The 55179-nt window shown below is 71.4% G+C and carries 60 protein-coding genes and 3 tRNA genes (2 of these 63 running past the window's edge); 33 read left to right on the top strand and 30 right to left on the bottom strand.

What is annotated here, in order from left to right; translation table 11 throughout:
• From B042_RS0100630 to B042_RS0100620, 3 genes are all read left to right on the top strand, one after another.
• Positions 1 to 561 carry the end of an NADH-quinone oxidoreductase subunit M gene (locus B042_RS0100630; RefSeq protein WP_028646584.1) on the top strand. 975 nt of this gene lie to the left of the window's left edge, so 561 of the gene's 1536 nt are visible here — the last part of the coding sequence; its start codon lies off the left edge, out of view; its stop codon occupies positions 559 to 561.
• Positions 558 to 2219 carry an NADH-quinone oxidoreductase subunit NuoN gene (gene nuoN / locus B042_RS0100625; RefSeq protein ID WP_051415365.1) on the top strand — a complete coding sequence of 554 codons (1662 nt, stop codon included), beginning with the start codon at positions 558 to 560 and terminating at the stop codon, positions 2217 to 2219. Before B042_RS0100630 ends, nuoN begins: the two co-directional genes overlap by 4 nt.
• Before the next feature lie 139 nt (positions 2220 to 2358).
• A complete protein-coding gene (locus B042_RS0100620; protein WP_028646582.1) occupies positions 2359 to 3363 on the top strand; it encodes a polyprenyl synthetase family protein in 1005 nt (334 codons plus the stop codon).
• 71 nt (positions 3364 to 3434) lie between these two features.
• Here B042_RS0100620 and B042_RS0100615 read toward each other — a convergent pair whose 3' ends face one another.
• The 3 genes from B042_RS0100615 to rarD all read right to left on the bottom strand — a co-directional run bounded on the left by B042_RS0100615 (position 3435) and on the right by rarD (position 6335).
• Complete coding sequence (locus tag B042_RS0100615; protein ID WP_028646581.1) at positions 3435 to 4319, bottom strand: hypothetical protein; 885 nt, start codon at positions 4317 to 4319, stop codon at positions 3435 to 3437.
• Between the two features lie 200 nt (positions 4320 to 4519).
• Positions 4520 to 5302, bottom strand: coding sequence for a hypothetical protein (locus tag B042_RS24185; RefSeq protein ID WP_028646580.1), 783 nt, complete (start codon positions 5300 to 5302; stop codon positions 4520 to 4522).
• Between the two features lie 118 nt (positions 5303 to 5420).
• Complete coding sequence (gene rarD / locus B042_RS0100605; RefSeq protein ID WP_028646579.1) at positions 5421 to 6335, bottom strand: EamA family transporter RarD; 915 nt, start codon at positions 6333 to 6335, stop codon at positions 5421 to 5423.
• A gap of 114 nt (positions 6336 to 6449) precedes the next feature.
• Here rarD and msrA point away from each other — a divergent pair, with 114 nt between their 5' ends.
• The 3 genes from msrA to B042_RS24615 all read left to right on the top strand — a co-directional run bounded on the left by msrA (position 6450) and on the right by B042_RS24615 (position 7754).
• Positions 6450 to 7115 carry a peptide-methionine (S)-S-oxide reductase MsrA gene (msrA, locus tag B042_RS0100600; protein ID WP_028646578.1) on the top strand — a complete coding sequence of 222 codons (666 nt, stop codon included), beginning with the start codon at positions 6450 to 6452 and terminating at the stop codon, positions 7113 to 7115.
• Between the two features lie 184 nt (positions 7116 to 7299).
• Positions 7300 to 7497 (top strand): hypothetical protein, encoded by a 198-nt coding sequence (locus tag B042_RS0100595; RefSeq protein WP_028646577.1) that lies wholly within the window; start codon positions 7300 to 7302, stop codon positions 7495 to 7497.
• Positions 7494 to 7754 (top strand): type II toxin-antitoxin system RelE/ParE family toxin, encoded by a 261-nt coding sequence (locus tag B042_RS24615; protein ID WP_081748526.1) that lies wholly within the window; start codon positions 7494 to 7496, stop codon positions 7752 to 7754. The genes B042_RS0100595 and B042_RS24615 overlap by 4 nt, the downstream gene beginning before the upstream one ends.
• Positions 7755 to 7861: 107 nt before the next feature.
• Here B042_RS24615 and B042_RS0100590 read toward each other — a convergent pair whose 3' ends face one another.
• From B042_RS0100590 to B042_RS21530, 3 genes are all read right to left on the bottom strand, one after another.
• The gene (locus tag B042_RS0100590) at positions 7862 to 8857 is read right to left on the bottom strand and encodes a helix-turn-helix transcriptional regulator (protein WP_028646576.1); all 996 of its coding nucleotides are present in this window, start codon (positions 8855 to 8857) and stop codon (positions 7862 to 7864) included.
• Positions 8858 to 9083: 226 nt separating this feature from the next.
• Positions 9084 to 9563: a hypothetical protein gene (locus tag B042_RS0100585; protein WP_036553572.1), complete on the bottom strand. Its 480-nt coding sequence runs from the start codon at positions 9561 to 9563 to the stop codon at positions 9084 to 9086.
• Positions 9564 to 9568: 5 nt separating this feature from the next.
• A complete protein-coding gene (locus B042_RS21530; RefSeq protein ID WP_036553507.1) occupies positions 9569 to 10894 on the bottom strand; it encodes an MFS transporter in 1326 nt (441 codons plus the stop codon).
• Between the two features lie 71 nt (positions 10895 to 10965).
• Between B042_RS21530 and B042_RS0100575 the strand changes: the two genes are divergently transcribed.
• Positions 10966 to 11964 carry a GlxA family transcriptional regulator gene (locus tag B042_RS0100575; protein WP_028646574.1) on the top strand — a complete coding sequence of 333 codons (999 nt, stop codon included), beginning with the start codon at positions 10966 to 10968 and terminating at the stop codon, positions 11962 to 11964.
• Positions 11965 to 12037: 73 nt separating this feature from the next.
• Here B042_RS0100575 and ectA read toward each other — a convergent pair whose 3' ends face one another.
• From ectA to B042_RS0100535, 8 genes are all read right to left on the bottom strand, one after another.
• Positions 12038 to 12559, bottom strand: a complete 522-nt coding sequence (gene ectA, locus B042_RS0100570) for a diaminobutyrate acetyltransferase (RefSeq protein WP_028646573.1) — start codon at positions 12557 to 12559, stop codon at positions 12038 to 12040.
• Between the two features lie 50 nt (positions 12560 to 12609).
• On the bottom strand, positions 12610 to 13014 hold the full coding sequence (locus tag B042_RS0100565) for an ectoine synthase (protein ID WP_028646572.1): 405 nt from the start codon (positions 13012 to 13014) through the stop codon (positions 12610 to 12612).
• A gap of 27 nt (positions 13015 to 13041) precedes the next feature.
• Positions 13042 to 13299 (bottom strand): phosphopantetheine-binding protein, encoded by a 258-nt coding sequence (locus tag B042_RS0100560; RefSeq protein WP_028646571.1) that lies wholly within the window; start codon positions 13297 to 13299, stop codon positions 13042 to 13044.
• A 61-nt stretch (positions 13300 to 13360) separates the two neighbouring features.
• Positions 13361 to 14866: a class I adenylate-forming enzyme family protein gene (locus tag B042_RS0100555; protein ID WP_028646570.1), complete on the bottom strand. Its 1506-nt coding sequence runs from the start codon at positions 14864 to 14866 to the stop codon at positions 13361 to 13363.
• Entirely contained in the window at positions 14863 to 15321 is a 459-nt protein-coding gene (locus tag B042_RS21525; protein ID WP_081748525.1) for a 3-aminobutyryl-CoA ammonia lyase, read from the bottom strand. Before B042_RS21525 ends, B042_RS0100555 begins: the two co-directional genes overlap by 4 nt.
• Positions 15302 to 15721 carry a holo-ACP synthase gene (locus B042_RS21520; RefSeq protein ID WP_051415363.1) on the bottom strand — a complete coding sequence of 140 codons (420 nt, stop codon included), beginning with the start codon at positions 15719 to 15721 and terminating at the stop codon, positions 15302 to 15304. The genes B042_RS21525 and B042_RS21520 overlap by 20 nt, the downstream gene beginning before the upstream one ends.
• On the bottom strand, positions 15718 to 16983 hold the full coding sequence (locus B042_RS0100540) for a type III PLP-dependent enzyme (RefSeq protein ID WP_028646569.1): 1266 nt from the start codon (positions 16981 to 16983) through the stop codon (positions 15718 to 15720). The genes B042_RS21520 and B042_RS0100540 overlap by 4 nt, the downstream gene beginning before the upstream one ends.
• Positions 16984 to 17286: 303 nt before the next feature.
• Entirely contained in the window at positions 17287 to 17514 is a 228-nt protein-coding gene (locus B042_RS0100535; protein ID WP_155988809.1) for a hypothetical protein, read from the bottom strand.
• Between the two features lie 282 nt (positions 17515 to 17796).
• Between B042_RS0100535 and B042_RS0100530 the strand changes: the two genes are divergently transcribed.
• Both B042_RS0100530 and B042_RS0100525 read left to right on the top strand, forming a co-directional pair.
• Positions 17797 to 18396 carry a hypothetical protein gene (locus B042_RS0100530; protein ID WP_028646567.1) on the top strand — a complete coding sequence of 200 codons (600 nt, stop codon included), beginning with the start codon at positions 17797 to 17799 and terminating at the stop codon, positions 18394 to 18396.
• A gap of 256 nt (positions 18397 to 18652) precedes the next feature.
• Positions 18653 to 19252: an RNA polymerase sigma factor gene (locus tag B042_RS0100525; RefSeq protein WP_369797651.1), complete on the top strand. Its 600-nt coding sequence runs from the start codon at positions 18653 to 18655 to the stop codon at positions 19250 to 19252.
• Between the two features lie 22 nt (positions 19253 to 19274).
• Here B042_RS0100525 and B042_RS0100520 read toward each other — a convergent pair whose 3' ends face one another.
• Complete coding sequence (locus B042_RS0100520; protein WP_028646565.1) at positions 19275 to 20522, bottom strand: MFS transporter; 1248 nt, start codon at positions 20520 to 20522, stop codon at positions 19275 to 19277.
• A gap of 156 nt (positions 20523 to 20678) precedes the next feature.
• Here B042_RS0100520 and B042_RS0100515 point away from each other — a divergent pair, with 156 nt between their 5' ends.
• From B042_RS0100515 to B042_RS0100500, 3 genes are all read left to right on the top strand, one after another.
• Entirely contained in the window at positions 20679 to 21401 is a 723-nt protein-coding gene (locus B042_RS0100515; RefSeq protein ID WP_028646564.1) for a methyltransferase, read from the top strand.
• Complete coding sequence (locus tag B042_RS0100510; protein ID WP_028646563.1) at positions 21398 to 22183, top strand: Rossmann-like domain-containing protein; 786 nt, start codon at positions 21398 to 21400, stop codon at positions 22181 to 22183. Before B042_RS0100515 ends, B042_RS0100510 begins: the two co-directional genes overlap by 4 nt.
• An 81-nt stretch (positions 22184 to 22264) precedes the next feature.
• Positions 22265 to 23284, top strand: a complete 1020-nt coding sequence (locus B042_RS0100500; protein WP_028646562.1) for a pyridoxal-phosphate dependent enzyme — start codon at positions 22265 to 22267, stop codon at positions 23282 to 23284.
• Positions 23285 to 23345: 61 nt separating this feature from the next.
• Here B042_RS0100500 and B042_RS0100495 read toward each other — a convergent pair whose 3' ends face one another.
• Genes B042_RS0100495 through B042_RS0100485 form a run of 3 tightly spaced genes read right to left on the bottom strand, consistent with a single transcriptional unit; the run spans position 23346 to position 26242 of the window.
• Complete coding sequence (locus B042_RS0100495) at positions 23346 to 24344, bottom strand: ABC transporter substrate-binding protein (protein WP_028646561.1); 999 nt, start codon at positions 24342 to 24344, stop codon at positions 23346 to 23348.
• 6 nt (positions 24345 to 24350) lie between these two features.
• Positions 24351 to 25136: an ABC transporter ATP-binding protein gene (locus B042_RS0100490; RefSeq protein WP_028646560.1), complete on the bottom strand. Its 786-nt coding sequence runs from the start codon at positions 25134 to 25136 to the stop codon at positions 24351 to 24353.
• Positions 25136 to 26242, bottom strand: coding sequence for an iron ABC transporter permease (locus B042_RS0100485; protein ID WP_028646559.1), 1107 nt, complete (start codon positions 26240 to 26242; stop codon positions 25136 to 25138). The genes B042_RS0100490 and B042_RS0100485 overlap by 1 nt, the downstream gene beginning before the upstream one ends.
• A 504-nt stretch (positions 26243 to 26746) precedes the next feature.
• On the opposite strand from B042_RS0100485, the gene B042_RS0100480 reads away from it, so the two are divergent.
• The 3 genes from B042_RS0100480 (at position 26747) to B042_RS0100470 (ending at position 29212) form a co-directional block, all read left to right on the top strand.
• Complete coding sequence (locus tag B042_RS0100480) at positions 26747 to 27709, top strand: cation diffusion facilitator family transporter (protein ID WP_028646558.1); 963 nt, start codon at positions 26747 to 26749, stop codon at positions 27707 to 27709.
• A gap of 133 nt (positions 27710 to 27842) precedes the next feature.
• A complete protein-coding gene (locus B042_RS0100475) occupies positions 27843 to 28280 on the top strand; it encodes a CDP-archaeol synthase (RefSeq protein ID WP_028646557.1) in 438 nt (145 codons plus the stop codon).
• 176 nt (positions 28281 to 28456) lie between these two features.
• Positions 28457 to 29212 carry an STAS/SEC14 domain-containing protein gene (locus B042_RS0100470; RefSeq protein ID WP_028646556.1) on the top strand — a complete coding sequence of 252 codons (756 nt, stop codon included), beginning with the start codon at positions 28457 to 28459 and terminating at the stop codon, positions 29210 to 29212.
• A 21-nt stretch (positions 29213 to 29233) separates the two neighbouring features.
• Here B042_RS0100470 and B042_RS0100465 read toward each other — a convergent pair whose 3' ends face one another.
• The 10 genes from B042_RS0100465 to B042_RS0100420 all read right to left on the bottom strand — a co-directional run bounded on the left by B042_RS0100465 (position 29234) and on the right by B042_RS0100420 (position 37550).
• Positions 29234 to 30085, bottom strand: a complete 852-nt coding sequence (locus B042_RS0100465; RefSeq protein ID WP_028646555.1) for a cytochrome c biogenesis CcdA family protein — start codon at positions 30083 to 30085, stop codon at positions 29234 to 29236.
• The gene (locus B042_RS0100460; RefSeq protein WP_036553560.1) at positions 30082 to 30654 is read right to left on the bottom strand and encodes a redoxin domain-containing protein; all 573 of its coding nucleotides are present in this window, start codon (positions 30652 to 30654) and stop codon (positions 30082 to 30084) included. Before B042_RS0100460 ends, B042_RS0100465 begins: the two co-directional genes overlap by 4 nt.
• A gap of 34 nt (positions 30655 to 30688) precedes the next feature.
• Positions 30689 to 31594: an RNA polymerase sigma factor SigJ gene (gene sigJ, locus B042_RS0100455; protein WP_028646553.1), complete on the bottom strand. Its 906-nt coding sequence runs from the start codon at positions 31592 to 31594 to the stop codon at positions 30689 to 30691.
• Positions 31591 to 32268: a Uma2 family endonuclease gene (locus B042_RS21515; RefSeq protein ID WP_081748524.1), complete on the bottom strand. Its 678-nt coding sequence runs from the start codon at positions 32266 to 32268 to the stop codon at positions 31591 to 31593. Before B042_RS21515 ends, sigJ begins: the two co-directional genes overlap by 4 nt.
• 167 nt (positions 32269 to 32435) lie before the next feature.
• Positions 32436 to 32645 (bottom strand): hypothetical protein, encoded by a 210-nt coding sequence (locus B042_RS0100445; RefSeq protein WP_028646552.1) that lies wholly within the window; start codon positions 32643 to 32645, stop codon positions 32436 to 32438.
• Between the two features lie 78 nt (positions 32646 to 32723).
• Positions 32724 to 32933 (bottom strand): hypothetical protein, encoded by a 210-nt coding sequence (locus tag B042_RS0100440; protein ID WP_028646551.1) that lies wholly within the window; start codon positions 32931 to 32933, stop codon positions 32724 to 32726.
• A gap of 293 nt (positions 32934 to 33226) precedes the next feature.
• Entirely contained in the window at positions 33227 to 33745 is a 519-nt protein-coding gene (locus tag B042_RS0100435) for a hypothetical protein (RefSeq protein WP_028646550.1), read from the bottom strand.
• Between the two features lie 152 nt (positions 33746 to 33897).
• Positions 33898 to 34560, bottom strand: coding sequence for an NAD(P)H-binding protein (locus B042_RS0100430; protein WP_028646549.1), 663 nt, complete (start codon positions 34558 to 34560; stop codon positions 33898 to 33900).
• Between the two features lie 67 nt (positions 34561 to 34627).
• A complete protein-coding gene (locus B042_RS0100425) occupies positions 34628 to 35614 on the bottom strand; it encodes a 2-oxoacid:ferredoxin oxidoreductase subunit beta (protein WP_081748540.1) in 987 nt (328 codons plus the stop codon).
• An 82-nt stretch (positions 35615 to 35696) separates the two neighbouring features.
• Positions 35697 to 37550 (bottom strand): 2-oxoacid:acceptor oxidoreductase subunit alpha, encoded by a 1854-nt coding sequence (locus B042_RS0100420; RefSeq protein ID WP_028646547.1) that lies wholly within the window; start codon positions 37548 to 37550, stop codon positions 35697 to 35699.
• A 452-nt stretch (positions 37551 to 38002) separates the two neighbouring features.
• On the opposite strand from B042_RS0100420, the gene B042_RS0100415 reads away from it, so the two are divergent.
• Positions 38003 to 38863 (top strand): M48 family metalloprotease, encoded by an 861-nt coding sequence (locus B042_RS0100415; RefSeq protein ID WP_028646546.1) that lies wholly within the window; start codon positions 38003 to 38005, stop codon positions 38861 to 38863.
• A gap of 42 nt (positions 38864 to 38905) precedes the next feature.
• On the opposite strand, the gene B042_RS0100410 is transcribed toward B042_RS0100415, so the two are convergent.
• On the bottom strand, positions 38906 to 39400 hold the full coding sequence (locus tag B042_RS0100410; RefSeq protein WP_028646545.1) for a YajQ family cyclic di-GMP-binding protein: 495 nt from the start codon (positions 39398 to 39400) through the stop codon (positions 38906 to 38908).
• Between the two features lie 236 nt (positions 39401 to 39636).
• On the opposite strand from B042_RS0100410, the gene B042_RS0100405 reads away from it, so the two are divergent.
• The 17 genes from B042_RS0100405 (at position 39637) to B042_RS0100325 (ending at position 54781) form a co-directional block, all read left to right on the top strand.
• A tRNA-Tyr gene (locus tag B042_RS0100405) sits at positions 39637 to 39718 on the top strand.
• A 566-nt stretch (positions 39719 to 40284) separates the two neighbouring features.
• The gene (locus B042_RS0100400; protein WP_028646544.1) at positions 40285 to 40530 is read left to right on the top strand and encodes a hypothetical protein; all 246 of its coding nucleotides are present in this window, start codon (positions 40285 to 40287) and stop codon (positions 40528 to 40530) included.
• 55 nt (positions 40531 to 40585) lie between these two features.
• Complete coding sequence (locus B042_RS0100395) at positions 40586 to 40849, top strand: hypothetical protein (protein WP_028646543.1); 264 nt, start codon at positions 40586 to 40588, stop codon at positions 40847 to 40849.
• 12 nt (positions 40850 to 40861) lie between these two features.
• Positions 40862 to 41116: a hypothetical protein gene (locus B042_RS0100390; RefSeq protein ID WP_028646542.1), complete on the top strand. Its 255-nt coding sequence runs from the start codon at positions 40862 to 40864 to the stop codon at positions 41114 to 41116.
• A gap of 12 nt (positions 41117 to 41128) precedes the next feature.
• The gene (locus B042_RS0100385) at positions 41129 to 41380 is read left to right on the top strand and encodes a hypothetical protein (protein WP_028646541.1); all 252 of its coding nucleotides are present in this window, start codon (positions 41129 to 41131) and stop codon (positions 41378 to 41380) included.
• Between the two features lie 204 nt (positions 41381 to 41584).
• Positions 41585 to 42070 (top strand): hypothetical protein, encoded by a 486-nt coding sequence (locus B042_RS0100380; protein WP_028646540.1) that lies wholly within the window; start codon positions 41585 to 41587, stop codon positions 42068 to 42070.
• A gap of 160 nt (positions 42071 to 42230) precedes the next feature.
• The gene (locus tag B042_RS0100375) at positions 42231 to 42998 is read left to right on the top strand and encodes a DUF2397 family protein (protein ID WP_028646539.1); all 768 of its coding nucleotides are present in this window, start codon (positions 42231 to 42233) and stop codon (positions 42996 to 42998) included.
• A gap of 3 nt (positions 42999 to 43001) precedes the next feature.
• On the top strand, positions 43002 to 44399 hold the full coding sequence (locus B042_RS0100370) for a TIGR02678 family protein (protein WP_028646538.1): 1398 nt from the start codon (positions 43002 to 43004) through the stop codon (positions 44397 to 44399).
• Positions 44356 to 48888 carry a TIGR02680 family protein gene (locus B042_RS0100365; RefSeq protein ID WP_036553504.1) on the top strand — a complete coding sequence of 1511 codons (4533 nt, stop codon included), beginning with the start codon at positions 44356 to 44358 and terminating at the stop codon, positions 48886 to 48888. The genes B042_RS0100370 and B042_RS0100365 overlap by 44 nt, the downstream gene beginning before the upstream one ends.
• A 92-nt stretch (positions 48889 to 48980) precedes the next feature.
• A complete protein-coding gene (locus tag B042_RS0100360) occupies positions 48981 to 51083 on the top strand; it encodes an ATP-binding protein (protein WP_028646536.1) in 2103 nt (700 codons plus the stop codon).
• Between the two features lie 190 nt (positions 51084 to 51273).
• Positions 51274 to 51349: transfer RNA gene (locus B042_RS0100355), tRNA-Thr, on the top strand.
• A gap of 99 nt (positions 51350 to 51448) precedes the next feature.
• Positions 51449 to 51524, top strand: a tRNA-Met gene (locus B042_RS0100350).
• 97 nt (positions 51525 to 51621) lie between these two features.
• Positions 51622 to 51786 (top strand): 50S ribosomal protein L33, encoded by a 165-nt coding sequence (gene rpmG / locus B042_RS0100345; protein ID WP_028646535.1) that lies wholly within the window; start codon positions 51622 to 51624, stop codon positions 51784 to 51786.
• A 150-nt stretch (positions 51787 to 51936) separates the two neighbouring features.
• Entirely contained in the window at positions 51937 to 52380 is a 444-nt protein-coding gene (locus B042_RS0100340) for a MaoC family dehydratase N-terminal domain-containing protein (protein WP_028646534.1), read from the top strand.
• A gap of 44 nt (positions 52381 to 52424) precedes the next feature.
• The gene (locus tag B042_RS0100335) at positions 52425 to 52850 is read left to right on the top strand and encodes a MaoC family dehydratase (RefSeq protein WP_028646533.1); all 426 of its coding nucleotides are present in this window, start codon (positions 52425 to 52427) and stop codon (positions 52848 to 52850) included.
• Positions 52851 to 52861: 11 nt separating this feature from the next.
• Positions 52862 to 53944: a UDP-N-acetylmuramate dehydrogenase gene (locus B042_RS0100330; RefSeq protein WP_028646532.1), complete on the top strand. Its 1083-nt coding sequence runs from the start codon at positions 52862 to 52864 to the stop codon at positions 53942 to 53944.
• A gap of 255 nt (positions 53945 to 54199) precedes the next feature.
• Positions 54200 to 54781: a TMEM165/GDT1 family protein gene (locus B042_RS0100325; RefSeq protein ID WP_369797654.1), complete on the top strand. Its 582-nt coding sequence runs from the start codon at positions 54200 to 54202 to the stop codon at positions 54779 to 54781.
• On the opposite strand, the gene B042_RS0100320 is transcribed toward B042_RS0100325, so the two are convergent.
• Positions 54754 to 55179 carry the final stretch of an adenosine deaminase gene (locus B042_RS0100320; protein ID WP_028646530.1) on the bottom strand. It continues 639 nt past the right edge of the window, so the window shows 426 of its 1065 coding nt (coding positions 640–1065); its start codon lies beyond the right edge, outside the window; the stop codon is at positions 54754 to 54756. The genes B042_RS0100325 and B042_RS0100320 overlap by 28 nt on opposite strands.

Raw genomic sequence — 55179 nt, 5'->3', positions numbered from 1 at the left:
TTCGCCCTGACCCCGTCGGGCCAGGCCGGGGCCGCCCTGTACATGGTCAACCACGGGCTGGCTACCGGGGCGCTGTTCCTCATCGTGGGCTTCCTCATCGCCCGACGGGGCACGGCGCTCATCGCCGACTACGGCGGCGTCCAGAAGATCGCCCCGAAGCTCGCCGGGACCTTCCTGGTCGTCGGCCTGGCCGGGCTCGCGCTGCCCGGACTGGCACCGTTCGTCAGCGAGTTCCTGGTGTTCGTCGGCGTGTACGAGTTCAACGCGGTCCCGGCGGTCCTGGCCACGGCCGGCGTCGTCCTGGCCGCCCTCTACATCCTGTGGATGTACCAGCGCACCATGACCGGCCCGCTGCCCGACACGCTGTCCGGGCTGCGCGACCTGTCCGGGCGCGAGGCCTGGGCGGTCGGCCCGCTGGTCGCCCTGATCATCGCGTTCGGCCTCTACCCGCAGCCGGTCCTGGACGTGATCAACCCCGCAGTGGAACGCACGGCCGAAGAGAACGCCTCCGAGGCCGCCGCCGTCGCCGACGGCGGTGCAGAGGAAGGAGACGAGGAGTGATCCCCCTCATCCCCGCCGAGGCCGTGGAGCCGGAGCTTCCCGGACTCACCGAGGCGGCACCGGCACTGGACTGGTGGCTGCTCGCGCCACTGCTGACGGTGTTCGCGGCCGGCGTGCTCGCCGTGCTGTTCGAGGCGTTCGTGCCCGCCGGGCGGCGCGGACTCCAGATCGCCCTGGCCGCGCTCGCCCTGCTCACCGTGTTCGGACTGGTCCTGGCCCAGATGGCCACCCTCCCCGAGGAGGGGGCGCTGCTCGCCGCCGGCGTGCTGGCCGTGGACCGCACGGTGCTCTTCTTCCAGGGAACCGTGGCGGTCCTGGCCCTGGTCAGCCTCATGTTGATCGCCGAGCGCCGCGACGGCCGCGACGCCTTCGCCGCGCAGGCGGCCACGGTGCCCGGCAGTGAGGAGGAGCGCGCGCACATCATGGCGGGCTCCCAGCACACCGAGGTGTACCCGCTGGTGCTGTTCGCGGTCCTGGGCATGCTCATGTTCCCCGCCTCGAACGACTTCCTCACCATGTTCATCGCCCTGGAGGTGATGAGCCTGCCGCTGTACCTGATGTGCGGTCTGGCCCGTCGCCGCCGCCTCTTCTCACAGGAGGCCGCGGTCAAGTACTTCCTGCTGGGCGCGTTCGCCTCGGCGTTCTTCCTGTTCGGCATCGCCATGGTCTACGGCTACGCGGGATCGGTGGACTTCGCCGACATCCGCGCGGCCGTGGAGAGCGGCGGTGCCGCCGTCTTCGCCGGAGGGGAGGGGGAACCGCTGCTGGTCATGGGGATCGGGCTGGTCGGTGTCGGCCTGCTGTTCAAGGTCGGCGCGGTGCCGTTCCACAACTGGAAGCCCGACGTGTACCAGGGCGCGCCCACGCCCATCACCGCGCTCATGGCCTCCTGCACCCTGGTCGCCGCCTTCGGTGCGCTGCTGCGCGTGTTCTTCGTCCCTTTCGGGGGGTCCGTGCAGGTGTGGGAGCCGATGCTGTGGACCGTGGCGATCCTCACGATGGTGGCCGCCGCGATCATCGCCGTCACCCAGCGCGACGTCAAGCGGCTGCTGGCCTACTCGTCGGTGGTGCACGCCGGGTTCATCCTCACGGCCGTGGTCGCCAACAGCGTCGAGGGACTCGCGGGCGCCATGTTCTACCTGGCGGCCTACGGGTTCACGACCCTGGGAGCGTTCGCCGTGGTCACCCTGGTGCGCACCAAGGACGGCGGGCAGGAGGTCGGCGACCTCGACCAGTGGGCCGGACTGGGACGGCGCTCCCCGCTCCTGGCGGGATCCCTGGGCCTGTTCCTGCTCGCCTTCGCCGGGATCCCGCTCACCAGCGGCTTCATCGGCAAGTTCGCCGTGTTCGAGGCGGCCGTCGCCGGAGGCGCCACACCGCTCGTGGTCGTGGGCGTGCTCAGCAGTGCGGTCACCGCCTTCTTCTACGTCCGGATCATCGTCGTGATGTTCTTCCGGGACCCGGAGGGCGAGGGGCCGACGGTGGCGCCGGCGGGCGTCCTCACCGGCGGGGTGATCGCCCTCGGTGTGGCCGCCACCCTGGTGCTGGGCGTGTTCCCGCAAGCCTTCCTGGACCGCCTGCTGCCCGGGGCCGAACCCGGGGCCGAACCCGTCTCGGTCACGGTGCACCAGGTCACAGCGGCTTCGGGGGAAGGATGACCTCCGAACGGGGGATGGCTTTGGATGAGCAATCCGGGTCGGATACCGTGGCAAGTCGAATCATGTTCATGTGCTGAGCGCGAGGTGGGCCCCTCCCAGGGGCGCCCACCCGCGCCCGTTCAACAGGTGGAGCCTTACGGTGAGCGGTGCTGTCCCGAGCGGTTTTCTCGCTCTGCCGAGAGTCGACCCGACACTCGCCCGGGAGGTCCAGGAGAACCTCGACAGGGTCGAGGCGCTCCTGCGGTCGACCGTGGAGTCCAGCAACCCCATGCTGACGGAGGCGGCGTCCCACCTGATCACGGCGGGCGGCAAGCGGTTCCGCGCCATGCTGGTGCTGCTCGCCGCCCAGTTCGGCGATACCGGAGCGCCCGACCTCATCCCCGCCGCGTCCGTGGTCGAACTCACCCACATGGCGACGCTCTACCACGACGACGTCATGGATGAGGCGGAACTGCGGCGGGGCAGTCCCAGCGCCAACCAGCGGTGGGGCAACAGCGTCGCCATCCTCACCGGGGACTACGTGTTCGCGAAGGCCTCCGAACTGCTCGCCGACCTGGGGCCCGACGCGGTCCGGTTGCAGGCGGCCACGTTCGCCCGGCTGGTCCAGGGGCAGATCCTGGAGACCTCCGGCCCGGCGCGGGGCGTCGACCCGCTGGAGCACTACCTCCAGGTCATCAGTGACAAGACCGCCTCGCTCATCGCGTCCTCGGCCCAGTTCGGCGGCATGTTCGGCAAGGTGGACCCCCAGACCGTGGCCACGCTCACCCGGGCCTGCGACGCTCTGGGAATGGCCTTCCAGATCTCCGACGACCTGCTGGACGTGGCCAGCGAGACCTCCGACTCCGGAAAGACCCCCGGTACCGACCTGCGCGAGGGTGTGCTCACCCTGCCGATGTTCCACGCACTGCGCTCCACCGAGCCCGAGGACGAGCGGCTCCGCTCGCTCCTGGGCCGCCCCCTGGATGAGGAGGAGGCCGAGGAGGCACTGGTACTCCTGCGCAAGCACTCCGCGATGGCCGAGGCGGAGGCGACGCTGGACGGCTGGGCCGACCGGGCCCGCGCCGAACTGGCCACGCTGCCCCACGGGGCGGCGCGCGGCGCCTTCGAGACCCTGTGCGACTACGTGGTGCGCCGCAGCGGCTGACCGGCGCTCACACGGATGACGTCCCCGGCGCCCGGGCAGGGCGGCGGGGACGCCGTGTCTCCGGAAGCCGGTCAGCTCACGGCGGGCAGGGCCGTGGAGCCGGGCAGCGGGTTGAGGAAGGTCGGGTGGCTCGTGAGCCCCTCGGCCCCGGACGCGGGCCCCGCGGTGCCCTGCGGGGTGCCGCCCTCGATGGAGACCGGGTCGCTGAGGTCGAGTTCGCTCAGCAGGTCGCCCTCGGCCACGCGCGCGCCCAGGGCCTCGACCGTGCCGGTGTCCAGGCCCTCGGCCACCCGGGGCAGGCCCAGCCCCGTCGCGTCGGACACCTGCGAGGTCAGGTCGCCGATCCCGGTGCCGCTGGTGAGGTCGGCAAGCGCGGGGGCGGGGGCGCTCTGGCGGACGGTGCCGGGCCCGGGGAGCAGGGGTGAGGGCAGGACGTCCCTCTTCAGGCCGTCGACCTCGCCCACGGTGCTCGGCAGGGCCTGGGACGCGGAGTCCTCCAGGCCAGAGCCGGCGCCCCGGAGCGTGCCCTCGACGACGGTCCCGGTGTCCGTGGTGGCCCCCGTCAGGGCGTCGCCCGCCGCGTGGCCGACCGTGTCGGAGGGGTCGCCGTCCAGTCCGGTGCCGTCCTGGACCGCGGCGACGGTGTCGGCGAGGGCGGGTGAGCCCACGCCCTCACCGGCACGCAGGGGAGCGGACAGGTCCGGGGCGGGCTTGTCCTGCTCCCTGGCGGTCCTCTGGAGTTCCTGGAGGGCGCTGTCGGCCGCGGGGACGAACCCGCCCGGGGCCACGGTTCCCATCGCCGGGGCGACGGTCTCGGACAGGACCCGGCCCGCGGCCGGGCCGAGGCCGCTGGTGCCGGGTTCGGCGAGGGAGACGCCGGCCCCCAGGGAGATGAACCCGGCGGTGGCGGCGGCGAGGACGAGGGTGCGGGCGCAGGTCCGCGTGGTCTGGGCCATGGTCGTGCCTTTCAGGGTCGGTTCGTGGAACACGGGTGGCCGCGTGCGTGTGCGGGCGCGTGCGGGCCGGGCCGGAGGAGTGGTGGACCACCGGCTGACATGAGTCACGTGAGCGAGCGCACGGAACTCAGGTCAGCTCCCAGGGACGGCGGTGCCGGGTACCGCGCTGGGACTGGGAACGGTCCGAAAGGGGGCCGGTCCTAGTCGGGGGAGACGGTGGGGTCGTCGGTGGGGCCGCCGGGCACGGTGCGCGGAAGGCTCCCGGGGGCGCGGACGAGCGCTGCGGCGGGGGCGGCCAGGTACGTGGAGGTGAGGTATCCGGCGATGCCCGGTGCGGACACCGACCCCGGTGCGCCGGTGGCGGCGGGGCCGCTCTCGGTCTCGGGTGCGGGCACCGGTTCGGTGTCGGCACTGGTCGCGGCGGCCCGGCCGGTGTCCGGCGCGGGAGGGTGTGCCGGGATCAGCGCGGCGGCGGGTGCGTCCGGCGGCGGTGCGGTGCGTGCCGCGGCGGGGGGCTCGGGCGGCGACGCGTGGCCGGTGTCCGGGACGGTGCGGGCCCCAGCGCCCGGGTGCGGTGCGTGGATGTTCGCCGGATCGGGGCCGGGGGACGGGGCGGTGGTGAGGACGGCCACGGAGCCGGTCGGGGGGACGTGGCCGATCTCCTGGACGACGTGCCGCGCTCCGTCGCCGACCGTGCCGAGTGCCTCCGCCGTCGAGGGGAGGACGGTGGCGGTCCGTGCCGTCGGGCCTTCCAGGCCCGCGTGGACGGTGCCCAGGACGGCGGTGACCGGGGAGGCCACCCCGGTGGGGACGGCCGCCGTCAGAGGCGTGGCACCGTCGGTGCCGTCGGCGTGTGCCGGGGCCGCTGCCAGAATCCAGAAGAGCACCAGGAGCGCTCCGGACAGCAGCCACACGCCGAGGAGTTCCGGGGCGGTGCCGGGCGCGGTCGAGGCGGCGCGTGCCGCTCGGCCGGTGCCAGGCATGGTCCAATCCTCCGCGACGTGTGGTGTGTGTTCCGGGCGGGGAACCCCCGCCTCGAACGTAAAGTTAGCACAACACTACTGAACGTGGTTTTGTTCTCGCGGATCGGGGGATCGGATCTCAGGCGGCCGATGTCTCCCGCCTTCGTGCGGCCGACCGGTGCCGGGAGGCGCGCAGTTGGTCGTAGGCGAACACGGCGACCGCCAGCCACACGATCGCGAACCCGAGCCACCGGCTCGGCGGCATCTCCTCGTCCTGGAGCAGCCAGCCGATGAAGAACATCATCGTGGGGACGATGTACTGGAGCATGCCGATGACGTTCAGCGGCACCCGCTGGGTGGCCATGCCGAACAGCAGCAGTGGCAGCGCGGTCACGAAGCCGCCGCCGACGAGCAGCGCCGTGTGTGCGGGGGAGACGGAGAGGGCGGTGCCCGAGCCGGTCGCCTCCAGGTAGACGACGAAGCCCAGTGCGGGCAGGAACATGACCATGGTCTCGACGGTGAGGCTCTGAGCGCCGTCGAGGTCGACGTACTTCTTGATCGCCCCGTAGGCCGCGAACGATGAGGCCATCAGCAGGGACAGCCACGGCGCGGAGCCGTAGGCGAGGGTCATGACCACGATGGCCAGGGTCCCCAGGCCGACCGCCGTCCACTGCAGGCGGCGCAGCCGCTCGGAGAAGAACACCACGCCCAGGCACACCGACATCAGCGGGTTGATGAAGTAGGCGAGCGAGGCCTGGAGTGTCTCCGTGATGGAGACCGAGTAGATGAAGCCCCACCAGTTGACGGAGATGACGACCGCGGCCGCCGCGACCGGCAGGAAGCGCCGCGGGCTGCGCAGGACGCCGGGGAGCCAGGACCAGCCCCGGCGGGAGGCGAAGAGGAAGAGGGACATCGCGAGGAGGGACCACACCATGCGGTGGGCGAGCACCTCGCTGGGTTCGGAGGCGGACAGGAAGGGCCAGTACAGGGCGGCGAAGCCCCAGAGGAGGAAGGCGCTTGCCCCGAGGAGGACGCCGTGGTTGGATTCGCGCACGGCTTCGATCGTAGGATGAATCCTCCGGGGTGTCTGCCCGTTTTGAGGCGGACCGCCGGCCACAGGCCCGGAAGAGCCCGTGTGCGGTGTCGGCTTTCCGATTACGCTGGACACATGTTCGGTACCAGGACCACCATGGTCGATCCAGCACGCGCCCTGCCCGGCCGGGACACCCCGATGCCCGTACCCTCGGCGCACACCGTCCTCGGAACACCGCTCACCCCGCCCTACCCCGAGGGCACACAGATCCTCGACGTGGGCATGGGCTGCTTCTGGGGCGCCGAGCGCACGTTCTGGCGGTTGGGCGCCGACCGCGGCATCGTCACCACCGCCGTGGGCTATGCCGGCGGCCACACGCCCAACCCCACCTACGAGGAGGTCTGCTCGGGGCTGACCGGCCACACCGAGGCGGTGCGCGTGGTCTTCGACCCGGAGCGGATCAGCTACACCGAACTGCTCAAGGTCTTCTGGGAGGGGCACGACCCCACCCAGGGGATGCGTCAGGGCAACGACGTGGGCACGCAGTACCGCTCCGCCGTCTACCACCACGACGACGCCCAGCGGGCCGCCGCAGAGGCCACCCGGGACGCCTTCCAACCGGTGCTCACCCGGGCCGGGTACGGGCCGGTCACCACCGAGATCGCCCCGCTGCGGGAGTTCTACTTCGCCGAGGGCTACCACCAGCAGTACCTGTCCGACGCCAAGAACCCGGGCGGCTACTGCGGCATCGGCGGGACCGGCGCCAGCTGCCCGATCGGTGTCGCGGGCACCGGCGGCTGACGCTCCGAGAGGTCGGCGGCGGGTCCCGTCCGCTGCCGCCCCCGGTGTTCGTCCGGGCTAGCCTGCTCAGCTCGCGTGTACGCATAACCTGGATGCGGAGGATCCGGATGCGGCTGCAGCCGCGGAACTCTGTCGATGTGGTCGGCTCGCAGGTCCGGCCGAAGTCCGAGGGTGAGGATGAACAATGACCGCTGAACCCGTGGACCCCGGGGAACCGGACCCGTTCGTGGGTCGCGATCTCTCCGGGTACGTGTTGGTGCCCGCGGCATGGGTGGAGCACTACGAGGACCTGGTCGATGCCGCCGAGATCGACCGTGTGAAAGACGATATCCGGGCAGGGCGCGACGAGATGGTCCCTTTCCGGGCCGAGGACTACGAGTGACCCGGTACACGGTCGAGATCTCGGTATCGGCTCGAAAAGTGCTGCGCAAACTCGACGGTCCGGTACGCAAGCGTGTCGTTACAGCGATCGCCGGTCTTGCCGACGATCCCCGCCCGGGTGGCTGCAGAAAGCTTCAGGGCCGTTCGGAGTACCGCATCCGTGTCGGTGGCCACCGTGTGCCCTACGACGTGGACGACACCCGGATCAGGGTCGAGGTCGTCTCCGTCGGGCATCGTCGTGAAGTGTGCGAACGCTGAGGTTTGTTCAGGGGGTGTCGGTTTCCGGTGGCTGATCGGTGTCGCGGGGGCCGGCGGCTGACGTTCCGGGAGGCTGGCGGTGGCGGGTTCTGTCCGCTGCCGCCGCGCTACTCGGCGGGCAGGTAGTCCCGGCGTACGGCGTTGACGCCCGCCTGGAACCGGCTCCTCGCGGACAGGCGTACCATGATCTCCGACGCGAAGCGCCGGGCCGTGCGCTGGGAGACGCCCAGCCGCCGGGCGATCACCTCGTCGGTGTGGCCCTGGGCGAGCAGTCTGAGGGCCTCGCCCTGCTGCGGGGTCATCTCCTCACCGGGGTCCTTGCTCGGTGTGGCGGCCAGCTCCCGGGCGCCGCGCCACACCTCCTCGAACAGGGTGCACAGCGCGGCCACCACGCCGGGTGCCCTGATCACCGCCGCGCCCTTGGCCGTGTCCTCGTCGTCGATCGCGACCATCGCGACCGCCCGGTCGCAGATGACCATGCGGGTCGGCAGTGACGGCACCGTGCGGACCCGGGCGCCCAGGTCCACCAGGTTCCTGGCGTGTGTGACGCTGTCCGGGTCGTTGGTGAGGCTGTCCAGGTACACGGTCCGCATCCGCACGCCCCGGTCCAGGAGCCTGTGGTTGAGCGGCTGTGAGGACCTCATGTTCTCCGGTGTCTGGGAACCGCCGGGGGCGAAGGCCCAGAACTCCTCCCGCACCTGTTCGTTGAGCAGGTGGAGGGTGTCCCGGATCCGGTCCAGCCCCCGGATCACGGACAGTTCCTCGCTCTCGGGGGCGGCGCCGAAGTTCTCGCTGAAGTCACCGATCAACTGTGCCGCCGCGGCCCGGCTCTCCTCCAGCCTCTGCTGTTGCCGGGCCAGGTCCGCCTGCTGGTGGGCGAGGAGGATCTGTGTGCCCAAATGGGGGTCGATCGCGTGCAGAAGTCCGCCGGAACTGGTGGAGGAGCGCACCATCGCCAGTTCACTGAGAACGTCCAGGCCCTCTCTGACCTTTCTCTCGGAAAGGTTCAGGGCGGCGGCCAGTTCGGGAACACCCTCCTCCGGGTGGAACAGCATGCGCCGGTAGACGGATGCGGCGACAGGATCGATGCCCAGGTCATCCATGCCCCTCTCCCCCCAGGGTGGGATAAGGTTCTCTTTCTTCTTTTTGGGGCCATATATTTATATCACGTGGATGCCAATCTGCCGAGGCCCCGGAGTTCTGATCGGTGAAATCCCTGTTCAACGGTGTTTCTGGGTGGAGTCGGGGCTCTTCACCTGCGGTTTTCCGCTCCATTGGAGGTCATGGTCCGCATTTCGGGAGAATGGATGGACGATGAATCCGCGGCCCTTACTCCAAACGCGTCGCACGGTGGCGCAGGTGGCGCGCCCACAACAGCCCGTGGACACCGGCGACGGCCAGCGGGGCCGCGAGGAGGAGCAGGGACAGAATCCATTCCCGGGACCCGTCCGGGCCGTAGACGCGGTTGTCCGCGCCCACGTCCACGGCCGCGATCGACTCCCCCTCCACACAGGTGTCCCGTCCGGCGGCGTGCAGGTACACCCCGCGCGTCTCCCCGCCGTCGCCGGGGGCGAAACGGCCGTTGCAGGTACATGACTCGTGCCCCGGGTGCTGGACACAGGACAGGCTCACCGCGGTGAACGTCCCGGGGGCGCCCTCGCCGCGCGCCGCCCTCAGGTTCTGGTCGAGTCCGGAGAAGCCGACGTAGGCCACGGCCGTCGCCATGAACAGCAGCACGAGGGCGAACGACAGGGAGGGCGCCCTGCGCGGGCCGCGTCTGGTGGTGCTCGCGATGGTGCTCTCGGCCATGGTGCTCACGCCCCCGCCGACTCGGAGGGGGCGTCGGTCCGCGACTCGGGACCGTCGCCGGACTCCTCCTCCGTGCGGCCGACCCGGAACGCGGCCACCGCGGCGACCCCGCACAGCGCGGCGGCCAGCAGCCACACCGGCCCGTAGTCGCCGGTCGCGTCGCGGGTGAAGCCGCCGAAGGCCGCCATGGCCCCCGCTCCCACCTGGTGGACCGCGTTGACCCAGCCGAACACGATCGCGCCGTCCGCGCCGAAGACCCGGCGGCACAGCAGGATGGTCGGGGGCACCGTCGCGACGTCGAGCAGGCCGAACACCACGACCCAGGAGACGATGGCCGCCCCGGCGTCCGGGCCCAGCAGCGCGGGCAGGCCGGCCAGCAGCAGGCCCCGGCCCGCGTAGTAGCCCACCAGCAGCAGGCGCGGATCGAACCTGTCGGTGAGCCACCCCGACAGCACCGTCCCCACCAGGGCGAACACGCCGATCATCGACACCAGGGAGGCGGCCGCGGTGACGGCCATCCCCTCGTCCTGGGCGGCGGGAACGAAGTGGGTCCACATGATCCCGTTGGTGGTCGCGCCGCACACGGCGAACGCCCCCGCCAGCAGCCAGAACCCGCGGCTGCGCACGGAGCGGTACAGCACCCCGACCGTCCGCCGGGCCGCGCCCTCGTCCGTCCTCGGCTTGGCCACGAAGGACGTCGCACCGTAGGGGCGCTGTCCCACGTCGGCGGGGTGGTCGCGCAGGACCAGGGCGATGAGGACGATCATCGTGCCCGCGGTCAGGGACAGGGTGACCAGGGCCGGACGCCACCCCTGGTGGTCGACGATCCAGGCCAGGGCGGGCAGGAAGACCAGTTGGCCGAAGGCACTGGACCCGGTCAGGGCCCCGATCACCAGCCCCCGGCGCTTCACGAACCAGTGGCCGGCGATGGTCGCGGCGAAGGTCATGGACAGCGACCCGGTGCCCGCGCCGATGAGCACGCCCCAGTACAGGGTCAGTTGCCACACCTCGGTCATCACCGTGGTCAGCAGGGCGCCGGCCACGATGGTGGACAGGGCCACCAGGGCGATCCGGCGGATGCCGAACCGGTCCATCAGGGCGGCGGCGAACGGGGCGATGACGCCGTAGAGGATCATGTTGACCGACGCGGCGACGCTGATGGAGCCGCGCGACCACTGGTACTCGGTGTGCAGGGGGTCGATCAGGATCCCGGGCATCGCGGCGAAGGCCGCCGCGGCCACGATGGTCAGGCAGGCGATCAGGGCGATCGCCCACGCCCGGTGGAACAGTACGGGTGTCGGCCTGTGCTGTGAGGCGGTCTCGCGTGTCATGGGACCAGAATCCTCGGGGAGCCCGCACCACTGACAGTGTCCGGAAGGACAGGATGTGAAAGAATCGGGCCATGTTCCCTTCCTGTGCCCCCGACCGGCTCCACCGCGTGGTCGTCCTCGCCCGCCACGGCCTGCTGCCCATCGAGGTCGGCATCGTCCACCGGCTGTTCGGGCGGGCACGCGACGTCGCCGACCGGCCCCTCTACGAGGTCCTCACCTGCGGCCTGGAACCCGGTGAGGTCAGGACCGACACCGACTTCACCATGAACGTCGCCCACGGCCCCGAGGCGATCGACGGGGCCGACACGGTGATCGTCCCCGCCGCCGACGAGGACTACGGGCAGCGCCCCCACGACCCCCTCGCCCCGGAACTCGCCGCGGCCCTCGCCCGCGTGCGGCCCACTGCTCGACTGGCCTCCATCTGCACCGGGGCGTTCGTGCTCGCCGCCGCCGGGGTGCTCGACGGCTGCCGGGTGACCACCCACTGGATGTCCGCCGGGTTCTTCCGCGCCATGTACCCGCGCATCCACCTGGACCCCGACGTGCTCTACACCGACAACGGTCGGGTGCTCACCGCCGCGGGGGTCGCCTCCGGGATCGACCTGAGCCTGCACATGATCCGCACCGACCACGGCGCGGCCGTCGCCAACGAGGTGGCGCGCAACACGGTCGTTCCGCCCCACCGGGACGGCGGTCAGGCCCAGTACATCCGGCATCCCGTACCGGAACCGGAACGCTCGGCGACCGCCCGCGCCCGCGCCTGGGCCCTGGACCACCTCCACCTTCAGCCAGGCCTGAAGGAGATGGCCGAGCGGGAGTCGATGAGCGTGCGCACCTTCACACGCCGCTTCCGAGAGGAGGTGGGGCAGTCGCCGGGCAAGTGGATCACCCAGCAGCGCCTGGACCGGGCCCGCCAGCTCCTGGAGGAGTCCGACCTGCCCGTAGACCGGATCGCGGCCCAGGCCGGGTTCGGTACGTCCGCGTCCCTGCGCCAGCACATGCACGTCGAACTCGGGGTGTCCCCCAGCGCCTACCGCCGCACATTCCGCGGGACGGCGCCCGCCGCCTGACACGGCTTTGCGCACGCCGGCGCCGGGACGGTGGTCCGCCACCGCCCCGGCGCCGTGTTCACCCGGTCTCCGCTCAGGGAAGGACCGGACCGATCCGGTAGAGGGTCTCCTCGTGGTGGCCCCCGCCGAAGTCCGCGCTGGAGAAGAGCACGCTCTTGTGCACCGGCGCGCTCCAGCGCTTGGCGAAGCGCTTGAGCACCATCACGATCGGCGTGTTCTCCTCCGACACGGTGGCCTCCACGTACCGGGCGCCGTTGAGGAGCTGCTCGCCCACGGCGTGGTCGAAGAGCTTCACCCCCAGGAAGGGGATGCCGTGCCGGGGACGGACCGCCTCCTGCCAGACGAAGTAGGTCTCCGGTGCGTCCGGTCGGCGGTAGCCGGTGAGGAAACCGATGACCTCGCCGTCGAGCTCGGCCACCACGGAGGTCGCCGCGAAGTCGCGGAACCAGATCATGTAGTAGTACTCGCTGTTGTCGTCGAGCTGGTCGGACTCCCGGACCAGGTTCCGGACGGCGCGGGCGTCGGCCGGGACGGGACGGCGGAAGACGACCCTGGCGCGCGCGGCGGATTCGGGTGCGTCCAACGTGACGGTCATGACAAGCTCCCAGGTTCTGTTCGGGCGGGCTGTGGGGGGCGTCGGCGGGGTCAGGAGCCGACGGGCTCGGTCAGCAGGGGGTAGGCCCCGTTCTCGTCGTGGTCCTCCCGGCCGGTGACCGGCGGGTTGAACACGCAGATGAACCGGGAGTCCTTGGTGGGGCGCAGCGTGTGGTGCTCGTGTCCGTCGAGCAGGTACATGACGCCGGGGGTGATCCAGTGCTTCTCACCGGTCTCGTCGTCGGTGAGCTCCATCTCCCCCTCCACGCACAGCACGGCCTCGTAGTGGTTCGCGTACCACAGGGACGTCTCCGTGCCCGCGTAGACGGTGGTCTCGTGCAGGGAGAACCCGACGCCCTCGCGGGCGAGCACGATTCGCTTGCTCTCCCAGGTGCCCTTGGCGCCCTTGACGTGGCGTTCGGTGTCCTCGATCTCGGCGAAGGAACGGATGAGCATGGTGGCCTCTCAAGCGGGGAAGGGGGTTCAGACCGCGGTCGGCTGCGCGGACAGGACGAAGTCGGTGAGGGTGTCGACGGACTCGAACGCCTCGATCTCCAGGTCCTCGGGCTCGACCTCCAGGCCGATGGACTCCTCCAGGGCCATGAGGACCTCCAGCATCGAGGTGGAGTCCAGGTGCAGGTCCTCGAAGAGGCGGACACGGCCCTCCAGTCCGGTCACCTCGCGCTCCAGTGCCTCGGACAGGGCGGCTTCGAGGGCGGTGACGACGTCGTTGCGCTGCATGGGCTTCTCCTAGCGTTGTCGGATCGGTGCGGTGTGCGGTGTGCGGTGTGTGCCGGAGCGCTCAGGTGCGCCCCGAAGCCGAGATCAGGTCGGCGAGCCGGGCCCGGTCGACCTTGCCGTTGCTGTTGGTGGGCAGGTCGTCGAAGCGGACGCAGACCCGGGGAACCTTGAACTCCTCGATCTCGTGGCGCATCCCCTCCAGGACCTCCTCCTTGGAGATGCTGGAGATGACGGCCAGTTGGGCGGGCCGCCCCTCGGCGGGGGGCAGGACGATCGCGGAGGCCACCCCTGCGACCCGGTGCGCCGCGGCCTCCACCTCGGTGGCGCTGACCCGGAAGCCGCGCTCCTTGTAGATGTCGTCCCTGCGGCCGTCGAAGTACAGGTAGCCGTCCTCGTCCACCCACCCGTAGTCGCCGGTGCGCAGCTCGGGGAAGAGCCCGTCGCGGCGGTGGAAGCGCTCGGCGGTCAGTTCCTCGCGCCGCCAGTACCCCGCCATGACGTTGGGGCCCCGGACCACGATCTGGCCGGTCTCCCCGGCGGGCAGGCGCGCGCCGTCGGGGCCGATCACGAAGATCTCGGTCCCCTCCAGCGGCAGTCCGCACGATCCGGGGCGCTCCAGGTCCCCGTCGGGCGGCATGATGGCCGCACGCTTGCACTCGGTCAGGCCGTACATCACCTGCACTCGCAGCCCGGGCAGGGACGCGCGCAGCGAGGAGACGGTCTTCTCCGACAGCGCCGCGCCGGTGTTGGTGAGCAGGCGCAGCCCGGTGGGGAGCCGCTTGCCGCGGGACGCCAGCCAGGCCAGGCGGTCCGAGACGGCCGGAACGCCCGCCAGGACGGTCGCCCCGCTCTCGACGAGGGTGCGCAGCAGGGGGGGACCGGACTCGGCGGCGGTGCCGAAGCGCAGCCGGGCCCCGGAGAGCAGCGACAGGTACACCTGGTAGAGGCCGTAGTCGAAGGAGACCGGCAGGGGACAGTAGACGGTGTCGTCGGGCCGGTAGGCCAGGCGCCGCTGGATCGCCCGGGCCGCGAACAGCACCTGCTGATGGGTGCTCACCACGGCCTTGGGCCGCGACGTGGTACCCGAGGTGTAGATCATGCAGACCGGGTCGACCTCCAGGACTGGGGGAGGGCCGTCCGCGTCTGCTGGGGCCGGTGCCTCGGCCAGGGCGAGCAGCTCGCCGGTGGTGAGGAAGTCGGCGCCGGTGGCGGTGGCCTCCGCTCTGGCCCCGTCGGTGTCGCAGACCACGGCCGCGGGCTCGGCGTCGCCGAGCACGTGGGTGAAGGCCCCCTCCCGCACGCTCTCGTGCAGCAGGCTGAACACCGCACCGGCCCGGGAGACCGCGAAGAGCGCGGTGACCGCCGCCAGCGGGTCGTCCGTGCGCACGGCCACGCGGTCGCCGCGCCGCAGGCCCCGCGCCCGCAGGTGGAGCGCGATCCGGGCGCTGTCGGTGGCCAGGGCCCCCAGGCTCGTCCTCCGGTCGCCGAACCCCAGAGCCGGGGTGTCCGGGTCCCGCCGGGCGGCCTCGTCGAGCATCTCGTGCAGGAGTCTCGCGTCGGTGCTCATCGGGTCTCCTCGCGGTCCAGGGCCGAACGGGGCACCACGGTCGTCGCCGTGGCCGTGCACACCGGCTGCGGCTCGTCCAGGAGCCGGGCCGCGCTGGGCCGCACCTCGGGATCGGCGCTGATCACCTTGACGGCGCTCAGCTCCACGACCCTGCGCAGGCGGGTTCGGCGCACCAGCTTCCCGCGGACCTCCAGGTAGTCGCCGGCGACGACGGGCGCGGTGAAGCGCACGTCGGTGTAGCCCGAGAGCAGGCCCTCGTCGCCGTCCTCGCGCACGGTGATCTCGGTGACCAGGTCGCCGAACAGGCGCAGGACTCGGGCGCCCTCCACGACGCCTCCTCCGTAGTAGGCCTCGGCCTCACTGATGCGCACCCGCAGGAACGCGGTCACGGGTCCGGCCGGTTCCGCCGGCGGTGCGGCGGTGGACGCGGTCGGTTCAACGGTTGCGGTCGGCATGTGCTCCTCTTTCCCTTCCGGTGTCGGCGTGGCCGGTGCACAGCGCCACGGCGACCACGACGTCGTTCTTGTGCGAGATGGACAGGCTCACGGGGGGGAGCCCCAGCCGGGCGGCGGCACCGAGGAAGACCACGTGCGGAGCGCCCCTCCCGGTCCGGGCCACCCGGATGTCGCTCAGGGCGATGCCCTGGAGCATCCCCCGGCCCAGCGCCTTGAGGACGGCCTCCTTGGCGGCGAAGCGCCCGGTGAGGAACTCCGCCCGCCGCCGCGGTCCCAGTGCCTCGGCCTCCGCCCTCTCCTGCGGTGCGTAGCCGAAGCGCAGGAACCAGGGGCGGAGCAGGAGGCGGTCGAGTTCGCGGCGGTCGAGGACGTCCACGCCCACGCGGACGGCGGGTGTCATCGGGTCCGGACCAGCCGCTGCCGGCCCAGCAGGTCCTCGGTCGTGTCCGGGACCCTGACCAGGTCGGCGCCGCCGCGGTGGACGAGGACCTCCGCCGGGTAACCGTGGCTGAGGAACAGGCCGGGCGAGGCGGTCGGTCCGTAGGCCCCCGACCGGTCGATGCCGATCAGGTCCCCGGGGCGGACCTCGGGCAGTGGGGCCTTCTTCACGATGAGGTCGTTGGGTGTGCACAGCGGCCCGGTGATGGAGTACCGGTGGGTGGGCGGCGCGTCCGGCGCGCCGAGGTGGCGTACCGGGAAGTCGCGTTTGACGAAGCTGCCGATGCCCACGGCCGCCATGTGGTGGTTGGTGCCGCCGTCGGCCACGGCGAAGAGTTCGCCCATCGACTCCTTGACCTCCCGGACGCGCACCACGTAGGTGCCGGCCCGGGCGGTCAGGAAGCGCCCGGACTCCATCATCAGCCGACAGCGGGGGTTGCGCTGGCGGAAGTCGGCGATGACCTCGTCCATGTCCCGGCGCAGCAGGTCCATGTCCGGGTCGCTCTCGCCCGCGAAGTAGGCCACCCCGAGGCCGCCCCCGAAGTCGACGGTCTCCAGGCCGATGCCCAGGTCGGCGGCGAGCGACTCGGCCAGGGCGAGGATGCGCCCGGTGTTGGCCGCGACACTGGCGTGGTCCAGGAAGCGCGTGCCCATGTAGGCGTGGATCCCGGTGACACGGACACCGGTGAGGTCGGCGAGGCGGTGCTTGGCGTCGCGGACGGCACGCTCGTCGATGCCGAACTGGCGGGGCTTGCCGCCCATGGCCAGCCCCTGCCCCTTGGCGGTGAAGGACGGGTTCACCCGCAGCATCACAGGGAAGGGCTCCGAGCCGCGCCGGGCCACGAGCGCGTCGAGCCGCTCGGCCTCCTCCAGCGATTCGCAGACCAGTGCCGCGATCCCGGCCTCGACGCACGCCCGCAGCTCCGCGTCGGACTTGCCGGGGCCGAGGAAGATGATGTCCTGGGGTGCGACCCCGGCGCGCAGGGCGGTGACGAGTTCGGCGTGTGAGCTGACCTCGGCGCCTGCCCCGAGGGAGCCGAGCAGCGCGCAGACACTGATGTTCGGGTTGGCCTTGAGCGAGTACATGATGTCGACGCCGTGGGGGAGCGCCTGTCTGAGCTGGGTGTAGGACCGTTCGAACGCGTCGGCTTCGTAGACGAAGAGCGGGGTGGTGAACCGCTCAGCCAGTCCGGCGTAGTCGGGTCCGGGCTCCGTGGTGTGCACCGCTGTCCTTCCTTCGGTTCGTGCGGGGCGGCGTGTTCACTGCCAGCCGGAGTCGCCGGCCGAGTCGTCTCTCCACAGGCCCCCGAAAAGGGAAACGAAGGCCGGAGAGGGAATGGCTGTGACCGTTTCGGAGAAATTCGTTTTTCTCGGGGGCATCGTGCTGTCCTTCGTTTCTTCGGTGTCCTTTGCGACGTGTTCATTATGAGCACGAGTTCTGGTCGAAGTGAAGGATTCGATGATGTCCTAAACGGTCCATGTCCCCTTTCGTCCACGCCTGCGGCGTCTGGGGTGCGGCGTCGACCGTTAGGGAAAGGGGTCGTCGATGAGGGGTACCTCGCACCTGAAAAGCTGATATTCTCCCAGCTCAGAGTGGTTTTTGACGGTCCTGTGCCAGAGGCGGGAGGCGGTGCGCTCGGTGTCGTCGAGGCTGTGGGAGCGCAGGAAGAGTCCGATGACGGGGTCCGCGCCCGTCCTTTGGTGCACGCTGATGTGTTCCAGTCCGTCCCCGGGTTCGGACGCGGATTTGATCATTTCCCTGATGTTGCAGGGGAAGTGTTTGCGTTGAGGGGAGAGGAAGGTCAGGTGAACCAGGTACATGTGTGAACTCTTTTATCGATGCCTCGGGTTGGCGCGTCGAGGTGAGGGCCCCCGTCCTCCAGGCTCGGGTGCGGCCCCCGGCCTGGCCAGCGGCTTGAAGGACAACGTGTGCAAGATTCAGGCCAGAGCGTCCCGGTGTGCGGCGCCGTCGGGGGTGCCTCGCCTCGGGGCAGCCCTGGAGAAGCCGACCCTTGAGTGGGTGAGACCATAGGGGAGATGTCCGGGAAACAGACGTGCCGTCCGCTGCGCGCCGGGGTGTTCGCCCTGGTGTGCGCCAGCCTGTCCGCGCACGGGCACGCCCTGAGCTCCGGACACGACGTCCCCCTCAGCGGCCTCCTGCTCGGACTGGCCGTGGTCGCGGCCGTGGCGTGGGCCGCGGCCGGGCGCCGCCACGGCCCGCTGGCCCTGGCCGGGTGGATGCTCTGGGGCCAGTTCGCCCTGCACCTGTCCTTCAGCTACACCCAGCTTGCGGGCGGACACGCCGGACACGGGGGCGCGGACGCCTACTCGGCCGTCCTCACGGCCTCCTCCAGCGCGGACCTGTCCGGCTGGCAGATGATCACCATGCACGTGGTGTCCGCGCTGCTGAGCGCATGGTGGCTGCACCGCGGCGAGAACGCCCTCTTCGCCTTCCTGCGCTTCATGGCGCTCACCGTCCTCCCGCTCCTGCTCGTCCTCGGGCCGGTGCGGATCCTCCCCGAGCCCGCCCTATGCCGGGGATCCTGGTTCGACGAGGGGCGTGTCCGCCCCCTCCTGCCCTACCTCCGGCACACCAGGATCCTGCGCGGCCCGCCTCCGGTGCCGTGTACCGCCTGAGTACCCGCCACCGTCCTCGACGGACGCCCCGCGTGATCCGCAGCACGGGTTCTCCACCCGTGCCCTCCCCGGGGTCCGCCGTGCCGTGATCCCGTGTCCCCGACGCGGGGCACTCCCGGTGCCCAGGCCGTACGCGGCTACCGCCGACGGTTTCCCGTCGGCGCGTACACGGACCCTGTCATCGCCCGCGCACAAGTGTCCCCCGGTTGGCCCTCGCGCCGCCCGGCGGGTCCGCGCGGTGACCGAAGGAGCACCTGTGACCGCGCTCATCGAGACGTGTCCCTCCCCGCCGCCCACCCCTGCGGCAGTGTCCCCCTCCGCCGAGGCGCACCGCGACCACGAGGACCTCCGCCTGGCGCTGCGCGCCAAGGAGGGTGGCGAGGAGGAGATGAACGCCCTCTTCACCAGGACCCGCGACCACGTCGCCCGGTTCATCGCCCGCCGTGTGGACCCCTCTTGGGTCGACGACCTGACCCAGGAGACCTTCTCCCGGGCCATGCGCGGTCTGGCGCGCTACGAGGGCCGGGCCCCGGTCCGCTCCTGGCTGCTGTCCGTGGCACGGCACACCGTCGCCGACCGCTACCGCTCCCACGCCCGCGCCCCGCGCCACGAACCGGTGGACGACTGGTCGCGGATCGGCTCCGGCACGGTGACCGGACGCTTCGACGAGTACCTGGCCCTGCTCGACCTGCTGAAGGCGCTGCCCGAGAGCCGCCGCAGGGCGTTCGTCCTCACACAGATCGAGGGCGTGCCCTACGCCGAGGCAGCCCGGACCCTCGGCGTCCCGGTGGGCACGGTCCGCTCCCGGGTGGCGCGTGGACGCCGCGACCTGCTGGGCATGCTCAACGACTCCTGACCCAGCACCGGAGCGGTCACGGTCAGGCGGTGCGGGCGCTGAAGCGCTTCGCCCCGGGTGCCAGGGCGGCGGCGGCCGGGGCGAGGAAGCACAGGGCCGCGCACACGGCGAGCACCGTGTCGGTGCCCACCGCCTGGGCGGCCGGGGCGATCAGGGCCAGGCCGACCGGGGCCAGCCCGTAGGAGAACAGGAAGTCGAGCGAGGAGACCCGGGCGAGCTTGTCCGGTGCCACCTCGCGCTGCGCGGCGGTGAACCACGGCACGTTGAACAGTTCGATGCCGATCCCCGCCAGGACGTAGGCCGCGACCACCGTCCACGGACTCACCGGCACCAGCAGGCTCAGGGGGGCGAACCCGTACAGCGCCAGTCCGCACAGGGACGTCCACCCCTGGGCCGACGGACGCCACCGGCCGATGACCAGTGCCCCGGCCAGGGCACCGGCGGTGTAGGCGGTCATCGCGCCCGCCAGCACCGTCTCGGTGCCGAACGTGTCGCGGCTGACCACGGGCAGCAGGACACCCGTCGCGGAGTACCCGGTGGCGATCACCGCGGTCAGCGCCCCCAGTCCCGCCAGGAACCAGGGGTGCCGCCGCGCCTCGCGCAGTCCGTCGGCGAAGTCGGCGACCGGTGACCACGGCTCGGGGGCCGCGGAGCCGGGGCGGGTCCGTGCCTCCCCTGGCGGCGCCAGGGCGGCGACCGCCCACAGCGCGGCTGTGACCAGCAGCAGGGCGCTCGTATCCAGGGTGGTGGACAGCAGGGCCGTCACCGCGGGGGCGACCAGGGTGGTCACCCGTACGGAAACGGTCAGTGCCGCGTTCGCCCGCTGGCGCCTCGGTTCGTCGACCACCTCGGCGGTGAGCGCCTGGAACGCGGGTCGGCACGCGCCCTGCCCCGCGCCGACGGCCGTCGCGGCGACCGCCGCGAGCACAAGGGCCGACGCCTCCACACCCGCAGCCATCACCGGGGTGGCCAGGGCGGCGGTGAGCCCGGCCCACAGCACCACCGATCGGCGGGAGAAGCGGTCGGCGAGCAGGCCGCCCAGGGGGAGGGAGACGAGGAACCCGGTGGTGCGGGTGGCCAGCAGCACGCCGAGTCCGACGGCGGTGAGCGAGCCGTCGAGGACGGCCAGGCCGAGGATGAACGGCATCGCCCACGTGGCCAGGCCGGAGGCGGTGCTCCCGATCCACAGCCGGAGGAAGGCCGGGTCCGTCAGTACGTGCGTGCGCGGTGGGGCGTCGCGGCCGGCGTCGGTCTTCTGGGGATGGGACACGGTCATCCGACGTCCTTTCCGGGAATCGGGTGTGTGGTACGTAACACCAACTAGTGACAACGGTTATCGTTTTCACTACGATAGCGCACGCCCCCTGATGCGGGAGCGCCGACCCCGCAGGCGTTCCCGTGTCTTCCACGTCATGGAAGGACTCCTGTGGAGCGCTCCCTCGCAGACCAGTTGCCCCCTCCGCTGCCCGAAGAACAGATCCTCGCCGTCAACCCGCCCAGGAACGACCTGCACACCAGCCGTTCCTACACCTGGAACGGCTGGGACTTCCACGTTCCTCCCGGCGTCTTCATGCCCGGCGGCACCAGTCGCATGATCCACCAGCGTCTCATGGACGACGACATCGACGTGCGCGGCAAGCGCTACGCCGCCATGGGCGTCGGCCTGGGCGTGGAGGCCGTCGCCGCAGGTGCGCGCGGTGCGGCCGAGGTCTACGCGATCGACGTGCACGCGCCCAGCGTCGAGGCGACCGCCCGCAACTTCGCCCTGCTCCTGGAAGGCCGCACCCCGACCAGGATCGTGCCCGTGGTCAGCGACATGTTCACCGACCTGCCCGACGGCACCCGCTTCGACACCGTCACCTTCAACCCTCCTGCCGTCAGCCACCCCACCAGCACCGACCCCGACGTGGTGCGCAACGTCTGCGTCGGTGCCCCCATCGCCGCCGTCTTCTTCGCCCAACTGCGTGACCGCGCCCTCCTGGCGCCCGGCGCCGACGTCTACCTCATCGCCTCCAACACCGCCGATCTGCGCGCCATCGTCACCCACGCCGAGAAATCCGGTTTCCTCGGCGAGGTCCACTACCGGCACGACTGGGGCGACGGGGTCCTCACCTACCTCTTCCGTTTCCGGGAGGACACCCGCCGATGACCGTCGACGAACTCTTCCGCGAGACCCTCGACAGGGTCGGGGACACCGTGGCCACCAGTGTCTTCTGGCTCCACCACGGCACCCGGCTGGCCGGAGGGGACACCACCTACCTCAACCACTACGTCGCCGTCCGGGTCGGGGCGGCCTTCGGCGCCTGCTCCTTCGAGGCCGGACGGATCACCCCGGAGCTGTGCGCACAGGCCTCCGGTGCGCCCCTGGCCGACCTGCTGGCAGACGGACCGCTGCCCCTGCGCATCGCCGCGCTGGACGCCTACCTCGCCCACACCGAGCCGCACCGCGACGACCCCCGGGCCGAACCGGTCACCCTGCCCGCCGGGACCCCCGAACGGCGCGCCGCCGCACGCGACGCCGCCATCGCCGAACTGGCCCCCGTCACCGAGGGCGCCAGGATCGCGCTCATCGGGGTCGTCAACCCCCTCGTCGCCGCCATCCGCGCACGCGGCGGCGTGTGCCTGCCCTGCGACCTGAACCTGCGCACCACCCGCTGGGGCGACCCGGTCACGGACTCGATGGAGGAGGTGGTCGACACCGCCGACGCCGTCGTGGCCACCGGCATGACCCTCGGCAACGGCACCTTCGGCCCGCTCCTCGACCGGTGCCAGGGGCGAGGGATCCCGCTGTACGTCTACGCCCAGAGCGCGAGCGCCGTCGCCCGCGCCCTGCTCGGCCACGGGGTCGCCGGGGTGTGCGCCGAACCCTTCCCCTTCTCCCAGTTCAGCGCCGATCCCACCGTGCTCTACCGCTACCGGGCCGCCGCCTGACCGGCCGCCCCCACCAGCAGGGCGGGCGCGCCGTCCATCCCTCCCGCGTGCCCGCCCGCCCCCTGCCAAGGAGTAAAGCCCGTGGACCAGCACGCGTCCGACGCCATCGGCCGCCCTGACCTCATCGACCTCGGCGGCGGCCTCGTCTGCCTGCGGTTCGAGACCCTCAAAGTGGTCTCCGCCGTGGCCGCCGTCCGCCAGCTCATCGAGGCCGGGACCGTCCGCCCCGGTGACACCGTGATCGACAGCTCCAGCGGTGTCTACGCCCATGCACTCGCACTGGCCTGCCATCGCTACGGCCTGCGCTGCCACATCGTCGGCTCCACCACGGTCGACCCCACCCTGCGCGCCCAGCTCGACGTCCTCGGGGTCCGTCTGGAGCAGATGGCCTCCACCGACGACCTCAGGCTCGACCAGAACCGCCGCGTCCGCCGGGTCAGGGAGATCATCGCAGCCCACCCCGACTACCACTGGATGCGCCAGTACCACGACCCCGTCCACTACTTAGGCTACCGCGAGGTCGCCGAGACGATCCGCCGCGAGGTCGGCGGTGCCCTCACCCTCGTGTGCGGCGTCGGCACCGGCGTGTCCAGCGGAGCACTGGGCACCTACCTGCGGGAGGAGGACCCGGACACCCGGATGGTGGGCGTCCAGCCGTTCGGCAGCGTCACCTTCGCCAGCGACGGCGTCCCCGACCGGGACATCATCATCGCGGGCATCGGCAGCGCCATCCCCTTCGGCAACGTCGACCACGCCCTCTACGACACCGTGCACTGGACCGGGTTCGAGGCCGCCTTGTCCGGGACCGTGGACCTGCTCCGGCGGCACGCCGTGTTCGCGGGCCTCTCCAGCGGCGCCGCCTACCTGGCCGCCCGGTGGGAACGCGAACACGACCCCGCGCGGACGGTGGTGTTCGTCGCCGCCGACACCGGCCACCGCTACACCGACTCGGTCTTCGCCCGGCACAAGGAGGCAGTGGCGGTGGAGGACCTCAAGCCGCTGCACATCACCGACACCGCCGAACTCCGCCTGCCCTGGGCGCGCATGGAGTGGCGGCGGGCCGGGGCGCCCCGTCAGGCCAGGTTCGACCGGGCCGGCTGAGCGCCGCGCCACGAACGGGCCTCGCGCGGATCGCGTCCGCGCGGGGCCCGTGGTGCTTCCGCTACGCGTCCAGTGTGCGCAGGTACTCGGCGAAGCCCTCCAGGCCGTCGATGTTGCGCGGACTGGAGATGCCCTCGTTGTAGTCGAGGATGTAGAAGTTGTCGTCGCGAACGGCGGGCAGGTCGGCGGTGGCCTCGTACTCCTCCAGGAAGGCGATCTTGTCCTCGGCGGGCTGGTCACCGTAGTCGAAGATGACGATCACCTCCGGCTGCGCCTCCACGACGGCCTCCCAGCCCACCTGGGTCCAGCGCTCGTCCAGGTCGCCGAAGACGTTCTCACCGCCCGCGAACTCGATGATCTCGTTGGCGGGCACCTGGCTCGCCGCGGTGAACGGCTGGTCGGTGCCCGAGTCGTAGAGGAAGACCGGAACGGGGTCGCCCTCGGGGGCCTGCTCCTGGACGGCCGCCACCCGTGCCCGGTACTCCGCCACGAGCTCTTCGGCCCGCTCCTCCACCCCGAAGATCTGCCCGAGCCGCTCCAGGTCGGTGTACAGACCCTCGAACGGTGTGTGCCGCTCGGGGAATCCGGGGTAGTTGTAGCAGGACTCGGCGTGCATGAAGCTCTGGATGCCCAGTCCGTCGAGGATCTCGGGGGTGATCCCGCGCTCGTCGCTGAACCCGGACTGCCACCCGGCGACGACGAAGTCGGCCTCGGCGTCCACCACGAGTTCGCGGTTGAGCAGGTCGTCGCTGAGGAACTCCACCTGCTCGTACTCCGACGCCCAGGGCGACTCCGACACCGGCGGGTTGGCGGGCGGCAGCACGTAGCCGTGCACGTGGTCGGTCAGACCGAGCGCGAACATCTTGTCGGCGCTGCCGCCCTCGTAGACCACCGCGCGCTGCGGGACGGTGTACTCGACCTTCTCGCCGCACCGCTGGACCGTGACCGTTTCGGCCGCGGCCTCGGTGCCGCCCTCGACCTGGGCTCCGCAGCCCGAGGTGAGGAGTGCGAGGGCGCTCAGCGCGGCGGGGGCGCCCAGCCGGGCTCGTCGGTTGCTCATAGGGTCCTAACCTTCTTTCTCCGTGTCATCGGTGAGGGAGTAGAGGAGCTGGGGTGTTCCGGTCCGGGGGTGGGCCACGACCGTGGCCGCCACACCGAAGACCCGCTCGATCAGTTCGGGGACGAGGACGTCCCGGGGCGTGCCGGAGGCGACCAGACGGCCTCCCGACAGCACGCCGACGCGGTCGCAGGCCGCGGCGGCCAGGTTGAGGTCGTGCAGGACGACCAGGACGGTGATCCCGGCTCTGCGGACCAGGGACAGCAGCCCGACCTGGTGCCGCACGTCCAGGTGGTTGGTCGGCTCGTCCAGAACGAGGACTCGCGGCTCCTGGGCCAGGCAGCGCGCGAGCAGGACCCGCTGGCGCTCACCGCCCGACAGTGAGAGCACGCCCCGGTCGGCGAGGTGGGCCACGTCCATGCGCTCCATCGCCGACCGGCACAGCTCCCGCTCCCGCGCGTCCAGGGGCCGGTTGCCCCTCTGGTGGGGCGTGCGGCCCAGCGCGACGATCTCCGCCGCGGTGAAGTCCAGGTCGCTGCCGCCCTCCTGGGTGAGCGCGGCCACCGACCGGGCGCTCTCGCGCAGGCTCAGGGCGCTCAGGTCCCGCCCGTCCAGCCACACCGTTCCCCGCGAGGGGCGCAGCGCCCGGTAGACGCAGCGCAGAGCCGTCGACTTGCCGGAGCCGTTGGGGCCCACCAGACCCACCAGGCGGCCCCCGGGCACCTCTAGCGACAGTTCGCGCACCAGCTCCGTTCCGTCGACGGTGACCGACACACCGTCCATGCGCAGATCCATCAGCGGCCTCCGAACAGGTAGCCCCTGCGGCGCAGCAGGAGGACGAACACGGGTACACCGACCAGCGCGGTGATGAAGCCCAGCGGTATCTCCCGGGGCGCGGCGACCACCCGGGCGAGCAGGTCCACCCAGACCATGAACACCGCGCCGACCAGCGGCGCGACCACCAGGACACGGCGGTGCCCCGCCCCGGCGACGATGCGTACGAGGTGCGGCACGATCAGCCCGACGAACCCGATCGCGCCGCTCACCGCGACCATCGCGCCGGTCATCAGAGCGGTGAGCAGGAACAGGCCCCGCCGCAGGCGGTCGGTGTCCACACCCAGACTGGCGGCGGTCTCGTCGCCCAGGGTTATCACGTCCAGGCGGCGGCTCACCGAGGTCAGCGCCGCGATCCCGCCGACCACGACCGCCGCGACCAGCGGCAGGGAGCCCCACGTGGCCGCGCCGAAGCCGCCCATGGTCCAGAACAAAACGGTGCTCGTGGCCTCGTTGCCCGGCACGAAGTAGACGATCACCCCCATGACCGCCTGGAAACCGAAGGACAGCGCCACACCCGTGAGGACCAGGCGCAGCGGGGTCACCCCGCCCGCTGACAGCGACGCGAGGTAGACGAGCACCGTCCCGCCCAGCGCACCCAGGAAGGCGCCGGCCGAGACCGCGTAGACCCCCAGCGAGCCCAGCACGCCCCACACGCCCACCGAGACCGCGCCGACCGACGCGGCCGAGGAGACGCCCAGGATGAACGGGTCCGCCAGCGGGTTGCGCACCAGCGCCTGCACGGTCGCACCGACCGCGCCCAGTCCCGCGCCGACGACCGCGGCCAGCAGGACGCGGGGCGTGCGCAGTTGCCAGGTGATCTGGTACCGCGTCACCTCCTCGGCGCCGATCACGCCGCCGCTGGTGCCGGCCCACAAGTAACGCAGGGTGTCGAGGGGGGCGATGACCGCCGAGCCCAGACCGATCGCGAGCACGGCGGAGACGGCCAGCACCGCGCACAGGGCGGCGACCGTCCAGGGGCCGCCGACGCGGCGCCGTGCCGGTCGCGGGGGAGGGGGTTCGGCGGTGGCCGGGGGAGGGTGGGGTCGGGCGGTGGTCCGCGCCACGGTGCGCCTTTCTGCGGTCAGGGGAGGGGGAGCGGCCGGAGCACGGCTTCGCGGAGGATCCGTAGCGGCCGGGGATGAGGGGGCACGGGGTGCCCCGTGGGGAAGCGAAGTAATGATGAAAATGATAATCATTCTGTCAATCTCCTAGCAGCCGGGGGTACGGAAACGGCGGCGGCCGTGCGCGGACATGTCGTCGCGCGTGGCCGCCGCGGGCTCGGCCGCTTTCCAGGGCAGGTCCTCACGATCCACGAGATCGTCGGGGACGGCGTCCGGCCGACCGGTCCGTCCGTTGACCGGTGGCAGCGGAGCCGCCCCCTGCGCTGGCGCAGGTTTCGGCGGTGAGAGTGACTCCGGCGCAGGGGTCGCCACGCTCGGGGCCCGCGCGGATCCGGAACGGCGCGCCACAGGGCGGGTCGGCGACCCCGACTCCGGTATGACCGGCGACACCGGGCCTCGCTAGGATGCGGACCTGACCGAGCCAGAAGACGCAGAGAGAAGAGCACAGTGGCTGCTGATGGAAGTACCAAAGCCGTCGTCGTGGCGCTGGGGGCCAACCTCGGAATCGCCGTGACGAAGTTCGTCGCGTTCGTGCTCACCGGTTCCTCGTCCATGCTGGCGGAGGCCATCCACTCCGTCGCCGACTCCGGGAACCAGGGCCTGCTCCTGCTTGGCGGCAAGCGCGCCAAACGGGACGCCACCGCCGCCCACCCCTTCGGCTACGGCCGCGAGCGCTACATCTACGCCTTCCTCGTCGCCATCGTGCTCTTCAGCGTCGGCGGCCTGTTCGCGCTCTACGAGGCCTGGCACAAGATCTCCCACCCCCACCCGATCGACTCCTGGCAGTGGGTCCCGATCGTGGTGCTGGGCGTGGCCATCGTCCTTGAGTCGATCGCCATGCGCACCGCCGTCAAGGAGTCCAACGCCATTCGCGGCAAGGCGAGCTGGGTCGACTTCGTCCGCCGCTCCAAGTCACCCGAGCTCCCGGTCATCCTGCTGGAGGACGCCGGTGCCCTCCTCGGCCTGGTCTTCGCCCTCATCGGTGTCAGCCTGACCCTCATCACCGGCAACGGAGTCTGGGACGGCCTGGGCACCGGGGCCATCGGCCTCCTGCTCGTCGCGATCGCCGTCGTCCTGGCCGTGGAGATGAAGAGCCTCCTGGTCGGTGAGTCCGCCACTGAGGAGCACGTCACCAAGATCGAGCGGGCCATCTCCGCCACCGAGGACATCGACACGGTGATCCACATGCGCACCATGCACATCGGCCCCGAGGAGCTGCTGGTGGCCGCCAAGATCGCCGTCGACGGCCAGGACGACGCCCAGCGCGTGGCCCGCGCGATCGACGCCGCCGAGGCGCGCGTCCGGCAGGAGGTCCCGATCGCCACGATGATCTACCTGGAGCCCGACCTCATGCGCTCGGCCCGGGCCGCCGACCCCAGCGCAACCTCCGAGTCGCCTTCGGACCTCTGAGGACACGTTCCACCGCCCGTGGGCAGCGGCCGGTCTCCACCGCGTGACCGCCGGTGCCCACGGGGGTAGGTCTCCCAGTGAGGAACACCGTGTGCGGGGTTTCCGCACACGAGCCCCGCTGGAGGTGAGGGTCATGTCCACCACCATCACCCACGCGCGCTCGCACGCGCTCACGCACGCCTGGAGGGGGGCGGTCGCCGGTCTCGTCGGCGGTGTGGTCTTCGGGGTCCTCATGGCCATGACGGGCATGCTTCCGATGGTCGCCATGCTCGTCGGAAGCGAGAGCGCCGTCGCGGGCGCTATCGTGCACCTGGCGATCTCGGCGGTCTTCGGAGCGGTGTTCGGGCTCCTCGCCGGGGCCTTCGCCGACCGTGTGTGGCCCGTCCTCGGCGCCGGCCTGGCCTTCGGTCTCGTTCTGTGGGTCCTCGGAGGCCTCATGGCCATGCCCGCGCTGCTGGGCATGGCCATGTTCCCCATGGGGCAGATGTCCATGATGAGCCTCATGGGACACGTCCTCTACGGTCTGGTCACCGCAGCGGCCCTCTACGGCCTGAGCATGCGCAACGTCTGACACCCAAACCGACACCGTACGGTGCGGCGCGGGGGCGGAGCCGGACAGGAAAACGGCTCCGCCCCGTCGTGTCGGCGGGACTCGGCGCGACCGCCTCGTGTGGTCCGGCTCCGGCTCGGGTAGGACCTCACACGCCGTTCCCCTCACGGCGTACACCGCGATGGAGGGAGAAGACCGTGCTGGAGAGGATCATCGACGTCCCCAAGGGGATCGACGCCCTGAAGGCCCACGGTGAGGTCACCAGGACCGACTACGAGACGGTGATCGAACCGATCGTCGACGAAGCGCGGCGCGAGGGCCACCGCATCCGTATGCTCTGCGAGTTCGGACCGGAGTTCCGCTCCTTCACACCCGGGGCCGCCTGGGAGGACTTCAAGGTCGGGATGGGGGCGATGCGGCTCTTCGAGGGGTGCGCGGTCGTGACCGACACCGGCTGGATCCGCGAGTCGACCCGCCTCGGCGCCTTCCTCGTGCCGTGCCCGGTCCGCCTCTTCGACGTCGGTGACCGCGACGAGGCCCTGCGCTGGCTCGCGTCGCTGCCCGAGGGGCCGGGGGTGTCCCACCGCATGGACACCGAGTCCCGGGTCCTCGTGGTCGAACTGGAGGGCCCGCTGCGGGCCCAGGACTTCGACGCCCTGGCACAGACGGCGGACTCCTGGATCGCCTCGCACGGCGAACTCGCCGGGCTGGTGGTGCACAGCCGGGACTTCCCCGGATGGGAGAACGTCAGCGGCCTACTGCACCACGCGCGTTTCGTCCGCGACCACCACAAGCGGATCCGTCGGGTGGCGCTGGCCGCCGACAGCAGACTCGCTGACCTCATGCCGCGACTGGCGGACCACTTCGTCGAGGCCGAACTGCGGCACTTCGACCACGACGACCTCACCGGTGCCGTCGCGTGGGCCTCGGGCCGCTCCCCGGCAGGGGACTGAGCGCCGCCGGTCCCGCCGCGCCTACCGCGCCGCGCGGCGGGACCGCCACCACGCCGCGCCGCCCACGACCGCGACGAGCGCGCCGAGGGCGAGCGCGGCCCACCCCGGACCGACCGCCTCCACCAGGCGCACCAGCTCCCCCTGCACTCGGGTCGCAGCACCCACCACGGGGTCGTCGGCCGCCCCACCGGAGAGCACCCGCAGCTCGAACCACCCGTAGTAGGCCACGTACAGCCCCGCCAGCACGAGCAGCACACCCCCGGCGCGCGTCACGTACGGCATGGCCTGGCGCAGGCGCGCGGCCACCGAGTCCCGGGCCAGTGCCACGGCCACGGTGAGGACGCCGACGACCAAACCCATCCCCGCCGCGTAGGCCAGGAACACCGCCACCGCACCCAGAGGGCTGGTCGAGCGCAGCGCGGCCGTGGTCAGGGCGAGGAACGGACCCACCGTGCACGACAGCGAGGCGATCGCGTACGTGATCCCGTAGACCAGGGCCCAGCGTAGGGACCGCACCGGACGGCCGGGGGAGGGCCTGGGCAGGAGCAGGGTGATCTCCCGCCCCGCCGCCAGCCAGGCGCCCAGAGCGACCAACGTCGCACCGATCACCACCGTCACCCAGGGCAGGTGTTGTTCCACCGACAGGGCGAGTGGGGTGATGAGCAGACCGAATCCGGCGAAGACGAGCATGAAGCCGCCCGTCATCGCCGCCGTCGTGGCCAGGGCTCGGACCAGTGGCCGCCAGCGGCCGTGGGAGCCTTGGCCCTCGGAGACCAGCAGCGCCAGATAGCCGGGCAGCAGCGCGAAACCGCACGGATTGAGCACCGCGAGCATGCCCGCCACCAGAGCGATCGCGAATGGGAGCTGGCTCATGCGCCGTCGGTGACCGCTGTGACGCGGGAGTCGAGCTCCTCGTCGGTCAGGGTGCCCTGGACCGTCTCGAAGGTCCCGTCAGCGGACAGGAAGGCGAAGGCGGGCTGGCTAGCCACGCCAAAGCCCGACCAGAGCGAGCCGTCCCCGTCCACCAGGTGTGTCAGGCCGCCGGTGCCGGTGTCCGACACGAAGCCGCTCATCGCGTCGACCTCGCCCAGCCCAGCGACACCGATGAATTCGACGTCGTGGCGCTCGGAGGCGTCGACCACGCTCGCCGCCTCCGCCCGGCAGACGGTGCACCACGGTGCCCAGAACCACAGTACGGCGGGCTCACCCGCGAGCGAGGCGCCGGAGAAGTCCGCGCCGTCCACGGTGGTGGTGTCGAACGCCAGCGCCGCGGGGACACCGGAGGAGGTGTCCCCCGATTCCGGAGCCGCCGTGTCCTCGGCCGGTGACTGGGCGGGGGCCGCTTCCGGTTCGGTGGTGGAGCCGCAGGCGGTCAACCCCAGGGCGAGTGCGGTTGCCGCCGCTGCCAGGGCCAGTGCGGGGCGGCCGGAGGTCGTCGTCATGGTCACCTCGGGGGTCGGTGGGACACGCTTGTCGTCAGGGGGCGCCGGGCGTCCGCAGACGGGACAGTTTGTCCGGGTTGGACACAAGGTACACGCTGTGGATCCGGCCGTCGGCCACGTCCAGGATCCCGAGCGTCACGATCCTGCCGTGTACGGCGACATAGCCCGCTGGAGCCCCGTTGACCTCGGTGATCCCGCTGTCGGCCTCCTCGGTTCCGGGGAGTCCCGCCGAGGCGAGGAAACGCCGGGTGTTGCGCCCCCGCGCGACGCCGTGGAAGAACCCCGCGACCCGGCGCACGCCGTGCAGGATTCGCAGTGGGGAGCGGGCCTTGCCTCCGCCGTCCGCGACGAGGACCGCGTCGTCGGCGAGCAGGGCGGTGAGGCCCTCCAGGTCGCCCTCCAGAGCGGCCCGCAGGAACCGCTCGGTGATACGGCGGCGGCTCTTCTTGTCGGTGTCGAAACGGTGGCGCCGCTCGCGGACGTGGTCTCGGGCGCGTCTGGCCAGTTGCCGGGTGGCGGCCTCCTCGCGGCCGATGATCTCTGCGATGCGGGAGTAGGGGAACTGGAAGGCTTCACGGAGGACGAAGACGGCGCGCTCCAGGGGGCTCAGGCTCTCCAGGACGACGAGGAGCGCGTACTCCACGGTGTCGGCGAGTTCGGCGTGGTCGGCACCGTCGGGCAGATCGCTGACCGGTTCGGGGAGCCACTCGCCCACGTAGGACTCGCGCCGCGAACGCGCCGACCGGAGGCGGTCGATGGCCAGGCGGGAAGCGATGGTGACCAGGTAGGCACGCGGGTCGTCGACGGCTGTCCGGTCGACCGCGTTCCAGCGCAGCCAGGCCTCCTGGACGACGTCCTCCGCGTCGGCCGCGGTGCCGAGGATCCGGTAGGCCGCACCGGTGAGCAGGGAGCGGTGCTCTTCGAAGTCATCGGTGGTCATGTCGAGAAGACGTACCACGGCGCCCCAGGCGTGACATCCCGGGACGGTGACGGGGGGCACCCGGTGCCCGTGGTGCCTTCTTCGGACCGGCCGCCGATGTGTTCGCGCCACGGTCCCCTTGTGGTGGGCCGGTGCGGTACGAACCGGACGGGGAAGGGGAGTTCGGTCTCGAGGACCTCTTCACCGCAGGCCTGGGCGACCTCCTGGTACGGCCCGTCCTCCAGGCGGAACTCGACGATGCCGACCTTGTCGGGGAGCGGGCTGATGATCCAGTACGAGGCGATGCCGAACGCGGCGTACTCCGCGCGTGTGGTGTGGTTGTCACGGAGCACGCTCTCGGGGGAGACGATCTCCACCGCCGGCACCGGAGGAACCTGGCGGTGGCCCCGGTCAGGGGGGACGCAGCCGAAGGCCGCGGGCTCGGGGATCCGGTCGTGGGTCCGGTCGGCGTTGAGGTTCACCCCCGGACCGGTCAGCACGGTGAACTCGTCCGGCGCCTTGTCCGCGAGGCGGAACGTCAGCGGGCTGTCCACGGAACGGTGCCGGGGTACGGGTGCGGGCGACACGTCACAGCACCCGTCGACCAGTGCGTACCGCCGTCCGTCGTCCGGGGTGTGTTCCAGATCGTCCACGGTCAGACGCCGTTCGGGTGCTTCCGTGTGCCTGGTGGCCATGACTGCCATCGTGCCTCCCTGTCTGCATGTTGACCGCGACGGCGGGCACACCTTCGGTTACCGGTCGGTTTCCCAGAGGGAGAACAACAGTGGTTCCCGAGCTGGACACGCGAACGGGGCACGGTGTGCGGACCGTGCCCCGTCTCTGGGGTCCTGCTCGCGGCGTCTTAGTCCACGAAGGCGGTGACGTCGCTCTTCTTGTCGACGACGTTGCAGCCGTCGGCGCTGATGCCGGCGAACTGGAGCACGTCGGCGCAGATCGGCACCGTGATGTTCTGGACGTCGGAGTTGTTGTCCGCGGAGGCGGGGGCGGACAGGGCGCCCAGCGCCAGGCCGGTGGCGAGCACGAGCCCGGAGACGGTGGAGAAGCGCTTCATGTTGCTGGTCCTTATCGGTTGGCGGTGCGACCGCCGGTGCTGCCGGAGCCCGGTCGCACCGGCGGGCCGAGGGAGTCCCTAGTCGACGTGGATGCCGGTGGACTCGTTCCAGTCGACGACGTTGCAGCCGTCGGCGCTGATGCCGGCGAACTGGAGCACGTCGGCGCAGATCGGGATGGTGATGTTCTGGACGTCGGAGTTGTTGTCCGCGGAGGCGGGGGCGGACAGGGCGCCCAGCGCCAGGCCGGTGGCGAGAGCGATTCCGGAGATCTTGGCGATACGTCGCATGATGGTCACCTTTCGGAAGTACACAATAGGGCGGCTGGAGCCGCCGGAAATAACTTAGCGTAGTGCGACGGTTGCTTGGTGTGCTTCCTCGGGGGAATCCGGGTTTTCCTCAGTTTTTCCTTGCTATGGAGGGCGACATAAACGACATGCCCTCTTGTGTCGTAACCCCCGATACGCCGTGGCGAAAGGGTCGCCCGACCGGCTCGACGACGAATGCATCGGAATCTGACTTCCTAGGGCGAAAGGCCACAAAAAGGGGCCCGCGCACCGCGCGGGCCCCGAAGCCGGAAGACCTACCAGCCGGGCTGCTGGCCGTATCCCGGGTACTGCTGGCCGTACCCCGGCTGCTGCCCGTAGCCCGGGTACTGCTGCGGGTCGTACTGCGGTTGGCCGTAGCCGGGGTACTGCTGGGGGTCGTAGCCCGGGTACTGCTGCCCGTAACCCGGCTGCGGGGCGTAGCCCGGGTACTGCTGCTGGGCACCGGTCGCCGGGTTCTGCTGGACCTGCTGCTGACCGGACTGGTCCTGTGGGACGGGCTGCTCCGGCTGGTGGGCCTGCGGGTCCGGACGGAAGATGAACAGGCGGCAGGAGGCCTTGTCGTCGTCGGCCTCGCCGGGTGTGGTCATCTCCAGGCGCCACCCCACCTCCTCGATCCCCTCCAGGATGCGGGTCAGGCCAGGGCGCAGCTTGCTGTCCCTGTCGTCGTAGGAGTTGACGTCGAGCTGGACCACGAACATGCGACGCCCCTGCTGCGCGGCGACCTTCGCGTGCTCGACAACGGTGCTGTCCCTGACGACCTGCGTGACGCTCATGAGAAACCGTACCCATCTCTGAATCGGAGCTGCTTCACCCGTCTGGCACTACCCGGTCATCCGCGTCCACCGAGGCGGGATCCCGCCGGGCTCCGCAACCATCATGCCTTCAATACACACATCTGGCCACAGAAAGTGCGAAACAGCGGTACCTACGGCGCCACGGCCCGAACGGCCTCCGCGACCGGCGTCTCACCGTTCACCAGGTTGAGAGTCCTCCCGGCCGTCCCCGGTTCGTCCAGGAGGGCGACGATCACCGCGGCGACGTCGTCCCTGGTCACCGCGGCGCGCTCGACGTCCTCCCCGAGCGCCACCTTCCCGGTCCCGGGACCGTCGGTGAGCCGTCCTGGACGCAGGATCGTCCAGTCCAGCTCCAGGTGGCGCTCCCGCAGGTCGGCGTCGGCGGCGCGCTTGGCCTCCACATAGGCGGCCCAGCCCTCGTCGGTGCCCTCCGGGACGGGTTCGTCCACGTTGATGGCCGAGACCTGCACCAGGCGGCGCACCCCCGACAGCGAGGCCGCGTCCGCGGTCAGGACGGCGGCCGCGCGGTCGACGGTCTCCTTGCGGGCCGCGCCGCTGCCCGGCCCCGCGCCCGCGGCGAACACCGCGGCGTCCGCGTTCATGAGCTTCTCGGCCAATTCCGTGACGGTGGCCTTCTCCAGGTCGACCACCACGGGCTCGGCCCCGGCGTCGCGGACGTCCTGGGCATGGTCGGGGTTGCGGATGAGGGCGACGGGTTCGTCTCCGCGGCCGGCCAGCAGCCCGGCCAGGCGCAGTGCGATCTTCCCGTGTCCCCCGGCGATGACGATACGCATGCCAGCAGCGTAGGCCCCGCCGCCAGGAAAGGGAGCACTTTCCCGGCGGCGGGGCGTCGGCAGCGGTTCAGGAAACCGTCCAGGTGTCCCCGCCCGACAGCAGGTCGGCCAGGTCGCCTGGGCCCCGCTCCGCCCGCTCCTCGGTGATCTGCCGGTTGAGCAGCTCGTCGTAGCTGGGGCGCCGCACGTCGCGGAACACGCCGATCGGCACGTGCTCGAACGCGGGCCGGTCCAGCCGGGAGAGTGCGAAGGCGTAGCCGGGGTCCTCCCTGTGCGTGTCGTGCCGGATGACCCGGTCCTCGCCGACGGTGCTCACGTCCGCGACCTCCAGACCGCCGAACTCACCGGCGACCACGCCTCGGTCCGCGCCCAGCCGCAGCGGCTCGCCGTGCTCCATGCGTAGCAGACGCATGTCCCGGTCGGCGGGGGACTTCAGCGGCGCGAAGGCGTCGTCATTGAAGATCGGGCAATTCTGGTAGATCTCCACGAACGAGGCGCCCGGGTAGTCGGCGGCCGCCCGCAGCACCGACGTGACGTGCTTGCGGTCGGAGTCGATCGTGCGCGCCACGAACCCGGCCTCGGCGCCCAGCGCGAGCGACACCGGGTTGAACGGGTGGTCCAGGGAGCCCGCCGGCGAGGACTTGGTGACCTTGCCCGCCTCTGAGGTGGGGGAGTACTGCCCCTTGGTCAGCCCGTAGATCCGGTTGTTGAACAGCAGGACATTGATGTTGACGTTGCGCCGCAGTGCGTGGATCAGGTGGTTGCCGCCGATCGACAGCCCGTCCCCGTCACCGGTGACCACCCACACCGACAGGTCTGGGCGGCTGCTCGCCAGACCCGTCGCGATCGCCGGGGCACGCCCGTGGATCGAGTGCATGCCGTAGGTGCTCAGGTAGTAGGGGAAGCGGGAGGAGCAGCCGATCCCGGACACGATCACGATGTTCTCGCGCGGCACTCCCAACTGGGGCAGGAACGACTGGAAGGCCGCCAGGATCGCGTAGTCACCGCAGCCGGGGCACCAGCGCACCTCCTGGTCGGACTTGAAGTCCTTCATCGCGTAGGCCGTGTCGGTCCTGGGCACCAGGCGCAGGCCGGCGAGGCCGCTCCCGGAACCGTGGGCCGCGGGTCCGCCGTTCTCACTCGCCACCGTCGATGACCTCCTGAAGCACGTCCGCCAGTTCCTCGGCCTTGAAAGGCAGGCCGCGCACCTTGTTGTAGCCGATGACGTCGACCAGGAAACGGCCCCGCAGCAGCAGGGCGAGCTGGCCGAGGTTGATCTCCGGAACCACCACACGGTCGTAGCGGCTCAGCGTTTCGCCGAGGTCAGGTGGGAAGGGGTTGAGGTGGCGCAGATGGGCCTGGGCCACCCGCCCGCCCGCCCGCCGGACCCGGCGCACCGCTGCGGTGATCGAACCGTAGGTGCCGCCCCACCCCAGAACCAGGACGTCGGCGTCACCGGTGGGGTCGGACACCTCCAGCGGGGCGATGTCGCGGGCGATGGCGTCGATCTTCGCCTGCCTGGTGCGCACCATGAGGTCGTGGTTGGCGGGGGTGTAGGAGATGTCGCCGGTCCGGGCGTGCTTCTCGATCCCGCCGATCCGGTGTTCCAGCCCCGCAGTCCCCGGGACCGCCCAGGGCCGGGCCAGTGTCCGCGCGTCGCGCTCGTAGGGAAGGAAGGAGCCGTCGGAGCCGTTCGGGACAGCGGCGAAGCCGGGTTCGATCACGGGCAGCGCGTCCACCGACGGGAGCCGCCACGGCTCCGACCCGTTGGCCAGGTAGCCGTCCGAGAGCATCACCACGGGGGTGCGGTAGGTCACCGCCAGCCGCACCGCCTCCAAGGCGGTGTCGAAGCAGTCGGCGGGTGAGGCCGACGCCACGACCGGCAGGGGCGACTCTCCGTTGCGGCCGTGCAGGGCCAGCAGCAGATCGGTCTGCTCGGTCTTGGTCGGCATGCCCGTGCTGGGGCCGGCGCGCTGGACGTCGACCACCACCAGCGGGAGCTCGGTCATGACCGCCAGGCCGATGGTCTCCTGCTTGAGCACCATGCCGGGGCCCGACGTGGTCGTCACGCCGAGCGCGCCGCCGAACGCCGCGCCCAGGGCGGCGCCCACGCCCGCGATCTCGTCCTCGGCCTGGAACGTGCGCACGCCGAACCGCTTGTGCCGTGACAGCTCGTGGAGGATGTCCGACGCCGGGGTGATGGGGTAGGAGCCCAGGAAGAGCGGCAGCCCCGACCTCTCGGACCCGGCGATCAGGCCGTAGGCCGTGGCCAGGTTCCCCGTGATGTTGCGGTAGGTGCCCGCGGGCAGCCGCGCGGGTTTGATCTCGTAGGAGACCGCGAAGTCCTCGGTGGTCTCCCCGAAGTTCCACCCGGCCCGGAAGGCGGCCAGGTTGGCCGCCAGGATGCTCGGCTTCGCGGCGAACTTGGATTTCAGGAACTCCGTCGTCCCCTCCGTCGGTCGGTTGTACATCCACGAGAGCAGGCCGAGCGCGAACATGTTCTTCGCCCGCTGTGCGTCCTTCTTCGAGATGTCGATGCCGGTGAGCGCCTCCACGGTCATCGAGGTCAGCGGTGCCGCGCTGACCTTGAACCCGTCGAGGCTGCCGTCGCCGAGCGGGTCGGTGCCGTAGCCCACCTTGGCCAGGCTGCGTTTGGTGAACTCGTCGGTGTTGACGATCACCGTGGCCCCCTTGGGCAGGTCCCCGATGTTGGCCTTCAGCGCCGCGGGGTTCATCGCCACCAGGACGTCCGGGGCGTCGCCCGGGGTCACGATGTCGTGGTCGGCGAAGTGCAGTTGGAAGCTGGAGACGCCCGGAAGGGTGCCGGCGGGGGCCCGGATCTCCGCGGGGAAGTTGGGCAGGGTCGACAGGTCGTTGCCGAACGACGCTGTGTCCTGGGTGAAGCGGTCACCGGTCAACTGCATACCGTCGCCGGAGTCACCCGCGAAGCGGATGATGACCCGGTCGAGTTGTTCGATCTGTTTGGCCACTGAGATCGACGACCTCCTCGGTGAGCCGCCGGTCGTAGGGGCGGCGGCGCTCGGTTGTCAGCCTTTGGGGGAGTGCCGGTGACGGCATCCGGTCCGCCAGCGTGAGGACAGCGGTCGTGGTCCCCGCGGCGGCCGGGTGCGCCAACCCGGTGCCGCGGTGTGCGGTGCCGTCGCGACGGCCGGGGAGTGCAGGGGCCGGCCGCCGACGACACCGCCGCTCGTCCACGGGTCCGGATCTCCGGGGCCGGTGGATGGAGTGACAAGGACCACGCTCGCACTATAGGCGCTCGCGCGCGGCCCGCCCGCGTTCGGGTGGCGATTGTCACATCAGAGGAAGTGTGCTCCGGGAAATGTGGTGAACGGCTGGTCAGGTGGGGAACGCGAGGCGGCGGGCCGCGCGTTTGTCACCATGGACGACATCGAAGACGACAAACCGGTGGGAAGGTGGCGGCATGCACGTGAACGTGCTTCGTGCGGCGGGCCTGTTCGCCGGTACCGGTGTCCTGCTCGTGGGCGGCGGCTGGCTGGTCGCCGCGTCGGCTGGGGCCCAGTTCTGTCTGGTGCTGGTCGTGTGCGCGGGGGTGCTGGTCTACCTCTTCGGCGAGTCGCTGGCCCTGCGCGTGATGCGGGCCCGGCCGGTGGGCGAGATCGAGCGCCCCGACCTGTACCGGATCGTCCGCGAGCTGGCCACGGCTGCTCGGCAGCCGATGCCCCGGCTCTACCTGTCCCCCATCCCCTCGCCCAACGCCTTCGCCACCGGCGGCAGCCCGCGTCGGGCGGCGCTGTGCTGCACCACGGGACTGCTGCGCACTCTGAACGAACGGGAGCTGCGGGCCGTGCTGGCGCACGAGCTGGCACACATCCGCGCGCACGACACCCTGATCAGCTCGGTCGCCTCGATCCTGACCGCGCTGATCGCCGCGCTCACCGCGGTCACGCTCCTGCTGCCGCTGGGGGAGTCGGAGGAGACCGACATGCCCAACCTGCTGGGGGGGCTGATGCTGGCGCTACTGGCCCCGGTGGCCGGGGCGGTCGTCTACTGCGGGGTCGGGCGTCGCCGCGAGTTCAGGGCCGACGAGGAGGCGGCACGGCTGACGGGCGACCCGATGGCCCTGGCACGTGCCCTGCGCAAGCTGGAGACGGGGACGCGCACCCACCCGCTGCCGCAGCAGCGCCTCCTGCTGCCCGCGGCGCACCTGATGACCACCAACCCGTTCCCCGTCGGCGCGGGGCGCTTGTTCTCCGCCCACCCGCCCGTGGACGAGCGGGTCCGGCGGCTGCGCCGACTGCACGGCGAGTGGGGCCCGGGCTGACGGAGCCGGGCCGCCCCGGCCGGAGCGGCCCGGCCGGGGCGGCTAGCGGTAGTTGACGAACTGCAGGGCCACGTCGTAGTCCTGCTCCTCGATGAGCCTCTTGGTGCTCTGGAGGTCGTCCTTCTTCTTGGAGCTCACTCGCAACTCGTCACCCTGGATCTGCGACTTGACACCCTTGGGGGCCTCGTCGCGGATGAGCTTGGAGATCTTCTTGGCATACTCCTGGGTGATGCCCTCCTTGAGCCCGATCGGCAGGCGGTACTCCTTGCCCGAGGGCTTGGGCTCGTCGGCGGGCTCGATGGTCTTCAGGGAGACCTTGCGCTTGACGAGCTTGTCCTTGAAGACCTCCAGGGCCGCGGTGGCGCGTTCCTCGGTACTGCTGGTGATCTCGACCTCCTCCCCCTTCCAGGCGATGCCGGTTCCGGTGCCCTTGAAGTCGAACCGCTGGGACAGTTCCTTGTCCGCCTGCCTCAGAGCGTTGTCGATCTCCTGACGGTCGAGTTTGGACACGACGTCGAAACTGGATTCGGCGGCCACGTACGCTCACACCCCGCTGTCTGTCATGGGAGCGGACGCCCGGCGGGCGTCCGCGCGGTCTCGTCCGGCCCGAGCCGGAAGGTCCGGCCGGGCGGGGTTCCCGAGCTTAGCCGGGTGCCGCTCGGAGGTGCCGGGAAGTACCGCGGCGACGGCGCGCGGCTTAATCGATTTCAGGTTTGGGGCGATCATCCGCTAGTCTCGTTCATGCGTCGCGACGAACACGTCGCCGCAGCCCAGGCAGGTTGCCCGAGCGGCCAATGGGAGCGGACTGTAAATCCGTCGGCTTTGCCTTCCAAGGTTCGAATCCTTGACCTGCCACCCTGGGGAAAGGCCCCGGTGACCAGCATCAGCGCTGGACACCGGGGCCCTTCGCGTTCCCGGCCGCTCCCGGCTCCCCACGGGACACCTGTGGAACAGCCGTGGAACGCCTCCCGGCACTCCTCCTGGCTGTCCGTCCTCCGGGCGTCCGCCCACTCCCCTCCGGGTGATGTGCATCACATGTTCTTGTGCGGCGTGACGGGGTCGCGGGTGCCTTGTGGGATTCGGACGATCGCGAAGGTGTCACGGTGAAGTCGCGTGATGATCACCGTGAGTGGCGGCTTTTTGGTGGGTTCGCTCGGTTCTCGCCTTGCGGTGGGTGGGGTCGGTGGCACCTCTGGGGGTGGAAAATCCACATGGGTGGAGATCATGAATATAGTCGGGAAAACGACAATTGAACTCTCTATAAAAAGAGCATCTCCGGCAATTTGGACAAAACGACCTCGGGGTTTCGGCGTTGACAAAAACCGGGGGGCGGATGATGATTGCCTTAGTCCACCGCGACACAGGTGCAACAACGCCTGCGTCTTTTTCTGTTGAACCTCGTATTTCGTCTCGGGGGAATCATGATCAAGAAGATGGCCGCTGCTGGCCTGGTCGCCGGTGCCGCTATGGGTGCGCTCCTCACCGGAGCCCCCGTTTACGCCTCGCACGGTGGTGACCAGCAGTTCAACCAGAACCTGCAGGTGGTCCCGATCCAGTCCTGCAACCTGACCGGCAGCGTCGGCCTGGTTGCCATCACCATTCCGATCCTGTCGCCGCAGACCACGGGCGACTGCGTGAACGGGCCTGTCGGCACCAACATCAGCTAGTTCCGGCAACAGTCCGACCGAGACATTTATTCACGTTTTCAGAAGGGAAATACACATGCTGCGTAAGCTCGGTGTTGCCGGCCTTGTGGCTGGTGCCGCTTTCGGCTTCGTCCTTTCCGGCTCCCCGGCCATGGCCCACGGCCACGGCGGTTCGCACGGTGGCGACCAGCAGTACAACCAGAACCTCCAGGCCATTCCGGTCCAGCTCTGCAACACGGACCTGGCCCTTGGCCTGGTCGCGGGTGTGAACGTCCCGATCCTGTCGCCGGACACCGCCGGTGACTGCACCAACGGCCCCGTTGCCACGAACGTCGACTAGGAGATTCCGACCATGTTGCGCAAGTTCACCGCTGCCAGTGCCATTGCCGGAATCGCCCTGGGGGCCATGCTGGCCGCCGCTCCCGCCTCTGCGGGGGGGTCGCACGGTGGTGACCAGCAGTTCAACCAGAACCTGCAGCTCGTTCCCATCCAGCTCTGCAACACGGACCTGGCCCTTGGCCTGGTCGCGGGTGTGAACGTCCCGATCCTGTCGCCGGACACCGCCGGTGACTGCACCAACGGCCCCGTTGCCACGAACGTCGACTAGGAGATTCCGACCATGTTGCGCAAGTTCACCGCTGCCAGTGCCATTGCCGGAATCGCCCTGGGGGCCATGCTGGCCGCCGCTCCCGCCTCTGCGGGGGGGTCGCACGGTGGTGACCAGCAGTTCAACCAGAACCTGCAGCTCGTTCCCATCCAGCTCTGCAACACCGACCTCGCCCTCGGCGCGCTCGGTGTGAACGTCCCGGTCCTGTCGCCGGACACCGCCGGTGACTGCACCAACGGCCCGGTCGGCACCAACATCGACTAGGAACCGTTCGGCGTCTCGCCCGGCCCCGCAGCGGCCGACGGCGTCCACGGGCCCGCGCCCGGTGCGGCGAGTGCGGTCCCGGCGGGCTCCACCGAACCCGTCGCGGCGGTCGGCGACCGAGAACAGAAGTGGGAGGCCCTCCGGCTCGGCCGGAGGGCCTCTCCGTTTTTCCGACGCACGGTCAGGCATACGGAGGAGGCCGGAATGAAACGTGGTGTTCTGCTGAGTGGCGCGGTCGCGCTGATGGTGGCGTCCTGTGGCGGGCAGGCGGCCGTGCCGGGGGGGTCCGTCGGCAAGGAGCCCCGGCCCGCGTCCGAGGGGGCGGCGCCCGTCACCGCCGGGGACGGCGAGACCTACGTGTTCAACACCCACGGCGACGAGCGAGGCCGGGCCGACCAGCGCCCCGACTCCTACGTCGCCACGGAGTTCACCACGTTCTCCGCTATGGAGTGGGAGCAGTGGTCGGTGGACACCGCGCGTGGCCAGGGAGGGGCCTCGGGGACGTGGTGCCTCCACGAGGGCTGCACGGATGACCCCTACGAGGTGGACGTCGTCCTCGCCGACCCTGTGGAGGTCGAGGGCACCGCCTACTTCTCCACCTACACCGTGAGCGGCGGGGGCATGCCCGAGGACATGCGCCGCGCCATGGCGGAGGCCGACGGGGGACGACTGGCCCTGCCTCCCGGGTGACGCCCCGAGGCCGCTGGTGGAACATGTTCCCGAGAATCGATCCAAACTTCAGAAAAAGTACATAATCCCTGTTCAGCGCGGGTGAGAGGGCTGGTTCGGCCGGGCCAACAGGGGCCGAACCGGGTGTGGTGTGTCCGGGAGGTCTCTAGTCTGCTGAAGTGTGGGATTCAAGCAGCTCGCGGACGACCGCGCGGATGAAGGACAGGGGACCGGCGAGCAGTCGGCGCCGCGGCACGGCCGTGCCGCGCTCCTGCGCCTGGCCTCCTGGTTCGAAGAGGCCGGCCCCGACCGGGCCGACGCACTGGCCACCGCCGCGTACGGGCTCCACTCCGCACTCCACCTGGCGGGCAGGGTCGACGACCGGATCGCCGCCACCACCAGTTGGTGGCAGGCCGACCCCGACCGCAGCACGGTCACCGAGCGGCCGGGCACACGCCCTCCCGAACCCGTTCGCGACCACCGCGCCCAGCGCGCCCGCCTGCGCGACGCCGCCGAGTCCTCCGCCCACTGGCGCCGGGCCGGAGCCGAGCAGATCGGCTCCCTGCTCGCCGAGCCCACCGGGGACCGGGCCAGCCTGAACCTGTCCGGTGCGGGCATGGAGGTCCTCATGGAGCTGCTCACCGCCGCCCTCGGCTCCGGTGACGCCAGCGGTCGGCCCACCTCCGCTGGAGACCTCGAATTCGGCCTCCGCCTTCACGTGATCCCCGCCCCCGGCGCCGAGGTCACCGTGCTCGGTGAAGGCGGCGAACTGACCCTGGAGGGGCTGCGCCTGCGCGTCACCCCCTACGGACAGCACGTCCTCGACCCCGCAGAGGAGCCTCCCTCCGCCCTCCGCGAGCCGACCGCCGCCCCAGAGGCGGTCCCCGATCCCGACCACGAGACCACCGGCCCGATCGACCTCTCGGCGCACACGCGCCGGAGCCTGTAGGGGGTGAGGGAGACGGACGCCCACGGCGAGGACGCCGCCCTCATCGGGGAGCGCCAGGCCGCGGCCCGCGCCCTGATGGCACGGCCGCTCATCACCGCACGCACCCGCCCGGCCGAGTACGCCCTCGTGTGCTCGCACGCCGAATGGCTGGTCCAGCGCTTCCAACGGGTTCTCGGCTACCGACTGGTCATCGCCGAGGACCACGCGAGGCTCGTCAAACGCGGACTCGTCGAGGAGGTCACCCGGCCCTTCACCCGTGCGACGGGCACACGGTTCACCCCGCGCGTGCACACCTACCTCGCGCTGACCCTGGCCGTTCTCCTGGAGCACCCCGAACCCGTCCCGGTCCGTGCACTCGCCGGGCGCGTCCGCTCGGTCGCGGCCGAGGCCGACATCGACGCCGATCCGCAGCGCGGACTCGGCGAGCGCCGCGCGTTCTGCGCCGCGCTGGAGTACCTCATCGGCCTCGGTGCCCTCACCGAGGCCGCGGGGCGGCTCGCCGACCACCGGGCCGACGCCACAGCAGACCCCCTGCTGAGCCCCGAACCCGGAATCGTCCGCTCCGTCGCGGCCCACCCGCCCAAGGCCGGAGACACCCCCGACTCCTTCCTGGCCGAGGCCGCCGACCCCGACCCCGGCGGCGATCAGGCGGGTGAGGTCGCGCTGCGCAGACTCCTCGCCGAGACCGCCGTCGTCTACCGCGAGGAACTCCCCGACCGCCAGCGCGACCGGCTGGCCGCGCACCAGTGGCGGGCCGCCTCCGCACTCGGCAGCCTCCTCGGCCACGACACCGAGGTCCGAGCCGAGGGGGTGGCACTGGTGGCACCGGACGACACCGGCGAACACGCCGGCTTCCCTACCGACGACCCTGTCGGACAGACCGCCCTGGCCCTGATCCGACACCTCTCAGGCCGCCTGCTCCCCGGCCGTCCCACCACCTCCGTCCCCGTGCCGGACGCGGAACTGGACGCCGCCCTGGACGCGCTCTGCGGCGCACGGGCGCCCGCGCGCGCCGAGTGGGCCCGCACGGCGGGCCCCGAGATCCCCGACCCGGAACGGCTCCCCGTGCGGGTGCTGGCCCTTCTGGCGGACCTCGGCCTCCTGCGCGGGGCCCCGGGGGAGCGGTACCTCACCGCTGCCGCCGCCCGCTACGGAACCGACGTGGACGAGCGCGTCCCCCGCATCCAGGACAATGGCGTGGACGGCCGGACGTCCCCCGTCGAACCAGGCAGGGCCGACCACGACGATCCGGGGGTCACCACCGACCCCCGTGGCGACCTGAAACCAGTGGCGTCCGTGCCGCAAACGGTGGCGAACGAGAAGGTGAGCGCGACCAGTGGTGACCCAGGAGACAGCGGTGACCCAGGAGACCGGCACAGCCCCGGAGACGGTTTCGTCTGACCCGGCCGACAGCCCGCGCTACCGTCTCGAACGCGCGGGTATCCGCAACGTCTGGCAGTACGACGACCAGGTCCTCGACTTCGCCGAGGGCCGCCTCCTGCTGCGCGGACGCAACGGCGCAGGCAAGTCCAAGGCCCTGGAGATGCTGCTGCCCTTCCTCCTGGACGGGGACGTCCGCCGTCTGGACACCACGGGGACCAACCGCACCAGCCTGCGGTGGCTCATGGCTGAGGGGGGCCGCCCCGCGTCGGCCGACGGCTCCGACCACACCGGTCCCGACCTGCTGGGCGGCGCCGAAACGGAGAGCGAACCCCCCGAGCCCCGCGAAGCGGACGAGGACGCCGGGCCCACCACACGTCTGGGCTACCTGTGGGTCGAGTTCACCACCGACCGCGGGGAACGCGGCCTGGACGGCGCCCGCCGGACCGGCAGCGGCAAGGGCTCCGAACCCGAACCCCCCGCCACGGCACCGCGCCACCTCACCCTCGGTGCCGCCGTCCTGGCCGTGGGGGACTCCGACCCCCGGTGCGTGTTCTTCGTCACCGAGCGCCGTGTGGGCCACGACCTCGAACTGGTCACGGACGGCCGCCCCAAACCCGTCGACCGCCTGCGCTCCGAGATCGGTTCCGACAACTGCTTCACGAGCGCCGTCGCCTACCGGGCCCGGGTCATGCACCGCCTCTTCGGCATCGACGACTCCGTCCGGTACCGCAACCTCGTCCACCTCCTGTACCGCCTGCGCCGCCCCACCATCGGCGACCGTCTGGAGGCCGGCGAACTCGTCAGCGTCCTGTCCGAGGCCCTGCCCCCCATGGACGACACCGTCCTCGACGAGGTCGCGCGCAACATCGCCGACCTCGAACAGGCCAGGGACGAGAAGGCCGCCCTCACCAGGGCGGGGAGCGGCGTCGACGGATTCCTCACCGACTACCGCGGATACCTGCTCTACGCCCTGGGCACTCGTGCGGCCGAGGTCCGCGCACAACTGGACGCCTGCGAGCGCCGTACCGCCGAGGCCGACCGCCTGCGCACCGAACTCGACCGCCTGGTCTCCGCCGAGGGCCGCATCGCCGAGGAACGCGACCAGGCCCGCCGCACCCGCGACACCGCCAACGCCGACGACGCCACCCTCGCTGCCGCCGGCACGGACGCCGCGACGGCCACCAAGGGCGCGCGCCGCGCCTACGACGCCGCGGTCGGTGCCTACATCCGCGCCGCCGAAGCCGCCTGGGTCGCCGCTGAACACGCCGAGCGCACGGAGAACCACACGGTCGAACGCCTCAGCGAAGACATCGGCACCATCGAACGCGCCCTCGACGTGCTGCGGCACACCCACGCCGAGACCGACCGGGCCGCCCACGCGGCCGGGATCGACCCCGCCTCCCTCGGGGCCGTCCCCGACACCGCGTCCCGGGTCCACGCCCCCAGGGAGAGCACCACCCGTGTCGACCTCCAAGGGCTCGAACAGGCCGTGGAGCGCCCGCCCGTGGACGGGCTGGACCTGGACACCCTGCGCGAACGCCTCGGCCTCCTCCACGACCGGCTCACCACCGCCGCCGAACACGCCGAGCACCGCACCGACACCGCCACGCGCCTCACCGAGTTCACCACCGCCGAAGCCGCCGCCGACCGCCGCCTCGTCGCCCTCACCAGCGAGGCCGAGAGCGCCGAGGCGGTCCTGGAACACGCCCACACCCGTGAGCGCGGGGCCATCGCCCGCCTGCGCGAGGAGAGCGCCTCCTACGCCGAGGGGGTCCGCGCCTGGACCGCCCGCCTGCGCGCATCAGGCCACGCCCACGCCCTGGGAGAGGCCATCCACGAGCTGGAGGGCAGCGTGGAGCTGCCCATCAGCGAGTCCCTGCGCGTCCTGGACCCGGACGTGCCGGGCACCGTCGCCCGGCTCGCCCACGCCACGGTCGACCCGCTCCTGGAGGAGCTGCGCGCCCGCCGCGACGTCGCCGTCGGAGAGGAGGGGCGGCTCGCCGACGAACTCCACGAGCTCGCCGAACGGCGCTCGCGTGGCAACGACCCCGCACCCGAGCGCCCGGCCTGGGCCACACGCCCGCGAGGTGACGGCAACGGCGTCCCCTTCCACCTCGCCGTCGACTTCGCGGAGGAGCTCACCCCGCGCGAACGCGCCGGCCTGGAAGCGGCACTGGAGGCCAGCGGACTCCTCTCCGCCTGGATCGGCTCCGACGGCGCCGTCCACGACCCCGGGACCCGCGACCTGATCCTCACCCCGTCCCACCCCGCCAAGGGGCGCACCCTCCTCGACGTCCTCGTCCCCGTCGCCGAGCCCGAGACCGGAGTGGGGCACGAGACCCTGCGAACACTGCTGTCCTCCATCACCCTGCATTCGGCCCGGCCGGGACCGATCGACGGAACCGCAGCCAAGCACCGCCGTGACGCCACTGTCGCCACCGTCAGCTCCGTGTCCCTCAACGGCTCCTGGAGCCTCGGGGTGGCCTCCGGGGCCCACCACAAGAGCGAACCCGAGTTCATCGGCAGAGCCGCTCGCAAGCGGGCCCGTGACCGCCGGACCGCCAACACCGCCCGCAGGATCGACATCGCCGAAGCCCTGCTCTCGGAGGCGGGCGAACGCCGTTGGGCGGTCGAGAACGCCTACGCCGAACTCCTGGAGGTCTCCCGGGACCTGCCCGACCCCGCCCCGCTCACCCGCGCCTGGGCGGCCCTCGACGCCGCCCGCACCGACGTGGCCGCCGCACGCCGCGCTCAGGAGAGCGCCCAGCGCGAGGCCGAGCGGACGCGCGACGAACTCCTCGACCTGCGCTCCGGGCTCCGCGAGGCCGCGGCCGCGCACTCCCTGCCCACCGGCCGCGCCGACCTCGACAGCACCCTGCGCGCCCTCGACCACCTGCGCGTCCTGGTCGCCGCCGCGCTGAGGGACCTCGACGTCCTCGCCTGGAACCTCGCCGACCACGAACGCCACGTCACGGACTGGCGACGCGCCCGCGCCAACCGCGTCCTCGCCGAGGACGCCCGCGCGGCCGCCATCGACGACATGATCACAGTCCGTCGCCAGTTCGAACTTGGGGAACGCGCCGGAGGCGCATCCACGGAACAGCTCGACACCGCCCGCGCGCAGGTCAGGGCCCGGGCCCAGGAGGCCGCCCGCCGCCTGCCCGAACTCGAACGAGCGGCCCAGGAAGCCCGGGACCGGCGCGTCAGCGCCGAGGCCCGGCTCGACGCCGCCACTCGCGAGCGGGCCGAGCAGGTCCGCCGCGCGCTCGTCGCCGGGGACGCCCTCGTCTCCTCCGTCACCACGGGCCCGGGCACCTCAGGGGACACACCTGACACGGTCCTGCTCGACGCGGCCGGGCTCAAGGCATGCGCCGGATCCGACGGGCCCCTCGCCCGGTACCTGGCGGCCCGCTCCGAGGCAGACAGAGCGGAGTCTGCGCAGACCGCACCCGCCTCCCTGCCGGGCCCCGACGTCCGGCTCGCGCTCCTGGAGGACTTCGTCCGCCAGGTCGAGGAGGGGCTCACCGCCCAGGACGACGTCATCGGGGTCGACGACAGCGGCATCCTCAGCAGCCGGGAGGACCTCCAGCGGCTGCTGTCCTCGATCGGCTGGTCGCAGACGCGCGCCGAGCTCAGCGAACCGCGCGGGATCAAGCGCCTCACCATCCACGACGAGGACGGTGTGCACGACGTCACCGCCTACGCCGAACGCGTCACCGCCGCGGTCGCACGCGCGGAGGAGACCGTCGCCGTCGCCGAGGAGGAGGCCTTCGAACGCCACCTGCTCGGCGAGCTCGCCGGACACCTCTCCCGCCAGATCGACGAGGCGCGCGCCCTCATCGCCACCATGAACGGCGTGCTCAAGGACGTGACCACCTCAGCCGGGCTCGGCGTCCGCCTGGACTGGGACCTGGCCCCCGATGCCGGGGCCGACATCGAGGCCGTCGTCCCGTTGCTGGCCACCCCCGCGGAGAAGCGCTCCCGGGTCCAGACCACCCGGCTGCGCGATGCCCTGCGCCGCTGCATCGAGGCGATCCGCCGACTCGACCCCACCGCCACCGGGGGAGCGCAGTTGCGCGCGGCCCTCGACTACCGGTCCTGGTTCGCCTTCACCGTCTACGTCACCGACGGCTCCGGGGACGAGCGCAGGCTCGGCCACCGCACCGCGCTCAGCCAGGGTGAGCAGAGAGTCGTGGCCTACCTGGTGCTGTTCGCCGCGGCTGCGGCCCAGTTCGACGCGCTCGCGGCCCAGGCGCCCTGGGCGCCCAGACTCATCCTCCTGGACGACGCCTTCGCCAAGGTCGACGAGCCCACGCACGGCCGACTGCTCGGCCTGCTCGTCGAACTCGACCTCGATTTCATCCTCACCTCGGAGCGCGTCTGGGGATGCTTCGCGAGTGTGCCCAGCCTCAACATCTACGAGTGCCTGCGCGACCCCAACGTGCCCGGGATCGCCACGCTGCACTTCACCTGGGACGGAAGCAGGCGCAGACTCGTGGGGGTGTAGGGCTCGTGCACTGGTGGAGGGAGGACCGGCCGAGCGGGGCCCTTACTCCCGGCTTGTCCTAATCTGCTTGTGCAGGAACGACACGGAGCGGGGTGGCGCGGGTGACAGGGGTATCCGGGGCGTATGGCGGCGCGGGAAGCGACGTTCCCGTACCCGCGGGCGACCCCACGACGGAGCGGATCCTGGGCGCGCTGGCGCGCTCCGGGCCGCCCGGCGAGGCGCGGTCGTGGGTCACCGCGGCCCTGTGGGGCGACGACGCCCTGGAGGCACTCCTCGACGGCCGGTCGGTCCCCGACGCGCCCCAGAGCGGCCTGGCCGGGGCGGAGACGCCCCCCGGGCCGATGCGCCGCGCCTACCTGGCGGGGATCCGGGTCCAGGGCTTCCGGGGGATCGGCAGGCCCGCCGAACTCGCCTTTCCCCCCGGGCCGGGCCTCACTGTCATCGTCGGCCGCAACGGTTCGGGCAAGTCGAGTTTCGCCGAGGCCGCCGAGGCCGCGCTCACCGGCCGCAACCCCCGCTGGGACGCCATGCCCACCGGGTGGCGCGACGGCTGGCGCAACCTCCACTACGACAAGCGCACCGAGGCCACCGTCGACCTGCACATCGCCGGGGACCCCGGGCCGACCCGGGTCACCCGCCGGTGGACGGGCGAGAGCGTGCGCTCGGCCCGGGGCGAGGTCGTCCACCCCGGCGGCGAGGTCTCCTCCCTGCGCACCCTGTCGTGGGGCGAACACCTGGTCCGCTACCGGCCCTTCCTGTCCTATGACGAGCTCGGCCGCACCGTGACCGGGCGGGCCGCCGAGCTCTACGACACCCTCACCGCCCTCCTCGGCCTCAGCGAGCTCGCCGAGGCCGAGCGCCGCCTGGCCCGCGTGTGCACCGGACTGGCCAAGCGCCGCGACCGCCCCGCGCGCGAACTCAGGCTCCTGCTGGAGGCCCTCAAGGGGGCGTCCGACCCCAGGGCCGCCCAGGCGGTCCGGATCCTGTCCTCGCCCGATCTGGATGTGGAGGCCCTGCGCCGTCTCGCGGCCGACGACGGGCCGAGCGATCCCGAACTCCACCTCGTCCTGCGCAGGCTGCGCCGTCTCGCGGTCCCCGAGCGCGTGGTGATCAGCGACGTGGTCAACGAACTGCGCGGGGCCGCCATGGAGCTGGCGATGGCCGCCGGGACCAAGGGCGACCATGCCCACGGGGTGGTCCGGCTGCTCGAACAGGCCCTGGAGCACCACCAGCGCCACCCGACGGAGACCACGTGTCCCACGTGCGCGACGGCCGGTGCCCTGGGCTCCGACTGGGTCCGCAGGGCCAACGCCCAGCTGCGCGCCCTGCGCCCCCAGGCCGCGACCGCCTCGGCCGCCTACGAGCGTGCCGAGGCCGCCCGCGACCAGGCCCGCTTCCTGCTGTCGCCGCTGCCCTCCTGGCTGCCGCCGGAGAGCGAACTGGGACAGGTGTGGGCCCTGTGGGAGTCCGGTGCCGATATCGACGACCTGAGGGAGTTGGCCGAGCACATCGAGACGGTCGGCCGGCAGCTGCGCTCCGCGGCGCTCAGCGCCCGCAGGGACGCGACCGAGCGCCTGGAGGACCCCGCCGGGGACTGGGCGGACCTGGCCGAGCGGCTCTCGGGCTGGCTGGAGGACGCCGACGACGCGATCACGGCCCGGGGCCGCCTGGCACCGGCCGAGGCGGCACTGGACTGGCTCACGGAACAGGCCAGGGCGGTGCGCTCCGAGCGCCTGGGACCGGTGGCGGGCCAGGCGGAGCAGGTCTGGCATCGGCTGCGACAGGAGCGCCACATCGATCTCCAGGGCATGCGCCTGATCGGCAGGGGTGCCCGGCGCCGTGTCGAGGTGGACGTGGCCGTGGACGGGGTGGGCGACCAGACCAGCGCGCCCGGACTGCTCAGCCAGGGCGAGTTCCAGGCGCTGGCACTGTCCATCTGCCTGCCGCGCGCCCTCGTGGAGGGCAACCCCTTCGGCTTTCTCATGCTCGACGACCCGGTCCAGGCGATGGATACCGAGACCGTGGAGGGCCTGGCCGGCGTCCTGGCGGAGGCGGGGCGCCACCGGCAGGTCATCGTGTTCACGCACGACACCCGCCTCTCGGATGCCCTGCGCCGGCTGGGGCTGCCCGCCACCATCCGCATGATCAACCGCGATGCGATGTCCAACGTGTGGGTGGCCGAAGGCGCCGTGTGAGGCGGAGTGCCGGAGCGGCCCCCTGGGCTGGGCCTTCCCCGCACCGGTGGGCGCTGAGAGGGGGCGGGCGGGAGCGCCGCCACCGGTTCGGGGCCTTCGATTTGGCAGACCACCCCCGAAGCCCTGTATAGTCATGACCAGCGCGAGGGGGCAACGCCCCCGAGGCAGCCGAGACAAGGCCTCGCAGCGCGCCCCTTTAGCTCAGTCGGCAGAGCGTCTCCATGGTAAGGAGAAGGTCTACGGTTCGATTCCGTAAAGGGGCTCCACCACTTGAAGCGGTCCGGTCCACTCAGGTGGGTGGCCGGTGGCGCGACTACCGGCCTGAACCGGGGGACGGTCCCTGCCGGACTGTTCCCGAAGATCGGGGCGGAGTAGCTCAGTCGGTAGAGCAAGCGGCTCATAATCGCTGTGTCGTCGGTTCAAGTCCGGCCTCCGCTACCAACCCGCTGACCCCTGGGGCACCCCTCAGGGGTCGTCGCGGGCCCTTTGCAGTGTTCTGCTGCTCAGAAATCGTCTCCAGCGAGAAAGGCACTCCGAAGTGGCTGCCACAGACGTGAGGCCGAAGATCACCCTGGCCTGCCAGGAGTGCAATCACCGGAACTACATCACGCGGAAGAACCGTCGGAACACCCCCGACCGTCTCACTGTCAAGAAGTTCTGCCCGAACTGCCGCAAGCACCACGACCACCGCGAGACCCGCTAGGGTTCCGCGCGGTGTCGTGGCCCGGCGTCGTGAACGTGTGAGCGACCCGGAGGTTCGGCATAGACTCCAGCCCGGAGAGCGTCCAGCGCTCGCCGGGCTGTTCGTTGTGCCGGGGGCCTTCCCCGGCGGGAGAAGCAGGAGAGGGAGAACGTGGCGATCAACGCCGACTACCTCGGCCGGGAGTACCCGGCGCCCGAGCCCTACGAGGTGACCCGGGGCAAGATCCGCGAGTTCGCCGAGGCGATCAACGACCCCAACCCGGTCTACGTCGACCGGGAGGCGGCGAAGGCGGCCGGGTACCCCGACGTCATCGCGCCGCCGACCTTCCCGGTGATCCTCGGGATGGCGGGGTCCGCGCAGGCCGTGGCCGACCCCGAGCTGGGGGTGGACTTCTCCCGGGTCGTGCACGGTGACCAGGGCTTCCGCTACAGCCGTCCCCTGCACGCGGGCGACGTGCTGACTGCGATCACACGGATCACCGACGTCAAGGCGCTCGGCGGGAACGAGATGATCACCCTGGAGACCGTGGCCGAGGACGCCGGTGGTGAGCACGTCGTCACGGCGGGCATGATGCTCGTCGTCCGCGGCCAGTGACCGCGGCCTCCCCTCCCGAACAGCCGAATGTGAGGAACACGACTGTGAGCAGGCTGCGCCACGCCGACGTCGAGGTCGGCACCGAACTCCCCGAGCGGACCTTCCCCGTCGAGCGGGCGGACCTGGTGCGCTACGCCGGGGCCTCGGGCGACTTCAACCCCATCCACTGGAACGAGCGCTTCGCCAAGTCCGTCGGCCTGCCCGACGTGATCGCGCACGGCATGTTCACCATGGCCGAGGCGGGCCGTGTGCTCACCGACTGGGCCGGAGACCCCGGGGCCGTTGTCGACTACTCCGTGCGCTTCTCCGCGCCCGTGGTGGTCCCCGACGACGACAGCGGTGCCGAGATCACCGTCGGCGGCAAGGTCAGGGCCAAGAACGACGACGGCACAGTCACGGTGCTCCTGACCGCGCGCTCGGGCGGGGCCAAGGTCCTGGCCAAGTCCACCGCGCTCGTCCGTCTGGCCTGAGGGGGAGAACAGTGTCCACGCTTGCCGGAGCCGTGCTCTCCGACTACACCACGCTTGGTCTGGGCGGCCCCGCCGGGACTTTCGTGGCCGCCGGTACCACCGAGGCGCTGGTGCGCGCGGTGTCCGAGGCGGACCGCGCCGGTACGCCGGTCCTCGTCCTGGGCGGCGGCAGCAACCTGGTGGTCGCCGACGCCGGCTTCGCGGGGACCGTGGTGCACGTCGACTCCCAGGGGGTGTCCCTCACAGGGGAGGGACGCGACCCGGAGACGGGGGAGGAGACGGTCCTGCTGCGGGCCGACGCCGGAGTGGGGTGGGACCCGCTGGTCGAGCGCACCGTCGGGGAGGGGCTCAGCGGTATCGAGTTCCTGTCGGGGATCCCCGGGCGGGTCGGCTCCACCCCGATCCAGAACGTGGGGGCCTACGGCCAGGATGTCTCCGAGACCGTGCGCGAGGTGCTGGTCCACGACCGCGTGAGCGGGGAGCGGCGGGCCATGACCAACGCCGAGTGCGGGTTCACCTACCGCGACAGTGCGTTCAAGGGCTCGGACCGCTACGTGGTGTGCGAGGTCCTCTTCGTGCTGCGCCGGTCCCGGCTCAGCCGCCCGATCCGCTACGCGGAGGTGGCCCGCGCCCTGGGTACGGAGGCGGGGGCCCGCGTGCCTCTGGAACAGGCGCGTGAGACCGTCCTGAAACTGCGCGCGGGCAAGGGCATGGTCCTGGACCCCGAGGACCCCGACACGCGCAGCGCGGGGTCGTTCTTCACCAACCCGGTGGTGTCGGAGGAGGGGTTCGCGGCGGTGCGCGAGCGGGTCGCCGAGCGCCTCGGTGCGGACGTGGAGCCTCCGGGCCATCCGGACGGCCACGGCAATGTGAAGCTCTCCGCGGCCTGGCTGATCGACAGGGCGGGCTTCGGCAAGGGCTACGGCTCCGGGCCCGCCAGGATCTCCGGCAAACACACCCTGGCGCTCACCAACCCCGGCGGTGCCACCACGGAGGACCTGTTGGACCTGGCCCGTGAGGTTCGGGCGGGGGTCGAGGCGGCGTTCGGCGTGCGTCTGGTCAACGAACCCGTCATGGTGGGCGTTTCCCTGTGAGGGTTTCCCCGGGGAGTTCCCGCCCGGAATAGGGCGTCGTCCCGGGTGCGGGACCGCGGTGGTCCCGCACCCGTTCTCCGGCGTGGCGGCGCGAACAGCGTGGTCAGCCGCACCGAATTCTCGTGTTCTGTGCGACCAACTTCTTTTTCAGTCACTCCTTGAAAATGAATTCATTCCGGCAATGAATTGCCGTTCTCTTTCTTTCTGTTCTATGGTCGAAAAAAGAACGGAAAGGGAGACGGCGTGACGGCGTTCATGGCGGGAATCGTGGCGAGCACCGTTGCCGTCCTCGTCGCCGAGATGGGCGACAAGACCCAGCTCGTGGCGATGTCCCTGGCCACCCGGTACCGGGTGGGCACGGTCCTGCTCGGGATCACCCTGGCCACGGCGCTCGTCCACGTCGCCAGCGTCATGATCGCCGAGGTCCTCGGCGCGAGCCTGCCCACCGACTGGCTGACCCTCGCCGCGGGCCTGGCCTTCCTCTTCTTCGGCCTCTGGACCCTGCGCGGTGACGAGATGACCGAGCGGGACGAGGAGCGCGCCGCCTCCCGGCGCATCCGTTCCGCTCTGCTCACCGTCGTCGTGGTGTTCCTGGTCGCCGAATTCGGTGACAAGACCATGCTCACCACCATCACCGTCGGCACCCGGTACGACTGGCTGCCGGTGTGGATCGGCTCCACGGTCGGCATGGTCGCGGCCGACGCCGCGGCCATCGCGCTCGGCGCCGTCCTGGGCAAGAAGCTCCCCGAACGCGCCATCCGGCTCGGTGCGGCGGTCCTGTTCTTCGCCGCGGGCGCCGCCATGCTCCTTCAGGGTCTCTGGCTGCTCCTGTCCTGACCCCCGGGGGGAGCCGCCAACCAGGCGTCGATCCCGGCCAGGAGTTCCTTGCGCACCGCCTCCGGCGCGGCCGAACCCCGCACGGACATCCGGGCCAGTTCGGCCAGTTCGGCGTCGGTGAAACCGAACACCTCGCGCGCGATCGCGTACTGCTCCACCAGGCGCGGTCCGAAGAGCAGCGGGTCGTCCGTTCCCAGAGCGATGGGGACCCCCGCGTCGAAGAGCCGGCGCAGCGGCATGTGCTCCAGCCGCTCGAACACCCCCAGTCCGATGTTGGAGGTGGGACAGATCTCCAGGGTGACGCCCTGCGTGGCGATGCGCTCCACCAGATAGGGGTCCTCTACGGCACGGACGCCGTGCCCGACACGGTCGGCCCCCAGTTCGTCCAGGCACTCCCG

Source organism: Nocardiopsis sp. CNT312, from assembly GCF_000515115.1.
Lineage (GTDB): Bacteria > Actinomycetota > Actinomycetes > Streptosporangiales > Streptosporangiaceae > Nocardiopsis.
Note: the sequence above shows the minus strand (reverse complement) of the source record. Positions and strands in the feature narration are given on the sequence as shown.

What these genes read in the sequence shown, in the direction of transcription:
- B042_RS0100615 (WP_028646581.1), bottom strand. Translation starts at nt 4,319, where the DNA reads ATGGCCCAGACCACGCGGACCTGCGCCCGCACCCTCGTCCTCGCCGCC.
- B042_RS24185 (WP_028646580.1), bottom strand. Translation starts at nt 5,302, where the DNA reads ATGCCTGGCACCGGCCGAGCGGCACGCGCCGCCTCGACCGCGCCCGGC.
- msrA (WP_028646578.1), top strand. Translation starts at nt 6,450, where the DNA reads ATGTTCGGTACCAGGACCACCATGGTCGATCCAGCACGCGCCCTGCCC.
- B042_RS0100595 (WP_028646577.1), top strand. Translation starts at nt 7,300, where the DNA reads ATGACCGCTGAACCCGTGGACCCCGGGGAACCGGACCCGTTCGTGGGT.
- B042_RS0100590 (WP_028646576.1), bottom strand. Translation starts at nt 8,857, where the DNA reads ATGGATGACCTGGGCATCGATCCTGTCGCCGCATCCGTCTACCGGCGC.
- B042_RS0100585 (WP_036553572.1), bottom strand. Translation starts at nt 9,563, where the DNA reads ATGGCCGAGAGCACCATCGCGAGCACCACCAGACGCGGCCCGCGCAGG.
- B042_RS21530 (WP_036553507.1), bottom strand. Translation starts at nt 10,894, where the DNA reads ATGACACGCGAGACCGCCTCACAGCACAGGCCGACACCCGTACTGTTC.
- B042_RS0100575 (WP_028646574.1), top strand. Translation starts at nt 10,966, where the DNA reads ATGTTCCCTTCCTGTGCCCCCGACCGGCTCCACCGCGTGGTCGTCCTC.
- ectA (WP_028646573.1), bottom strand. Translation starts at nt 12,559, where the DNA reads ATGACCGTCACGTTGGACGCACCCGAATCCGCCGCGCGCGCCAGGGTC.
- B042_RS0100565 (WP_028646572.1), bottom strand. Translation starts at nt 13,014, where the DNA reads ATGCTCATCCGTTCCTTCGCCGAGATCGAGGACACCGAACGCCACGTC.
- B042_RS0100560 (WP_028646571.1), bottom strand. Translation starts at nt 13,299, where the DNA reads ATGCAGCGCAACGACGTCGTCACCGCCCTCGAAGCCGCCCTGTCCGAG.
- B042_RS0100555 (WP_028646570.1), bottom strand. Translation starts at nt 14,866, where the DNA reads ATGAGCACCGACGCGAGACTCCTGCACGAGATGCTCGACGAGGCCGCC.
- B042_RS21525 (WP_081748525.1), bottom strand. Translation starts at nt 15,321, where the DNA reads ATGCCGACCGCAACCGTTGAACCGACCGCGTCCACCGCCGCACCGCCG.
- B042_RS21520 (WP_051415363.1), bottom strand. Translation starts at nt 15,721, where the DNA reads ATGACACCCGCCGTCCGCGTGGGCGTGGACGTCCTCGACCGCCGCGAA.
- B042_RS0100535 (WP_155988809.1), bottom strand. Translation starts at nt 17,514, where the DNA reads ATGATCAAATCCGCGTCCGAACCCGGGGACGGACTGGAACACATCAGC.
- B042_RS0100530 (WP_028646567.1), top strand. Translation starts at nt 17,797, where the DNA reads ATGTCCGGGAAACAGACGTGCCGTCCGCTGCGCGCCGGGGTGTTCGCC.
- B042_RS0100510 (WP_028646563.1), top strand. Translation starts at nt 21,398, where the DNA reads ATGACCGTCGACGAACTCTTCCGCGAGACCCTCGACAGGGTCGGGGAC.
- B042_RS0100495 (WP_028646561.1), bottom strand. Translation starts at nt 24,344, where the DNA reads ATGAGCAACCGACGAGCCCGGCTGGGCGCCCCCGCCGCGCTGAGCGCC.
- B042_RS0100490 (WP_028646560.1), bottom strand. Translation starts at nt 25,136, where the DNA reads ATGGATCTGCGCATGGACGGTGTGTCGGTCACCGTCGACGGAACGGAG.
- B042_RS0100475 (WP_028646557.1), top strand. Translation starts at nt 27,843, where the DNA reads ATGTCCACCACCATCACCCACGCGCGCTCGCACGCGCTCACGCACGCC.
- B042_RS0100465 (WP_028646555.1), bottom strand. Translation starts at nt 30,085, where the DNA reads ATGAGCCAGCTCCCATTCGCGATCGCTCTGGTGGCGGGCATGCTCGCG.
- B042_RS0100460 (WP_036553560.1), bottom strand. Translation starts at nt 30,654, where the DNA reads ATGACGACGACCTCCGGCCGCCCCGCACTGGCCCTGGCAGCGGCGGCA.
- sigJ (WP_028646553.1), bottom strand. Translation starts at nt 31,594, where the DNA reads ATGACCACCGATGACTTCGAAGAGCACCGCTCCCTGCTCACCGGTGCG.
- B042_RS21515 (WP_081748524.1), bottom strand. Translation starts at nt 32,268, where the DNA reads ATGGCCACCAGGCACACGGAAGCACCCGAACGGCGTCTGACCGTGGAC.
- B042_RS0100445 (WP_028646552.1), bottom strand. Translation starts at nt 32,645, where the DNA reads ATGAAGCGCTTCTCCACCGTCTCCGGGCTCGTGCTCGCCACCGGCCTG.
- B042_RS0100440 (WP_028646551.1), bottom strand. Translation starts at nt 32,933, where the DNA reads ATGCGACGTATCGCCAAGATCTCCGGAATCGCTCTCGCCACCGGCCTG.
- B042_RS0100435 (WP_028646550.1), bottom strand. Translation starts at nt 33,745, where the DNA reads ATGAGCGTCACGCAGGTCGTCAGGGACAGCACCGTTGTCGAGCACGCG.
- B042_RS0100430 (WP_028646549.1), bottom strand. Translation starts at nt 34,560, where the DNA reads ATGCGTATCGTCATCGCCGGGGGACACGGGAAGATCGCACTGCGCCTG.
- B042_RS0100425 (WP_081748540.1), bottom strand. Translation starts at nt 35,614, where the DNA reads ATGAAGGACTTCAAGTCCGACCAGGAGGTGCGCTGGTGCCCCGGCTGC.
- B042_RS0100415 (WP_028646546.1), top strand. Translation starts at nt 38,003, where the DNA reads ATGCACGTGAACGTGCTTCGTGCGGCGGGCCTGTTCGCCGGTACCGGT.
- B042_RS0100400 (WP_028646544.1), top strand. Translation starts at nt 40,285, where the DNA reads ATGATCAAGAAGATGGCCGCTGCTGGCCTGGTCGCCGGTGCCGCTATG.
- B042_RS0100395 (WP_028646543.1), top strand. Translation starts at nt 40,586, where the DNA reads ATGCTGCGTAAGCTCGGTGTTGCCGGCCTTGTGGCTGGTGCCGCTTTC.
- B042_RS0100390 (WP_028646542.1), top strand. Translation starts at nt 40,862, where the DNA reads ATGTTGCGCAAGTTCACCGCTGCCAGTGCCATTGCCGGAATCGCCCTG.
- B042_RS0100385 (WP_028646541.1), top strand. Translation starts at nt 41,129, where the DNA reads ATGTTGCGCAAGTTCACCGCTGCCAGTGCCATTGCCGGAATCGCCCTG.
- B042_RS0100380 (WP_028646540.1), top strand. Translation starts at nt 41,585, where the DNA reads ATGAAACGTGGTGTTCTGCTGAGTGGCGCGGTCGCGCTGATGGTGGCG.
- B042_RS0100325 (WP_369797654.1), top strand. Translation starts at nt 54,200, where the DNA reads ATGGCGGGAATCGTGGCGAGCACCGTTGCCGTCCTCGTCGCCGAGATG.